The sequence below is a fragment of the Candidatus Paceibacterota bacterium genome, from assembly GCA_041661305.1.
Taxonomy (GTDB): Bacteria; Patescibacteriota; Minisyncoccia; order Phycocordibacterales; family VMEP01; genus VMEP01.
Genome location: JBAZUR010000001.1, coordinates 57,672 through 114,282, shown reverse-complemented (window position 1 = coordinate 114,282; position 56,611 = coordinate 57,672). Strand labels below are relative to the sequence as shown.

The window sequence follows — 56,611 nt, the reverse complement described above, 5'->3', positions numbered from 1 at the left end:
GCCCTTGCTTGTATTTTAGGAATCCATCAAAATCTATAATTTTTCTTTTACTTGCTTTCCTTAATACTACATCGAGGAAATATCTTGTAGCATATATTTTTTTAAGTATATCGATGTTATATTCCAAAAAATAATCAAACTGTTCACGTTTCCTCAAAGGAAAGACGGAAGGTTCTCTACCTGAATTTTCAAAACCGCTAAGAACACAGCCGTAATCTTGCTCAATATGCTTTTCGAAAATTGCCTTACTTTTATTATAGATCCAAAAAATACAACTAGGTTTGAGTATCTTTTCTGCTCTTTTTGGAGATGTAGATGTATCTTTAACTTGAAGTTCACCATAAGTCCACTTGTCATTTGTTTCCAAATAAAACATTTCGCCAACATCTGACCAATTTGAAACAGCTTTATATACTTCTAAGTATTTCTCTGGTTTATCATAAGAAAGTGTAGTGTATATAAATTTATTTGAATCACTAGCTGATCCAGAAAGAGCTTTTGATATAAGTTGTCCTCCCTCAAGAAATTGGATGTTTTGATAGTTTTCAATAAGTTTCTCAAATTCAATTTCTGCCTTAAAACCAAGCACGCGTCTCTTAAAGTAATCATTATTATCAACTCTCGCGTCAGCTTGGGTGCTCGTAGAAGAGCACATAATTTTATGTAAACTCTCCACTACATTTTTTGGTTCTAGTTTCATATTTAGTCAGAAATAAAATAATCGATTTTTTTCTTGTATATTTTTGCAAATTCTTTCAACTGCAAAACATCAAAACGTCTTTGTCCCGATTCTATCTTAGAAACATAAGACTGAGTTTTACCAAGTTTTTCTGCAACCTCAACCTGCCCAAAACCAGCCTTAAGTCGCGCCTTTTTCAAGCGTTCAACAATTTCGTTATGGTCTTTTGTATAAATTGCTCTTGGCATATACACATCATAATATTCCATTGTGTATTATTCCAAATTGCCATATAACAGAATGCGAAACACTATCCCCACCCTTCAAAGTCGAAAATTATCTCAAACTTAAACGACGAACCAAAAATTACCCTTTAAACCCTCTTTTGTTCTTGTAATTTACGAACAAAATACTTTCCCTTTTCGGTGAATTCTATTTTACTTGAGTTGTTATTATCCTTTTTTATGAGATTCATAGAATCAAGGCGTGCATACAAATCGTGCGAGATGTACTTACCATATTGTGAAATTGCTGCCATTTTTAATGGATCAGTCGTAAAGTGTCCTGATTTTCCATAAATAGTACTAACCCCAACCTGAATCGCACGAACATCTTCCTCGTCAATTCTCAAAAATTCAGACTCCCATTTTTCTTCTTGAGTCTGAGATTTCTGAATGGAATCCTTTGCAGTCTTCTGTTTTATTTTTTCTTCCGCTTCTGTTTTTAAAAAGAAAGTCTTTTCTTCTTCATACGTAATCTTCTTGGCGTCATAAACGCGCTTCCTTTTATAGTAATTTTCCACTTCAATTTCATGTGCCCATGCATTAAATCTAGGTAAATATTTTACCGCCCAAAAAGTAAGTAATATTGGTACTCCTGCATGCCATATGATGTTTGTAAAAAATTCTAAAACCCGATAAAGAATAATCTCCTCAGTAGCATAAAAGTGTACCCCGAAATTGGTTAACACATACTCAACTCTAGGCGCCTCAAAAAGAGAGGCGTCCTCAAAAAATAAAGTGAAAAATGTTTTCCAATTCCAAACAACAACAAAAACAAAATAAGTAAAATACAGGGAACTATTAGTTTTCTCTTTAAACCAATCAACAGATGATTTTATAAAATCATTCATAACTGGGGGACTAGGAATCGAACCTAGATACTGAGCTTCAAAGGCTCATGTCCTACCGTTAGACGATCCCCCAATAAATACAGCTGTTAGCTTTTAGGGATTAGCTTATTAGCAAAGCCTAAAGCCCTTAACTAACTTCGGTCATTTTGCCCGACAATCTTAATCAGAGCAAGTTCTAAAGGAAGTTCTGGGATGTAAGAATAGTCGAGAAGCTGGTATGCGGTGAGAAGTTCTATTAAAACCGCCGAGGTGATATTCTTGCCATTTTCTTTAATGAGAGTGTTCAAAAACTTCTTTTCGTCCTCGTCAAAATCTGAAAGTAAACTTTCTGCTCCCGCTGGTGCATATTTCAAAAGTAGCCCTGCGCGCAATTGTCGCAAGACGAGTTTGGCATATACCTTCATGTCGCGATTCTCTTTTCCTGTATTCCCCACCGCAGAAAGCCCGCGTTCCAAATCGTGCGTTGCAATCGCCAAAATAAAATCACGCACGAGTTCTGTCGCTGGCGCACCGGTGATGTTCTCTACCTCCGTGCGAGTAATTTCCTTCCCTTTTGAAAGTCCGATCACTTTTTGCAAAATCCCCTGCGTGTCACGGAACGAACCTTCGCCCAAAAGAGCGATAAGCTCCCCCGCTGATTTCTCTATTTTGTATCCTTCAGATTTAACAATTTTTTCTATCACCCCGCGCAACGTTTCAAGAGATGGTTTTTTAAATTGGAAAACCTGACAACGCGACACAACCGTCTCTGGTAATTTTTCAATTTCAGTCGTCGCTAAAATGAAGATTACATATTTTGGAGGTTCTTCAAGAGTTTTCAAAAGCGCGTTAAAAGCTTCTTTGGTGAGCATATGAACCTCGTCGATAATATAAACTTTGTACTTTGAATCGAAAGGTAGAGACTGCACCGATTCTTTCAATGCGCGGACATCATCGATTCCACGGTTTGATGCGGCATCTATTTCGTATAGGTCATTGTCCGACGTGCCGAGTTCGCGAGCAAGAATGCGCGCGATTGAAGTTTTGCCCGTTCCGCGAGAACCGGCAAAAAGATATGCATGAACTATGCTTTCAGACGAAAGCGAATTCTCAATAACAGAAACAACGTGCTCTTGTCCTAAAACGTCCGCGAATTTCTGCGGACGATATTTGCGATAGAACGCAACATTTTCCATTGCTTTATTTTCGTTTGAATTTTTCATTCTCGTAAAAATGATTATATCAGTTCAGCTCGCCAAATGAAAAAGGCCCGCTCCCCGTCGATTGACGATTTGCGGACCTGTTAATCGGCCGTGGCCGACTTACTGCTTTTGGTGCTTTGCCGGCGACTCTTTCGGGTCGACGACGATTTCTTCTTCGGCGGAAGTGGCCTTGGGATCATTTGCGGCGACCCCTGTTCCCCCCGACATCGGCTGTGCTTGCGTGCCCTGTCCCGCAAAGTAATTCGCGCGTCGGGCTGCAAAACTGCGTGATGAACCTGAACCTTGTTGATGCATCGGTGCTTCTCCTCTTCTGGTTGAACGGCAGGGCACATACTAACTAAAAACGTTTCTGTGCGCAAGCCGTTGAACTAGGCCGATTGGCCGTCTACAGGTGCCGATCAACTTGCCGATTGGCCCGTGATTTCCATCGAAGCGTGCCCTGGCACCATGCCGGACTTGCCCTGGAAACGCAACTTCAACTGCTTCGCCTTGTTGTTGGCTTCGCCAGTGCGGTGGTTGATGACCTTCGCCTTCACCGCATCGGGAATCGACAGCAGAGCCCAGCCCTGGACCACTTCGACAAGCTCGTGCGTTTCGAGAGCGCGAACGCGAATGGTTCCATTCAGACAGTTTTCCACCGCCTTCCTGGTCGAGACAGCCCGGGTGATGTTCTTTTTCCCCGGAATCTTGTTGCGCTCGATTTCGACGAAGCCGTCTTTGCCGAGGCCACCGAGGACATTTCCTTCGCTCCAGAGAGTGACAAGGAAATCATCACCCAACTGCGGGTGAATCAGGCGACGCCACTCGTGCGACTTCAGATACGCCTCGATCTTCTTCTCGAGATCGAAAACCAGCGTCGATGACACCGTTACTATTGTGCGATTTTGCATCACTATCCTTCTTGTGTTTTACGGGAACATTCCCGGGAAAATGCTACCACAAGATATCAAAACTGTAAACAAAAGCCCCAACTCCGTCAGCCGATTAGATCGACAAACAAAATTGGGGCCTCAACGCAAGGCAGGAGCGTTGTAGAAAACTCTCGCCCTAAAATGCGGTGGTAGAGTCCTTTGGGGATACTCTTCAATCCGCACAAATTCAAGTTCTCGAATTGGTCTGTCCGAATTCACTACATGGGCAAGCCATCCGGTTGTTTCTCTCCATGCTGGACCACTATTCAAAAATGGTGGTCCGTGCGGAAAAAATTTGAGAGCTAGCTCTTTATCCTCCGGTAAAAAGCGGATTACCTCAAACACTTCTTGAAAAGATGATTTGGCCACTTCTCTCCGCCTGAAGCGACACAAGACAACATCCACGTCGTCGTGGATACCATACTGTGACTTGATGACTGTAGCGACAGCCACACAGCAAGCTGGTTTCACTAAACGACACTCGAGTTTTGCAAAGAACTTTACATCAAGTGACGTGCTCATACGTCTCTCCTTTCTTTTTATACGTTTTGTACTGCTCCTTTAATTCTATTCCTTCAAAAATTTATTACAACGTTTCTACGCACCCCTACCACCTAGAAACTTCTTCACAAGTTCCTCAACTTCTTTGGCTGTTTTTGTTTCCATCAACTCAACTCGGAGCTCTTTTGCTCCATCAAATCCGTGAACATACGCTTTGTAGTGCTTTTTCATCACGGCAAAATTTTTCTCGTTTTTAAATAATTCCTCAAAAAGTTTCGTATGTTCAACCATTATTTCCAATCTCTCTTTTATTGATACTTCTCTCTTGTCGCTACCAAAAAGAAATGGATTGCCAAAAATCGCTCGTCCAAGCATCACCCCATCAACGCTAGTTTCTTCTACTTTTCTTTTCGCATCGGCAATATCTCTAACGTCGCCATTACCAAGAATTAAAGTATCGCTCTTTAGTTCGTTGCGAATCTCCACCGCCCGCGCAACCATTTCCCATCGTGCTGGAAAATCCGACAGTTCTTTTCTGTTGCGAGCATGCACGGTTATCGCGACTGGTTTAGTCTCAAGTAGAGCCGGGAGCCATTCTTCTAGAATATCTTTGTTATACCCAAGGCGTGTTTTGACAGATACTGGCATATCCCCTGCGCCTTCTTTCGCGGCGAGGATAATTTCTTGCGCGAGTTTTGGATTCTTCATAAGCGAAGCACCCGCGCCTTGTTTTTCTATCGTCCTATCTGGACAACCCATGTTTATGTCGAGTCCATCAAAGCCCAATTCTTTAATTAGTTTTGCGGCTTCGCGAACATTGTCTGGTTTAGAAGAAAAAATTTGCGCAATAATCGGACGTTCCGCTTCTGTGTATGACAAATCAATCAAAAGCTTCTCTCGCCCTTTTGGATTACACAAACCATCAGCGGAAACAAACTCTGTCCAAAAAACATCTGGTTTGCCATACTTTGCGATGATACGACGAAAAGCCGCGTCGGTGACATCGGCCATTGGTGCCAAAACAAAAAATGGCTTATTCAACTTTCCCCAAAATCCTTTCATTTGCCCGATATTAGCATAAGTTGTTTTTTTCTGTCGGATACAAAAAAGGGGCGCCGAAGCGCCCCTTTGTAATCTGCGGACTAAATCCGCGCGTGCGCCATCCTGTTTTTGATGTGCGCAATTTTCATCCCCGCCCGAGCCCTTCTCTTTCTCCGTCCGACATCACGCCTGTACTTCATTATTTCGATGGACAAATCGTTGAAGAAATCGAGTACGAAGTGGAAGTCGTGATGCGAGTAAGTTTTCCTCGGAAATCTGCTCATGAACTCGGCAACCCGAGCTACGAGCGATACCCTTTGACGAACACCGTTCACTGCGTTTTTCGAGTGAACATGCCTCATCAAAATATAGAGCGCCTGCCCTTCGTCGGTTGTGCCTTCCCGCGAAAACAAAGCGGCGTTCCAGGGGTACGCTGCGTTCTGGTACCACTCAAGAAGTCGTTTGAGGTCGTTCTTGCCGACAAAGCTACGCTTGTGCTGTATCGCCTCAACAACGGCGACCGAAAGCGTGTAAGCAAGCCCAATCGGAAAACGAAAAGCCGTACTATTATTCATGGGAACCCTCCAGATAAATTGTGCCTACCGACAAGCTACAACAATATTGCAAAAATTAAAAGAGGTGAGAATTTAACCTAATCGTCAAATTTATAGAAGACCTTGTTCCCAAAACGCACGTCTATATATAGAAGCTGGTTTGGTTTTGCTTTTAATTCGTCAAAAAGCGGAGCCGAGGTAACAGCTAGACGAATGTTGTCGGCAGATTTATCAAAATCATTTTTTGAATTAAAAAGAATTTTTCCTCCATTACTGAGAACGAACTCGTAATCTCCATCTTTCAAAGACACAACTGCCTTCAGACTAAAACCAATACTTGAAACAGCGCTCCTGAAATCCATAATTCTTACAAATTCATCTGGAGAAAAAACTCTTGCTCCTATCGGTTCGGTTGTTGAGGCAAGTTCACCATAAATCCTAAAGAAAACATTTGGGGAAAAATCTGGAGACTTAATGAAGATATAACCATCCTTATCCATAAAATAACACTCCTCGTGGGTAGAAACATCTCTCCTGTTTTCCTTGCCACACCAAACATATTTCGGAGAACGTTCCGCGACAGTGATAACCAAAATATTTCCTCTATCAAGCGCCGGATACACTGCCTCGATTCGACTAAACTTACTTAGCAAATCATTCTTAAGTCTCTCTTTGGGGTAAAAGAAAACATTATTCTTTGGTATAAGAAAAAAATATTTACCAGAAATCAGAGTATTTACCGCCTCCGCCACCTCACCCTCTGGCACGATATTTGTGCCGAAGATAACAACCTTTTCAACGCGAAGCGGAGAAAAATTCATTACATAAGAAAAAATACCGAAAAACACCAAAAACGATACGAGCGTTATTGATACTTTTTTTATTAACACCTTGCGCCGACGATCCCGGGCTGTGGGTGCTTTTTTTTGAACCGGAAGCCCAAAGTCCATAGAGATTGAAGTTTAGCGATTAATATTGTCGATAACGTCTTTACCAAAAAACGGACGTAGCGCTTCTGGAACAGTGATTGAACCGTCTTCGTTTTGGAAGTTCTCAATAATAGAGACTAGAATTCTTGGCGTTGGGATTGCCGTGCTATTTAACGAGTGGGCGAAGCGGAGTTTTCCATCATCACCCTTGTAGCGAATATTCATTCTTCTTGTTTGGAAATCGTGGAAATAAGAAGCAGAGCTTATCTCGCGGTATTTATTTTCTCCCGGCACCCAAAGCTCAATATCATATTTTTTTACTTGCCCAAGACCCAAGTCACCGCCACAATTGGCGACAGTATGATATGGAATGTTCAACGACTCAATAAACTCTTCTGTATTTCGATTGAGCCACTCGTGCCACTTTGCAGATTCTTCGTGACTAGCTTCACATAAAACAACTTGTTCCCATTTATAAAATTCATGAACTCGAATAAGACCTTTTGTATCTTTCCCGTGACTTCCTGCTTCCCTACGAAAGCATGGTGAAAATCCTAAATATTTTTTTGGGAATTCTTCTTTGTCGATAATTTCATCCATGTGATACCCCATAACACCGACCTCTGCTGTTCCCGCCAAAAAATCTCCATCTTGTGTTTTATACAAATCTTCTTCCCCCTGTGGAATATATCCTGTTCCAAGAAAAACTTCTCGGCGAACAAGTGACGGCGCAATAATCGGCATAAAGCCACGACTCAAGAAAAACTTTTGCGCATACTGCCAAACTGCAAAAGCTAAAAGCGCGCCATCACCTTTCAAAAAGTATCCACGGAAACCGGCGACCTTAACACCTCTCTCAAAATCAACCATTCCATTTTGTTGCATGAGGTCTATGTGATTTCTTGGTTCAAATTTGAATTCTGGAATATTCCCCCATTTCTTGACCTCCATATTGTCTTCATCACTCAAACCATCTGGAACGGACATATCTGGAACATTTGGAACCTGAAGCATAAGCGCCTGCCATGTGGACATTATCTCCTTCAACTCCTCCTCTCTTTGCTTGAGCTGTTCTTTCAAAAGCTTCATCTCGGAAACCAACCTTTCGCGCGTAACAGGATCGGCCCCTCTCGCGACCTCATCGCTTGCTCTGTTTTGTTCAGCACGCAAACCCTCAACGGCCAAAAGCGCTGAAAGTCTTTTTTCTTCAATAGCTAATAACTCATCAACATTAAAATTGATAAGTTTTTTTCGAGAAGCTTCCCTGATTAGATCGGGGTTTTCTTTAATGAATTTAATATCTAGCATGAAAATAGCTTTTAGCTTCTAGGTATTAGCTTTTAGGTAAATACAAAAACCGAAAACTTAAATTCAGTATAATCCCCGTCATACTTTCGGGCAAGATAAGACTAGTGATATTATTTAAAAATGCAGACAGTAAGAAAACTTTTACCAAACGAATTCCCAGAGGCTTTACTTGAGATTCCCCAGCCTCCCAAACATCTATATATAGAAGGATCTCTTCCAGACTACTCAAAAACATTTCTGACTGTCATTGGTTCGCGGAAATATACTTCTTATGGAAGAGAAGCTTGTGAGCGTCTTATTGATGGACTGCGTGGCTATCCTATTGTTATTGTTTCCGGTCTCGCCCTCGGCATTGATGCTATTGCCCACCGCTCAGCGCTCAACGCGAAACTGCAAACAATTTCTTTCCCTGGCTCTGGGCTTTCACGAAAAGTTTTGTACCCTGCGACAAACGCGCGCCTTGCTGATGAGATTGTAGAGAGTGGTGGAGCATTAATTTCTGAGTACGAACCAGACTTCCGAGCAACCACTTGGTCTTTTCCACAAAGGAATCGTCTGATGGCTGGCATTTCAAAAGCAACTCTTGTCATCGAGACACCAGAAAAATCTGGTTCACTTATCACAGCGCGACTTGCTCTCGACTACAACAAAGAAGTTTACTCCGTTCCGGGAAGTATTTTTTCTTCGTCTTCAAAAGGGACAAATCGTTTAATCAAAGAAGGAGCAACACCAATCACCGAAAGTTCTGATTTACTTTCGGCGCTTGGTTTTTCTGTAGAAAGAAATATTTCGCAAAATAATTCCCTACTTCTAGATTGCTCTTCAGACGAAAGAAATATTCTAGAAATACTTAACGAACCTCTCTCACGCGATGAGCTAGTCAAAAAAGCAGAGCTTCCCGTCCACCAACTCAATTCAGTACTTTCTCTACTTGAAATTAAAGGCTTGATTTCGGAACAATTTGGAGAAATCCACAGGATAATCTAAAACGCTTGCGTTATTGTTGTTTTTCTTTGCTATACTGATTGAGTTATGATGAAAATAAGAAAAAGCGAGAGCGGCTTTACGCTCGTAGAATTATTAGTTGTGATCGCAATTATTGGAATTTTGTCGAGTATCGTTTTGGCAAGTTTAAACTCAGCTCGCGCCAAGGCACGTGACGCAAAGCGCGTTGGTGACTTAGGTAGCATTAGAACTGCGCTTGTTCTTTATTACGATACAAACAAACAATACCCAACAGCCCTTTCAGGACTCGTATCGGGTGGTTTCTTAGCAAATGTTCCAGTCGACCCATCAAGTACATCGACCTCTACACCAACACAGTATCTATATGCTGGTTTGGGAGCAGGTTCAACTTGTGATAGCTACCACTTAGGAGCTACACTCGAAGGAACAAACGATGCTTTGTCGAGTGACGCAGATGCAACAGCGGGAACTGCTTGTACAGGAAGCGGTGCTGACTTCAGCGGTGCTGACACACCTACGTTGATCGTAGACTACAAGCCATAATTTTTTATGGTTTGAAACAAAAAAACTCGCCTCGCGCGAGTTTTTTTGTTATTTAACCGATTTCTTCGTGCTCTCATTTCTGTTTTTTAAAACATTGCGCAGGCCGACCGGGCCGAGCATAACAAAAACTTAGCAAAGTTTTATGTGTGTTTTTAAAAACAGAAATAACCCTAAATTTGCAAAAATAAATTTAATGTTGTACAAGTTATGGCAATGACAAAACTTCTTATAGTTGAATCACCCGCCAAATCGAAAACAATTTCCAAATATGTGGGAAAGGAATTCGTTGTTATGGCGAGCGTTGGCCATGTTCGCGATTTGCCAAAGAGTAATAAAACCGCCATTGATATTGAAGGCGGGTTTGTTCCACGTTATGAAATTTCTAAAGGAAAAGAAAAGGTTGTCGCAGAACTTCAAGAAGAGGCTAAAAAATCAACTGAAATAATTCTCGCATCCGACCCGGATCGTGAAGGAGAAGCTATCGCGTGGCACGTGAAGGAAATATTACTTCCATCTCTAAAGAAAAAAATTCCAATTAAAAGAATCGTCTTCAACGAGATTACCGAAAGTGCTGTGAAGGAGGCGCTTAAGCACCCACGTGATATTGATACTGATTTACGAAAGGCTCAAGAAGCACGTCGAGTTTTGGACAGACTTTTCGGATACGATCTCTCTGGTCTTATTTGGAAAAAAGTTCGTTACGGTCTTTCGGCTGGACGCGTGCAATCACCAGCACTACGAATCGTGATTGAGCGAGAGCGTGAAATCCGTGCTTTTATCCCTGAGCAATATTGGGTTATAAGAGCTGAAACAAAAACAAAAAAGAAATCTCCACTTCTGCTTACTTGCGTCGAAGAACCGCGCGACGAAAAGGAAGTTAAAAAAATTCTTACCTTAGGTAAGAAAGGTGAATGGTTTGTTAAAAAACTTGATGAAAGCGAAACTTCGCGAGCTCCTCGCCCACCATTCATCACTTCGACTCTTCAGCAGGCCGCAAGTTCACGTCTTGGTCTTGCTCCATCAAGAACGATGTCGCTCGCACAACGCCTATATGAAGCTGGACATATTACCTACATGCGTACAGATAGCCCAAACCTCTCCAAGGAAGCGCAGGAGCAAATCATTACTATGGTTGGTAAAAGATTTGGAGAAAAATATGTTGTACCTCGTGTTTTTAAGACTAAGAGTAAAAGCGCCCAAGAGGCACACGAGGCAATCCGTCCAACAAACGCTTCGTTTGAAGAACGTGGCTCAAACGATGCTGAGAAAAAGCTTTATCGCTTAATTTGGCAACGCACTGTCGCATCTCAAATGGCCGACGCAACAATGTTGCGTACAAAAATAACAGCAAACATAAAGGATGGTGAGATTCCAGACTTCACTGCGACTGGTCACAGAATCCTATTTTTAGGTTGGCTAGAGGCAGACAAAGATTCACGGGAAGATGATGTTGAATTACCTTTGACTGAAGTTGGCGAAACATTAACACTTGTTTCACTTGAAGAAGAAGGAAAGCAAACTGAACCACCAAATCGCTACACAGAAGCTGGTCTTATTAAAGAACTTGAAAAACGCGGTATCGGCCGGCCTTCAACTTATGCTGCGATTATAAAAACAATTTTGGAGCGTGAGTACGTGGAAAAAGAAGGGCGCTCTCTTCGTGGTACAGATGTTGGCGAGGTTGTTAGTAGTTTCCTTGAGCAAAATTTTGAAAATTATATTAGCGACTCGTTTACCGCCGAAATGGAAGATAAGCTCGACCAAATCGCCGAAGGCAAAAGAGACTATGAAAAAACTTTGCGCGATTTCTACAAGCCTTTCTCTAAAGACGTTAAATCAAAAGACAAAATCGCCAAGCTAACAAACCTCGGCGAAGCTGATGAAAATATCCGCTGTCCAAAATGTGACAGCTCGATGGTCATCAAACTAAGCCGCAGTGGCAAATTCCTTTCTTGTTCCAAATTTCCCGATTGTGTCGGTGCAAGAAAACTAGACGGAACAGAACTAGAAGGACCAAAAGAAACTGGCGAGGATTGCCCTTTGTGTCTAAAAGGAAAATTGATTGAACGCGAAGGGCGTTATGGAAAATTTATTGCCTGTGCAAACTATCCTAAATGTAAGTTTATTAAAAAGAGTGCCGAGGAGGAGGCCAAAGGTAAAACTGGTGTTACCTGCCCTGCTTGTAAGAAAGGTGAAATGGTTGAAAGGCGTGGGCGCTTTGGTGTTTTCTTTTCCTGCTCAGATTATCCTTCTTGTAAAAACGCTATCAAGGCGCGCCCAACTGGAAAACTTTGTAAACTTTGCGACTCCCTCATGATGGAGGGCACAAAGACCATCCCCGAACGCTGTTCTAGTAAAGTTTGTCCAAATCACAATCCACATAAAATCGGTAAGAAAAAAATCGAGTAAATAGCCTCTTTTATCTAAACCCCAATTTTTCCTTTTTAAAAACATTACGGAGCGCGACGAGCGCGAGTATAGAAAAATTCAGCAGAATTTTATCGTGTTTTTAAAAAGGGAAAGTAAAAATACTATTTGCAGAAAGCCAAGTTAAGTTCTAGTATTGATTTAATGGTCTCTGCGAAAGATATTACCGACCTGATGGTCAAGAAAACTAAAGAAAATGAAGCTCTTGTCGAAAGGGCTTATTCGTTTGCAAAAAAAGCACATGGGGATCAAAAACGTTTTTCAGGTGAGCCATATTTTGAATCTCACGTTGTTGAGGTTGCTAAGAATTTGGCCCGTCTACACATGGACGCCAAAACTATTGCCGCCGGACTTCTTCACGACACCGTTGAGGACTCAAACATCTCAGACGAAGAAATATTAAAAGAGTTCGGTCCCGAAATTTCCTTCCTCGTAAAAGGAGTCACCAAACTCGGAAAGCTTAAGTATCGCGGTCTTGAGCGTCACGTAGAAAGTTTGCGTAAATTCTTCATCGCCACTGGCCAAGACGCACGCGTTATCGTTATTAAACTTGCAGACCGCCTTCATAACGTGAGCACCTTGAGACATGTACCTGAGGCAAAAAGAAAGCGCATAGCACTAGAGACACTTGAAATATATGCGCCAATTGCGAACCGCCTTGGTATCGGACGAATTCAAGGAGAGCTCGAAGATTATTCTTTTGAGTTCGCCTACCCAAAAGAATTTGAACAAGTAAAAAAACTTCTAAAAGAGAGGGAAACTGCAGGTGAACTGGAAGCTGAAAAAATAAAACGTTCCCTTCGAAAAGAGCTTGCTGAAAATGGGGTAAAAAGTTTTAAAACTGACTCCCGCATAAAACATCTCTGGAGCTTGTACTTAAAGTTGAAGCGTCATGATATGGATATGGATAAAATATACGATCTTGTCGCCTTGCGTATTATTGTTCCGTCGATCGAAGATTGTTATCGAGTACTTGGAATTATCCACAAAAAATGGCGTCCGCTCCCCGGAAGAATTAAAGATTATATCGCTCTTCCAAAACCAAACGGCTATCAAAGCATTCACACTACTGTTTTTTCTGGCGACGGCGGAATAATTGAAATACAAATACGAACAAAAGAAATGCACGAGGAAGCAGAGTTCGGTATCGCCTCACATTTGGGATATAAAGAAGTTGGCAAAAAGAAAAGTAAGCCAAAAGAGGAAAACGTAAATAAAAAACTTGAGTGGATTCAAGAAATAACCGAATGGCAAAAAAATGTTTCTAAAAGCGGAGAATTTTTGGAGCACTTAAAAATGGATTTTTTCAAAAACCGAGTTTTCGTGTTTACTCCACAAGGTGATGTTATTGAACTTCCAGAAGAATCGTCGCCAATTGATTTTGCGTATGCTATCCATTCTGATGTTGGAAACCATGTTTCTGGCGCAAAGGTCAACGGAAAATTGGTAGCACTTAACACAAAACTTAAGAACGCCGATATCGTAGAAATATCAACAAAAGAAGGAAGCAAACCGTCTGCAAAGTGGCTTGAGTTTACCAAAACCGCTTTTGCTCGCAAACAAATCAAATCTCACGCACAGGAAGGATTGGCTGATCAATTTGCTAAATTCCTAAAAGGAAACAAGTAAACCTAACTAGAGAGAGAAGTTGCGAACGTAATACAAATCGTCTTCTTGCTGTTCTTGTATCTCGTCTTTTGAACGGTCGTCTAGGAGAGCATCCACTCCGATTTCTGCTTCGTTAACAGTATTTTCCAATTCACGCCCTTCAATAAACTGTTCGAGCAATTCTCGGCGGTCTTCTTTGTTTGCGTTTAGGAGCTGGAAAATAGCTCTCAAATCGTCGTTTGAATAAAAATCGATTACTAGCTTGCCCCCAACCTCTCTCTTCTCAAGGGAGACACGTGTTCCAAGCGCTTCGGCAATTTTTCCCTCAAGTTCAAGAGCCTCTGGGTCAAATATAATTTCCTTTTTACGAACACGGTCGTGAGCAATTTTTCTGGCAATGCTTTCTGCCTCACGCACAGTAATGCGCTTAAAAACAATTTCTTTGTACAAAGTCATTTGCTCCTCAGGTCTATCGACAAGCATCAAAATTGGGCGAGTGTGTCCTTCGGAAATTTTTCCTTGAGCAAGGCCGATTCTCATTTCCTCTGGGAGAAGAAGGAGTCGCATTGTGTTTGAAACATATTCGCGACTCTTGCCAACCTTCTGCGCAATGTCAGCGTGCTTATATTTGAACTCTTCTCGGAGACGAGCAAACGCCTCAGCACGATCAACCGGATTCAAATCTTCTCTTTGAAGATTTTCAATGATAGCCAGTTCAAGTTTTGTTTTTGCGTCGTCTTCAACCGCACGGATAACTGAAGGAATTTGAGAAATGCCAGCCATCTTTGCGGCGCGCAAACGGCGTTCGCCGGCGATAAGCTCGTACTCTGTGGAAATACCGCCGTCTTCCCTTTCAACTTCGCGACGAGTAACGACAATCGGCTGAAGTATTCCGTACTGACGAATAGACTCTGAGAGGTCTTTTAGTTTCAACTCGTCAAACTCACGCCGTGGTTGATACGGGTTTGGTTTAATTTTTTCAACTTCTATCCAAAAAACTGAGTCGTTACGAAATTGGGACATAATAAATTAAATATAAAATGTAAAAAACTAGAGCACAGTTAAAATATAACCATCTTTATCTAAGCATTCTATCATACAAAATTGTATTAAAAAATTGATTTTTGTTCCCTAGTCCCCTAGAATATCGATAATCCTATTTTTAGGGTAAATGCCGGGATGGCGGAATTGGTAGACGCACACGACTCAAAATCGTGCGGAGCAATCCATGGGAGTTCAATTCTCCCTCCCGGCACCGAAAATTAAAAGACACCTGTTTGGGTGTTTTTTAGTTTTTGGCGGGAGAATTGAAAGCCGGAGCGCGACGGCGCGAGGCGAGGTCACGCAAATTTTCAGTAGAAAATTATGTGTGACCAATTCTCCCTCCCGGCACAGCGAACGAAGTGAGCAAAACAAAAAAACCACCCTTATGGGTGGTTTTTCGTTTTGCTATTTATTCTCCTTCAAATAGTTAAGCATTGTTTGTGCATCAGAAACTTCGAAAGGATCTAGCTCGCAATTGTCTGAGAGTCCCATTTCAGAAAAAATTTTCTTAACGACTCCATCTTCAACGTACATGCTATAACGCCAAGAACGATCGCCAAAACCAAGATTATCTTTTTTTACAAGCATTCCCATTCCCTCGGTAAAAGTACCTGAACCGTCTGGAAGCATCTTCACTTTTTCTACACCTTGATGTCTTCCCCACTGAAACATAACAAAGGCGTCGTTAACCGAAAGACAATAAACCTCATCGATACCAAGCGCTTTAAAATCATCATAAGCCGCTTCGTATCCAGGAAGGTGAGTAGAAGAACATGTTGGTGTGAACGCTCCAGGAAGAGCAAAAACTACAACCTTCTTTCCTTTAAAAATATCGTCTGAAGAAACGTCTTTCCAACGATATGGGTTTGGCCCCTCAACACTTTCGTCGCGAACGCGTGTCTTGAACACAACATTCGGAACATTTTTTATTTCTTGATTCATGTGTTTTTTAATTAATTTAATAATGTTTTAATTGTGTTCTGTCATTATATACACGGGGTGTGTATCGCGCAAAACTACAAATGTGGTAGCGTTAGGCTTAATGAAAAATAGTGCGAAAAAACCAAGAATTCTTGCCGTAATTGGCAAAACCGCAACCGGTAAAAGCGACTTAGCAGTAATGCTCGCCAAGAAATATGGTGGTGAGATTATTTCGGCCGACTCGCGCCAAGTCTACCGCGGGTTTGATTTGGGTAGTGGAAAAATCACAAGAAAAGAAATGCAGGGTATTCCGCACCACCTACTAGATATCGCTAGTCCAAAAAAACAATTTTCTGTTTCAGAATACAAACGCCTTGCCGACAGAGCCCTTGGAGAAATAATCTCGCGAGGAAAAACACCGGTCATCTGCGGTGGCACCGGTCTATATATTGATGCGGTATTAAAAAATATTGTTGTACCGGAAGTACCACCAAACAAAAAACTTCGCGAAAAACTCGAAAAGAAAACTACTGCTCAGCTTTTTGTTATTTTAAAAAAGCTAGACCCTCGGCGCGCAAAAGAAATTGACCGCAATAATCCCCGCCGTCTTGTTCGTGCCATCGAAATCGCTACTGCTTTAGGTAAAGTTCCTCACTTGGCGGTCCGACCGCCAAGTTGGGATGTTTTAAAAATTGGGCTTGATTTGCCAGACGAAATACTAAAAAAGAAAATACGCACTCGCCTACTCATGCGAATGAAGAAGGGTATGGTGGCTGAGGCAAAAAATCTTCACAAGTGTGGCTTGTCTTGGAAACAAATGGAAGCATTTGGTATGGAATACAAATATTTAGCACTTTATCTTCAAAACAAAATTACAAAAAAAGAAATGTTTGAAGGTATAGAAAAAGACACTTGGCAATACTCTAAACGCCAAGCAACATGGTTTAAAAAAGACAAAGAAATAAAGTGGTTTAAACCAATGGAAAAGGCAAAAATTATAAAAGAAGCAGAAAAATTTTTGAAAATTGACTTACTTCGCAAGAAAAAGTAGTCTTGAAATAGTCACAGAACTTAAGGAGAGTTCAAATGAGTAGTCTTGAAATTGGACAAAAAGTCTTTGTCCATACACCCGACGAAACATTCTTCGATTCAGGGCGAATCCTTGATATCAAGCAAGTGGAGAGCGGACCAGACGCCTTCAACCAAATCGCCATCAAGTCTGACGCACTGGACGGAGAAGAGGTGATTTTCCGTTTCCTCGATGAGGTTGATGGGTGGGTTCGCTTTTTTCAAGACCCGCTCGAGAATCCTGGTTCTCTGGTCTATAGCCAGCGCGAATCAACGTACAAGATCTTCGGGGTTGAAGACTAATTCACCCCAAGCGCACAAAGCCACCGAGAAGGTGGCTTTGTTTAATTTTGTATCACTATTTTTAAAACTTAAGTAGCGTCATTTTTTGTAACTTGATATACTCGCTGTTACGCATTGGGCCTATATCAAAATCAGATGTAGGCCTGGCGCTCGGACGAAATGAAATGTAGACCATTTCTATCCGCTTTCGAAAAAATTCTTGCAAGTAAGCTTTCAGAAATTTTCTCGCTCGCAGACACATTTCGCCCCGCTCCTCGTTTGGGCCTATAGTTCAGTGGTAGAATAACGGTCTCCAAAACCGTTGACCGAGGTTCGAATCCTCGTGGGCCCGCTGTGAACAAAGTGAACGTAGGGATCACAGCAAGCAAATCATTTTGCTTGCGTGAGGATTCGAAAGGCGGAGGCAGACGTGCCGAGCTGGGGTCGCGAGATTTTTCAGCAGAAAAATACTTGTGACCGATTCCCGTGGGCCCGCCAAATAAAAAACAAACCCCTTTCTGGGGTTTGTTTTTTATTTCTTCGACTCCTTATGTTTGGTGGCTTTTTTACACCACTTGCAATACTTTTTAAGCTCGATTTTTCGCTCGACTTTCTTGCGGTTTTTGCGACTCCAATAGTTGGTGTGCTTGCATGTTGCGCACGACAATTTTATGAGTTGATCCTGTGACATATGATTTAATCCTCGTGAGCATACTATAATTCACCATTTTTTGCAACATAACGCTATAATATATGCTTATGAATAAAAAGCTGGCTCTAACAATACTTAAGGCCGAAATTGAAGCAAATACTTCCCTTCCACTAAAGAAAAGTAACTTAGTCTTTGGTGAGGGTAGCCCTGATTGTATGGTTATGTTTATTGGCGAAGCACCTGGTAAAAACGAAGATTTAGAAAAACGACCTTTCGTCGGACGTAGCGGGCAACTAATCAATAAGAATCTCGAAAAAATTGGCTGGAAACGCGAAGATGTCTATATCACCAATATTGTTAAAAAACGCCCACCATTAAACCGCGACCCGAGTGAAAAAGAAATAAAAAGCTTCGAGCCATATCTTACAAAACAAATAGAAATAATTGACCCCAGAATCATCGTTCCACTTGGACGATTTGCGACGAATTATTTTTTATCGGATGCTAAAATTTCTCTCGCTCAAGGAAAAATATCTGAAGTGAGTGGAAGAAAAATATTCCCAATGTTCCATCCAGCGGCTGCCTTACGTGGCACAAAAGTAATGAAACAATTTGAGGCGTCTTTTAGGGAGCTCGGGCATATCGTTGACAACTTTTAGTGTGTACTTTATTGTCTCAAACAGACACGCACCTTAGGAGAAGAGAATGGAAGCACTAAGTCTAGTAATAAAACCGGCTTTCGCCCTTCTTTTGGCGATACTCGGAATAGGCGGAATTGCAGGGCTATTGCTGTGGCTCGCGATGCGTGGCAAGCCAAGCGACCGCAATTGGTTCCCTTGAAGCCATTCCATCACAACCAAAAGGCCGTCACCAAGACGGCCTTTTTTAATTTCCAGTAGTTTACAAACAACGCTTATGAAGTTATTATACGCAAGCACCATATGCGTCGGTGGCGGAGTGGTCAATCGCAACAGACTGTAAATCTGTCGGACTTAGTCCTTCGAAGGTTCGAATCCTTCCCGACGCACCAGCTAAAAAATCCCGAAAGGGATTTTTTGTGTTTAGAAGGATTCGAAAGCCGGAGCGTGATAATATAATCTAATGAACAGCTGGGCAATCTATGCTGCTATGGGCTTAGTACAGGTAAGCTTGTTAATGACTCTGTATAAAGTCCCAGCAGCTAAACAAATTAACAAATACACACTTTCGGTGTGGTCTTATTTTTTTGCCTCAATTTTAGCTGGAATTTTTTTATATAATTACATTTCTTTTGACGTCAAAACAGTTATATTCGCTCTTTTGTGGGGAACGGGCTATTCAATACTTTCACTTACCCAAATGCATGTTTTGCACAAACAAGACACAAGTAGTGTATTTCCATTCACAAGTCTAGTTTCTAATATTTTGGTCATTATCGGTGGGGTTCTTTTTCTCAACGAAACAATCACTTTTATTCAGTGGGTTGCTGTTTCCCTTTCGGTTCTACTTTTTATATCGCAATACTGGAACAACAAAATACATTTTATTGTTGAAATATTGCCGTCTTTCATGTTTATTTCACTGCTCTCAACTTTCAACAAGTTTATTCAAAAAGCTGGAGCAGACCATGTAAATATATATAATTTTATTTTTTGGCAATTAACATTCGCGCTTATCGCATCCTTTATAATCTTGTTTTACAAACGAAAACATATCTCTATAAAAGACTTAACTCACGGCGAAATGCTCAAATGGTCTGCTGCGAGCGGAGTTCTTCAATTTGGGGTGACTTACACAATTATAAAAGCACTTTCACTTGGGCCAATATCACTAGTTCACGTAATTATTGGACTCTATACTTTTTTCACCAGTTTACTCGCCTCGTTATTTTTCAAGGAGAAAATCACCGCAAAAGGATTGTTTTTTATTTTCCTTTCATTCCTTATCGTTCTCCTTATTAAGTTTGGATAATTTAATAAGAACCTCAAACAAAAAATAACGGCACTTGGCCGTTATTTTTTGTTTTCTATGCCGTAGACTTTTTTCTTAGACTTTTCCTTTTAATCGGGCTGATTGTTTTGCCTCGATTAATTTCAATTGCTAGATCATTATTCTTTTCGGTAACCAGAACCTTGTCCCCTGCCGATATAGATTTTGAAATGATAAGCATTGCCACTTTATTCAAAATCCTTTCCTGAATAAGTCTCTTTAGTGGGCGTGCACCATAATGAGGGCTATAACCTTCACGAGCCAAATACTTAAGCGCCTCTTCACTTATTTCCAAACTCATATCTTTTGTCTCAAGACGCTTGCGAACAATCTCTGTCTGAATAGTAACAATGTCACGGATAGCAGCCTCCGAAAGAATATCAAACACAATAATATCATCCAGACGATTTAGGAATTCTGGGCGGAAGTAATCTTTCAATGTCCCCAAGACTTTTTCTTTTGTCCCAGAATAATCTTGAGCTGTTGTTTTCGAACTAAAGCCCATGGATTCCATTTTTGAAATAAACTGTGAGCCGATGTTTGAGGTCAAAATAATCACAGAGTTTCTGAAGTTGACCACACGACCCTTTGCGTCTGTGAGTCGACCGTCATCAAGAACCTGAAGCAACAAATTAAATACTTCTGGGTGAGCCTTCTCAATTTCGTCGAACAAAATCACAGAGTATGGGCGGTGACGAACAGATTCTGTCAGTTGTCCTGAATCATCGTGACCAACGTAACCAGGAGGAGAACCAATCAACTTAGAAACTGAATGACTTTCCATATATTCGGACATATCCACGCGTATCAAAGCACGCTCGTCATTAAACATAAATTGGGCTAAAGCTTTTGTTAACTCAGTTTTTCCAACACCAGTAGGTCCCAAGAATATGAACGAGCCAATAGGTCGGTTTGGATCAGAAACACCAGCTCTTGAGCGTCGTACAGCATCAGAAACTTTTTTAATAGCCTCATCTTGCCCTATTACGCGTTTTCGAAGTTCGTCTTCCATGCGAGAGAGTTTTTCAATTTCTTCCTCAAGCATTTTTGAAACGGGAATATTTGTCCAACGAGACACCACATCAGCAATATCTTCCTCGCTAATTTCTTCACGCAAAATACGTTTGGTTTTCTGAAGCTTCTTTAAACGCGTCATTTTAAGGTGTAAGTCCTTTTCTAACGCTGGTATCTTGCTGTATCTTATTTCTGCAGCGCGAGTTAAATCGGCGCGAATCTCAGCATTTTCGGCTTCAACACGCAAAGTGTCTAAACTTTTCTTAACAACGCGAATATCATCAAGAATTGTTTTCTCGTTCTTCCATTTAATCTCAAGAGCTTTAGTTTTCTCTCTTAGGTCAGCAATTTCATTGTCAATAATTTTAACTCGTGCTTTTGTCTTCTTGCTTCCTACGGTGTCTGTACCAACCTCCAATTCTTTCTTCAAGGCTTCTTTCTCTATTTCAAGACGCATCACCTTGCGATGTGTTTCTTCAAGTGCTGGTGGCTTATTTTCAAGCGCTATGCGCATCGAAGAAGCTGCCTCATCAATAAGGTCAACGGCTTTGTCTGGCAAAAATCTGTTTGTTATATAACGAATACTCAAATTCACAGCCGCAACGATTGCATCATCAGTAATACGCACGCCGTGGTAAAGCTCATATTTTTCTTTAAGTCCACGCAAAATTGCGATGGTATCTTCAGGAGATGGCTCGTCAACAAAAACAGGCTGAAAGCGTCGAGCCAAGGCTGGGTCTTTTTCAATATGCTTTTGGTATTCCTTAAGGGTTGTCGCGCCGACAGCACGCAATTCACCACGAGCCAAGGCTGGTTTTAGAATGTTTGCGAGATCGAGTGCCCCCTCAGCACTTCCCGCTCCGACAATAGTGTGTAGTTCATCGATAAACAAAATAACGCGTCCTTCGCTTTTTTCTATCTCCTTCATCATCGCACGCATACGCTCCTCAAACTCACCTCGATATTTCGTGCCAGCAATAAGAGAACCTAAATCAAGCGAAACTAATTCTTTATCTCGAAGCGATTCCGGAACGTCTCCTCTTGAAATACGAATGGCAAGACCTTCAACCACTGCAGTCTTACCTGTACCTGCATCTCCAATCAAAATTGGATTATTTTTTGTACGACGAGAAAGAATTTGCATGATGCGCATTATTTCACTGTCGCGACCAATTACAGGGTCAAGCTTATCTTCACGGGCAAGGTCTGTTAGGTTTCGAGTATATTTTGAAAGCACGCGAAACTTTTTAGGAGAATCAACATCAACAACATTCTTGTTTCGAAGCTCCTCTAAAATAGTCATCGTCACTTCTTTGTTAACACGAAAACGATTTAAAATTTCTCTCGCTTGTCCTGGCACTTCACAAAGAGCCAAAAATAGGTGCTCGGTCGACGCTAAGTCGTCTTTCATGTACTGAGCAATTTTTACAGAACCCTCAAGAATTCGGGCAAGATCTGGCGTTAAAAACAAATGATATGACGGAGCCATTGTTGTAGCTGACTCTGGAGATTCAATTGCTTCAAGAAGAGAGTCTGTCAAAAGAGAGATATCAACTTCTAATTTTTCGAGAACAGAAATAACCGTGCTTTCATCTTGAAGCACCAAAGATGTTAGGAGGTGCACAGGAGTAACGTGATTTTGGCCACGCTCAACAGCAAGCTCGTGAGCTCTACTTATTGCTTGCTGGGCTTTTGTTGTAAATCTATCAAGTGGTGGCATTTTTATTTACTAGTTTATTAGTTAAAACAAAGCACAAATACGAGGAAACTATAACATTTAATTTTGATTTGTCAAAACTACTGAACGCTCTCACTTCCCTTATTTTTTGCCTCAGAAATAGCTGCCTCAATATAACTCCCGGGGACAACAAACTGTGCCATATCTTTTGATATCGCTACCCCAACGATATCTCCATTTAGATTTATCAATGGCCAACCAGTTTCTCTTGTTGTAGTGATGTTTGTCTTAATTGCACTTATGTGTGTTTTATCGATTTCGCCAGTTGTGGTCGTTGTGGCAGAAGAAACATTTTTCTCAAAAATTATGCCGGAGATAAGACCTGTTGAGACTAGTTCAGTCAGTCCAATAACGGTTTGTCCAACTTTCACTGTTGTCTCACTTGCTGTAGTCAACTCTAAGAGTGTTGGAGCAGTATCAGTAGCACCTAAAACAAGTTTCATAATAGCTACCCCACTTCCACTAGCGTACACGCGCTCAATGCGAACCATGCTTCCGTTTGCAAATTCAGCAACATATGGGATATCAGAATCACTAACAATACTCAAATCTGTTACAACCAATTTTTCACTTCCTGAAAAAACAAAACCATAACCAAGCAATGTTCCTGGGTTGTTTTTTTCTAAATCAACGTCGGTTTTGATCTTTACTACGTTTCCGTTATTTTTCTCAATAGCAGAAACCACCAACTCCTCTTCTTTAATTATCTTCGTAACAATGCTCGTACTGCGCTCTGGGGCAACTCTTTCAATTGTTTTTTCGATAACCCTATTTATAGTTTGAGTGATAGGTTGTGGGGAATTCTCTGTGAGCTTAATCATCACAATACCCGTCGCAATTGAGGAAACAAAACTAACAAGAATTGCAAGAAGAACGAGTTGTGTTTTGTTTAGATAATCCATTCCTCTAAATATAAATGGTATTAAACCGTAGAGCAAGTCTTTCCCTATAAAAAACCTAAGAAAAACGTTTTTCTACTACCTCCCAATCAATTGCGTTCATAAATGCCTCGATATAATCAGCTCTTTTTAGTCCATAGTCAGAAATATATGCATGCTCAAAAACGTCCATAACCAAAATAGGTGTTGCTCCTGCGAGATGTCCTGCGTCATGTTCGTTTATCCAAGTATTAAAGACCATCTTTTTTTCAGGGTCATACGCCAAAACAACCCAACCAATACCGCGCATTGTCCCACAAGAAACAAAGTCCTTTTTCCAGTCCTCAAATGAACCCCAAACATAATTCATTACCTTCTTTAATTCACCGTCGTCTTTTAAAGCAGAGCCGTCTAGCTTCATGTTTCCAAAATAAAGTTCGTGTAAACGCATTCCGTTCCACTCCCAACCAAAGCGGCGCTTAAGTTCGTTCCATTGCGGAGTTCCCGCTTCTACGGTTTTTAAGGTTTCTACAACCTTATTCGTATTGTTCACATAACCCTGATAAAGGGTGAAATGATTTTTTAAAAGAGTGTCACTAAAACCAGAAAGTCCTAACAGGTGATCAAAATTTTTTGCTTCGTAATTCATATGATTTTTTTAATTAATATTTTTTCCAAATTTTTTAATTTCTTTAACAATGCGCACAAGCTCCAAGACAGTTGTGTCTAATTTGTCTTTTGTGGTATCGCGCCCTAGTGAAAAACGTAAACTTTCTCTTGCTAAGTTTTTATCGCCTCCTAATGCAAGTATAACATGTGAGCCTTTCTCATCATTTGTCTTACAGGCACTTCTAGTAGAGCACAGTATGCCCTGCTCTGCTAAACTAATCACCAAAAAATCGTTATCCACACCACTAATCGAAATATTAACGTTATTTGGCAATCGCTCTTTTGCGTGTCCATTTAAAACAGCCCCTGGCACATCCTTTAATAATCGCTTAATAAAATAATCCCTCAGGACTATGAGTCTCTTTACCTCGCTGTCCTTCTTTTGTTCTGTAATACGAAGTGCTTCTGCAAACCCTAAAATAAGAGCCACATTTTCTGTTCCTGGACGAATTCCACGCTCTTGCTCGCCACCAAAAAGAATCGGCTTAACCAAAACCCCCCTATTTATATACAAAGCACCTATACCACGCGGACCGTAAATCTTCTGACTCGACAACGTCATCATATCAACGCCAAGTGGTGGTACACGAAGTGGAAGATACGAAGTGGCCTGTGATGCGTCAGTATGAAAAACAGGATACTGACCAAGAATCGTCTTGTTATTTTTTTTATAGTGCCTAATAGTTTTTGCTATCTCGCGAATTGGCTCTATTGTTCCAATTTCATTATTTGCGTACATCACCGAAACAAACACCGTGTTTTCTTGTAAAGCTCCATTAATAGCTTTTGGAGAAACAATGCCATCTTTATCTGGCGCAATATAACTAACAGAAACACCATCCTTCTCAAGTTCGAGAGCAACCTCAAGGACGGCAGAGTGTTCAATCGAGGACACAATAATGTGTAGTTTCTTTTTTGGGAATTTTTCTTGAGCCGCTCTCACTACCCCAAACAAAGCCAGATTATCACTCTCCGTACCACCACTCGTGAAAATTATTTCATCAGGAAGGACAGATAAAATTTTAGCCACATCGCCTCGTGCTTTTTCCAAGGATCTTTTTGCCAAAATCCCGTCATCATATAAAGCGCCAGGGTTACCAAAAATCCCCGTCATAGATTTTGAAACAAGTGTCACAACCTTTGGGTCTATGGGTGTTGTCGCCGCGTGATCTAAGTATATCTTTCTCCTTTTCTTCATGTTTCGATATTAACACGGGTTATTTATTTTTGCTTTTCCCGTAATTACCAATTTTTTGAGGATTAGTGAGCGCCCCGCAGGAAGGGCGCAAGCGCACAATAAAATTGGTAATTATTCAAAATAATTGTATAATCATAAACCGTTAGCAGTCTAAGAAGAAAAAGCGCCCCAAACGGGTGTTATCCTTATGTTTACCAACCCAAATATCGTCTTCCCAATACTTATAGGTCTCGTTGTGTTTTTAATTCTTTGGCTCGCGCGCATTGAATGGCGTTTACGCCGACTTATGAAGGGAAAATCTGGTGGTGACCTAGAGGAGACTATTCACGAAATAGAAAAGTACATCAAAAACCTAAGTAATTCACAAAAGGACGTTGAGAATTACTTAGTACAAGCAGAAAAACGCTTAAAACACGGCGGTAGAAGTATTGGCGTCGTTCGCTTTAATCCTTTCAAAGATGCTGGCGGTAGTGGTAATCAAAGCTTTGCTGTTGCTCTACTAAACGAAAATAATGATGGTGTAGTTTTTTCAAGCCTCTACTCTAGAGACCGTGTTAGTGTTTTTGCAAAACCAATCGTCGGGGGAAAATCTGAAAACGAACTTACGGAGGAAGAAAAAACGGCAATGGAGAAAGCGCGTGCTAATGCCAAAGAAAATTAGCGACAAAATGAAATGCCTAAAGAACAAAACAAAAATGAAACATCTATCGCAAGACCTCCTGTTATTGTTGTAACTGGGCATATTGACCACGGCAAGTCGACACTTCTTGATTTCATAAGAAAAACAAATATTGTTGAAGGCGAAGCGGGTGGAATCACTCAACACATCTCCGCATACGAAGTTGCACATAAAAGAGAAGACGGCAGAGAACAAAAAATAACTTTTCTTGATACTCCTGGGCATCAAGCTTTTGCTGGTATGCGTGAACGTGGTGTCGAAACAGCAGACATCGCTATTTTGATTGTCTCAGCCGAAGATAGTGTCAAAGCACAAACAATAGAATCCCTTAAAACAATCAAGGCAAGCGGTATTCCTTTTATTGTCGCCATCAACAAAGTAGACAAACCAGGCGCTAATGTAGAAAAGACAAAAAATGAGTTAGTTGAACATGAAGTTTATATCGAAGGTTACGGCGGTGATGTTCCATACGTTCTAATCTCAGCAAAAACCGGTGAGGGTATTCCAGAACTTCTCGACATAATTTTACTTGTCGCAGATATGGCCGAGCTTAAAGGGAACCCTACCATCCCGGCCTCCGGAATGGTTCTTGAATCACGCCTTGATCAAAAATGTGGAATAACAACAACCCTTATTGTTAAAGATGGAACTTTGAGCAAGGGTATGTTTGTTGTTTCAGAGGAAGCAATCTCCCCCGTACGTTCAATTCTGGATTTTCTTGGAAAACAAACTGATTCTGTTTCTTTCTCATCTCCCGTAAGTATTGTTGGTTTTAATAAAATACCTTCTCCCGGAGCTCCTTTTACTTCATACAAAACTAAAAAAGAGGCGGAGGAAGCCGTGCGTCTTTTTGTCGAGAATAAAAACACACAAAAGCAAACAAACGGAGCAAGTAAACGATCCTCGCCAACACAAGAAGGAGAAGAGGTTGAAGTAAAAAAAGCTATTTTCCCAATAGTTCTAAAAAGCGACACTCTCGGAACACTGGAGGCAATTGAACGAGAACTTACCCTACTAAGCCAAGATTTAATAGAAGTGAAGGTTATCCAAAAAGGCGTTGGGAGTATCAATGAGTCTGATGTTAAGATGGCCGGCTCAACGTCTGGTGGAGTAGTTATTGGGTTCAACGTAAAAACCGACAACACTGGTGGTGAAATCTCAATGCGAAATAATATTCCAGTCAAAATTTTTAATATCATCTACAAACTAACTGAATGGGTTAACGACGAGCTGAAGGAACGCAAGCCACGCATTGAGTCCGAGGAAATAATGGGTGTTGCTAAAATTCTAAAAGTATTTAGTTCAACAAAAAATAAGCAGGTTGCTGGAGGGCGTGTATTAACAGGTACTTTGATTTCTGGTTCAAACATAATAATCAAACGTCGAGAGATTGAGATTGGTCGAGGAAAAATTGTTGAACTTCAACAACAAAAATTGAAAACAAAAGAAGTTGAAGAAGGTATTGAGTTTGGAATGCTTCTTGAGTCAAAGATAGATGTGGCTCCAGGAGACACGATAGAATCGTTCATGATAGTTCAAAAATAATATGCCTCAAGGACGAGAAGAAAAAATGCTAGATGTCATAAAAGAGCTTGCCGCGAGGTTTTTGGAGCGCGAGTCTAATCGCACCTCGCTAATTACTGTCACCAACGCCCAACTTTCAAATGATAAGAAAAAAGTGACTATTTTTGTTACTGTTTTTCCAGACACAAACCAAGAGAACGCCGTGATTGATTTTGCAAACCGTAAAAAAAGAGAATTTTATGATTTTATAAAATCAAACTCAAGAATTTCTAGACTCCCTTCAATTCTTTTTGCTATTGATGCTGGAGAGAAAGCACGCCAAAGAATAGACGATTTATCGCGAAATCTGTAGAATGCCCTATGTGCTATAACACACTGGCTAATTGGCCATGTGATAATTAAGGCCTAGTAGCCAAGTGGTAAGGCGAGAGTCTGCAAAACTCTTATACGGCGGTTCGATTCCGCCCTAGGCCTCAAGGATACTTCCTAGAGGAAGTTCCGACGGCATAGAATCCCGCAACTGCTTGCGGGATGTGACGGAAGCGAAAGGCGGAGCGATATTTTGTCAGCAGACAAAATCGCGAGCCGGGGTCGAGAAAATTTTTGCAGGTAGTAAAAATTATTCGTGACCGATTCCGCCCTAGGCCTCAAGCAATTTTTGCTTAGTTTATTTAAGTAGAATAAAATATTTTAAATTTGCCCGGATGGCGGAATGGTAGACGCTACAGACTTAAAATCTGTTGGCCAATAGGTCGTGTGGGTTCGAGTCCCACTCCGGGCACCAAATAAAAATACTCACCTAAGTGAGTATTTTTATTTGGTCCCGGCCGGAGCGCGACGGCGCGAGGCGGGGTCGCGTAAATTTCTAGCAAGAAATTATACGTGACCACAAGAAAAAAATACTGTCCCTTTTCTACCCCGAGTCCTTTTCCCTATTTTCATTGAAAAATATGCAATAAATTGCTATGATTCAACTCGTTAGAAATATCCGCCCATACCAGCCCGAACGTACGTTCAGTACGGGCGGGGCTCAATTGCGACATGTGAAGCAATTGAGAGACGGAGCCTGACGAGGCGAGTCGGGGTCGAGCAAATTTCTAGCAAGAAATTATGAGTGACCAGTTGGTAGATGCTAACAAAGTTAGTATAAAATTATATATATCCGCCCATAGCTCAGTTGGTAGAGCAGTTGCCTCTTAAGCAAATGGTCGCAGGTTCGACTCCTGCTGGGCGGACATTGAGCGCAGCGAGATATCCGCTCAAGCAAGTGAACTGCTTCACTTGCGGGCAGGAGTCGAAAGGCGGAACCATGTTTTGTTCTTACAAAACGAGGTGAGCCGGGGTCGCGAAAATTTTGTCTTCAAAATTATTCGTGACCGACTCTTGCGATACGTGTAGTATTTTTATATTGGCGACAAACAACTTGCTGGAGTGGCGGAATTGGTATACGCGTTAGTCTTAGGAACTAATGCCGCAAGGCTTGGGAGTTCGAGTCTCCCCTCCAGCACATAATTAAAAAACACACCCTTTAGGGTGTGTTTTTTAATTATGTGCTGGAGGAACAAGCCAACTGCTTGGCTTGTGTGGAGACTCGAAAGACGGAGCATGTCGCTCTGCGACAGCGAGCCGGGGTCGCGAAAATTTTGTCCTCAAAATTATTCGTGACCGAGTTTCCCCCTCCAGTTTCTACGAGTGCCGACGAGTAAAAATGTTCTTAGCCGAGTCTCCTTTCTTTATTCCATAACTCGTAATCGAGACCTTTTTAACACCCCTCCCCACCTTGACTTTTGGCTCATTTTATGTATAATTTGAAGCAGTAATAGCTTGGCATTTTCGCTCAGCTAAATACCGCACATTGAAAGGAGAAGTTATGAACACCAACATTGCTCCAGCAGGAAAGCCGGTTCCTATGTTCCGAACAGACAAGGGGTGGGAGATAGCTCTCCTTCTCTCTTTCTGTGTGGCCTTGTTTTTGGTCACCAAGTTTTTGCTTTCCTTCGCGTTTGCAACGTTCGGCATGGGAATGTTCCAGAAAGAGGTCGCTCTCTTTGCAATGGCCATTTGGCTTTTGCTTCTGGGTCGTTCTCTTCCCTACTTCCTTGTTTCCGTTCCGGAGGTGACATCGCTTATCACGGTCAACCTCTTCGGCGGAGAGCTCAAGGAATACCAAACGGGAATCCATTTACGGTTTCCCTGGGAACAGGTCAAGCCGGGAAACTACATCAACTTGAGGATATTCGCCAAGGATTTCGAGAAGGGTGAAACTTACCCAGCGCTCGACGGCGTAATGCTTCATGTGGTGTGGGGATTCCAATACCGTGGGATGCGTGGCAACATCGGCAAGTACATCGCGGTCGACAAAACTGTGATTGACGGTGGTTTGCACGATATCGGCTCGAGTTTTCTCGCGCAGATTTTTGCCAACCTCACCGCCGAGACGGCCAGAAAGAACATCAAGCGCATCGAAAACTGTGTGAAAGGGCACTACGAGTACGAAATTCAACTCGAGCTACAAGAGCCGACCGAAAGTAATACGAACGGCGTCGCCCCCCTTGCCAATGTTTCTGACAAGGAGATCTGGAAGAAGCGAGAGAGCCTGGTAATCAAAGCCATCGACGAGTACCTCGACAAAATCAAGGAACTCAACGAAAAGAAAGAGGCTCTCAGAGAAGAAGGTCGTTCGACGGCGCCAGCATCATACGAAGAGGCGTACGGCATCGACTTGATTCTCGTCGCAATATCCGACATCGACTACGATCCGAAGTTCCAGGAAGCTCTGGCAACAAGGGAAATCGCCAAGAAGGTGAAGGAAACGGCGGAAGTGCTTCAAAAGAAGAGCTCAGGCGGAGGTGAAGCAATCTCCGACAAAGAGGCGATGGAGGCGGCGATGGTGCTTGGAAAAGCAGTTACCAAAACCGTCCACCACAACGTTCAGGAAATAAAGGGTGAGGGAATGGAGGCAGTAATAAACTTCGTTTCCGGTCTTTTTGCCAAAACTCCCAACTCCGGGAAACCTGAGGGAAAGGGTAAGCCATGAGCGAAGAGCACATTGGTCGTATGAAAGAGCCGGAGATAGTGGGGTTAAGCCAAAAACCAATATCTCTGATCCCGAAGGCGTTCTGGTGGGTATCCATCCCGATATTCCTCTACGCCTTCTACTCCGTCACAAACGGCTACATCGAGAAGTATCGAACTGAAACTGAGAGTGTTACGGTGGCGGGGAAAGCGCAGGGACGGACCGGTGGTGGAACAGAGATGTTTTTCTTGGTCACCGCCAACTCGCCAGCGTGCGTGACGATTCCTGCCGGTGATTCAATACTGGCGGCTGTCGGAAAGGGTGGCAACATAAAGGTTTTCTATCCCGACGGAGAGGTGATGCGCATTGGTCCAAATCAACGGGCCCCTGTGCGTAGCTTTGAAGCGGGATCGAGAATCTGTCTCCTCCTCGACGACGGCGAGAAGCAGCCGGTGAAAATGCGCCTCAGGAGCTGAAGAGTTTCTTGTGGCAATACGGGCGGACGCAGCAATGCGTCCGCCCTTTCTTTTTATACAAAACAAAACAACTCCGATGAAAATCGGAGTTGTTTTTATGAGCACAAAACTTTTATCTAGCAGAACTAATAGTACCCTGAATTAGGCCTATAACGCCCCAGGCGCTCACCATGATAAACAAACCGATTAATCCCCACATCATATATTTCTTAGCTCGTTCTATACCATCTTCGTTATCAGAATTGATTATGAATTGAAGAACACCAAAAAGGAAAAAAGCTATTGCAAGAGCACCAAGAAGCCCAGTAATTGGGTTAATGATATTAACCACTAGTTTTTGAACAAGGCTATCTGCTCCGTTTTGTAATTGTGTTGCAGCTTCAGCAATCATATTAGAGTGACAAAAACGCGCCTAAAAGTGGCGCGTTTTATATCTTAAGATTTATTAACGAATTGGAATATTAATTCCACCTGAAACATTAATTCCACCTGAAACACCGCCAGTGTTAACTCCTCCAGTATTGACTCCACCCGTGTTAATTCCACCATATGTGCCAGAAATTCCAGGAATATTCACTGCACCTCCTTGTTGAATACCGAAAGTATTACCAACAACGCCAACAAGACCCCAAACTGAAAGCATCACAAAGAGAGCGAGGATACCCCAGATCATTATGTGACGTCCTTCATCTTTCTCTTCCCCTGCGTTAGTAATGAACTTAAACAAACCCCAGAAAAATGCCAAAACAGACAATGCCACAACAATGATCGTTAGATAATTGATGAGGGTCATGATTTTCACAAAAATCGCATCAACTGTTTGAGCGAGAGCGATTACAGGCAAACCTGCGGCTGCTATGGCTGTGACTACTTTTTTCATACGTAATATATTTTTAAATTAATGCTAAACTAAACGACTTTATTAAGCTCAATGTATTTTAACACAAGACAAAGGGTTTTTCGACAAGTCTGGGGATAATGTTGTTTTTTAGGAGGGATTAAACGCTATCAACAAAAGTTTCCTTAGTCCTAAAACACTCAACGACTATAGCGAGTAGCTTGACCCAGTTTTACCTGCTGGATAGGAACTTCCTACAGAAGTGTTGTTTGTTGGTAGTTGAAATGTATTCTCAAGAATTCGAACAATTCCGTAAAAAGAGACCATAACAAAAAGTCCTATAAGACCATAAAGAATGAATTGTTGTCCTTCGGCTCTCTTTGCTGGATTATCTGCATCCTTTATGAATTTCATTACACCCCACAAGAAAAATAGTGTCGCAAGTGCACCAATCAGTTTAATAAGCGACATGATTATTGTGTCAGTAATAAAATTTACAAGACCCGCGAAATCTGAGATGCCATGCGCAACCACTGGGAACACCATTAAACTAGCTAATCCTAAAACCGCAAACTTTCCTTTTTTCATTTTTTTCATAATTATTTATTAATTAGCTCCTTAAAACATCAATCGTCCCTTTTATGACTTCCGACAAAACTTTTGCCCCCAAAATTATAGCGATACCTACAAGCGCGTAAAAAAACGCTCTTTTTGCAACTTCAAGCTCAGAGGGGTTTCCGCGAGCTTTAACAAAAAGAAAACCGGAGTAGACAATCATCAAGGCGGCAATCGGGAGACCGACCGTCACCACTGCGTCTACGATAGAGTTGGCAAAAGCAGTAAGGCTATTATTGCTACTCCCGAGTGGGTTTTGAAGTTTTGGAGTAGTTCCCTGTAGTGGAATCTGTTGCGCCGAAACAATTGTGAAAAATGGAAGTAATAAAAATAAAAAGATAGTTAGATTTGTCGCGACCAAAGCAGAAATTCTTTTTACTTTATTTTTTTTCATTGAAACTTTCTTTAGTAAATTAATTATAAAATAATTATAAAATAATTATACAGCAAAAATCTAAAGTGGAACATATTGCCTAAAACCATCCCCTTTAAGCAACACGCTCAAAATCGTGTCTATAATTAACCAAGCCGCAAGAGCGATAACTAAACCCTTCACTACATTCCAAAATATTGCTCTAGCTTTTGACATTGCCCCAGTATCCCCACCACTAAAGGCGAGGAGAAAACCAGCGTAAGTGAACAGAAGTAAAGCAATAACTACTGAGGTCTCAATTAGAAAATTAATAATTTTACCCCCCATTATAATAAGGTCCTTGTAGCCACACTGCGCCTCACCGTTTCCCCCACAAGGAACTAGTCCCGCTGAAGAAACAACAACTGGCGACAAAATTATAATTGCTGTTAAAACAAAAATTCCAACCTTTCTCGCTACTAAAAATTTTTTATTAAAATTCATATTTTATTTAATCAATCTTTCTAATTGTGACGCGGTGTCTGCCACAGCTTCTTGTGGTCTAAATCTTCCAGAAACAACATTATCAATCATGTTAGCAAAAATAATACTGGTTTCTTTAGGAGCCGGGTCAAGCCAAGCTCTGGAAATAATGGCTGCGTCATAAAAAATTGAAAGGTATGGATCAGAAGGGCGAACTTGTAGCAAGTCACGACGTGTTGGCGGTAGATATGAATATGTTGGGATGTTTTTCATAAAATCAGGTTGGGACAACAGAACTTCGATGTAAAGAGCTGTCGCCAAATTCTTTGAGCTTTTGAGTGTTGCGAGGCCGTGCATTTTTCCAAACGTTGTTTTTTTACTAGCCCCTTTTGTTTGTGGAACCATTGCGATATCAAAATTTAAATGTGGATTTCGTGCTCGTAAATCTGAAATCTCGCTTGCGTATCCAAAATACATTGCCAAATCGCCCGCCAAAAACATACTCCTAGAAGAAGGTAGGGATTTATTCCAAGAGTAATGCTCCTTAACTGGATCAGAGAACTCTGAATAAAACTGTAGGGCTGCCTCACCAGCCTGAATACCGCTCGTATTGTTCTGACTCAAAGACACTTCCACTCCTTTTGAAGGAGAGTAGGAAACAATATTGCTTCCAGCCTGCATTATGAGCATCGCAAGAATATCCTTAGCGTTTGAAATATTTTTTGATTCGCCAAAAGCAACTCCACTTTTTATTATATTTGTAGCGCCATCTTTAGAGGTGAGCTGTGGAATCATTGAAAAAAATTCTTCCCAATATTGTGGTGGCTTTGAAAAACCTGCCGCAGAAAAATAGTCGCGATTCCAATACAACATCATCGGGTCAATAGTGAATGGTATTGCGAGAGCGTTTCCATTAAAGAAAAATAGTTCCCCTTCCTCAATGAAAGTATTTTTAAAATCTCTCTCTGAGACTGTCTGTAAGGAAAGAGGGTAGATCTTGCTTGAGTGGCGCAAAAAAAGATCCTGCGGTAAAAAAACAAGGTCTGGGCCAACACCAGCGGCAATTGACTCAACTAAGTTACTATCAAAAGTACTCTGATCTTTTTCAATATAGCGAACAGAAAATGATTCTTTTTGGTGACTTTGATTAAAATCACTAAATATTTTATCAAAATACGAAGTTGGTAAAGTCCCCCAAATAACAACTTCCCCTGAAACACCATTATTCTCTCCACTTCCTGGAAGTTTTATAATCCCAGAAAAAATAAGAACCCCAATTATTAAAAAAACGGAAAATATCGCAAGAACAATAATCTGAAATGGTTTCATTTATTTTTTACAAAAGTAATACCGTAGTGGTAATCACCGGCATCGAATTTATTATACTCTGCAAATGAAAAATCAGTAAAAAGTTTCTGTGCATTAGCAAGCGAAAAGACAGTGTTCTCTTTTGGTCCAAGCCCACCAAAAGAACCGGTCCAATCTATAACAGCAACCTTCCCCTTCATCTTTAAAATACGTCTAACTTCTTCAACCAAACCTTTCTTATTTTCAGTCTGAAAAAGAATGTTTGAAATAATAACAAAATCAACAGAGCTATCGGCCAATTTTGTTCCACCAGACTTCTCCGCATCGCCCCAAATAATCTCTATATTAGAAAGCTGAGCAGAAGCCGCGTCCTTTTTTACCTTAACCAAAACTTCTTTATTTATATCAATTGCATAGACGTGCCCAGTATTCCCTACAAAATATGCGAGTGGAATTACAAACGAACCAGAGCCTGCGCCGATGTCGGCAATAACCATCCCCTCTTCAATAGAAAGATTTTTTACAATTTCATTAGGAACTAAAAAAGCCATAAATTACTTGCTTAAATTATAAAAGTTATTAGACCATAGAGCAAGCTTTTGTGTATACCTTGCTTATATAAATTTTGCTTTTATTTCCAAAAACACGCATATCCGCCTGCTGGCGGATTGCTATACTCGCGCCGTCGCGCTCCGTAATGTTTTTAAAAATAAAAACGGAATGATAAAGAAAAAAAATACCAACAAAAAAACAGAATTAGATTAAAGACAAGTAAGTGAAGCTAAACTATCCCCCTCTCTTGGCTTCATAATGCGCACACCTTGAGTAGCGCGTCCCAAAACAGGAATGGTTGAGAGGTCAACTTTCACAACCTGACTCTTCTTAGACATCGCGATAACTTGTGTAAGCTCGTCGGTCACTATTTTGGCCGCGATGACGTTACCTGTTTTTGGGGTAGTTTTTGCTGTCTTCATTCCTGAACCACCACGTTTTTGTATTTTATATTCTTTCATTGGAGTACGCTTTCCATAACCATTTTCCATCATCACGAGCATGTTTGGGTTCTTAAAATCAGGGCGCACAACATCTGCACCAACAACAGCGTCCCCTTTTCCAAGCTTCACTCCGCGCACCCCACCTGCAGCTCGTCCCATCTCACGCACATCAGACTCCTCAAAGCGAATTGATTGTCCTTTTTTGGTTGCAAGAATAATACTATCTCCTTTACGCGCAAAGAAAGCTGAGAGAAGCTCGTCTCCTTGTTCAAGTTTGATAGCAATAAGCCCACTTCTTCGAACATCTTTGAAACTATCCGCGGAAACCTTTTTGATAGTTCCGTTCTTGGTAAGCATTGCGAGTGACATTTTTTCATCCTTAAGTGATTTTGGCATCGGCAAAATCGAGGTGACATTTTCTTCCGCAGAAAGCGATAGGAAATTCATAATTGATTTTCCGCGAGTTGCGCGTCTTCCCTCTGGAATATCATACATTTTCATTTGGTATGCCTTCCCTTTGTCTGTAAAGAACAAAAGGTCGCTATGCGTTGATGTTGTAATCAACAGCGAAACAATGTCTTCTTCTTTTGTATTTAAATCAACAACACCAACTCCTCCACGTTTTTGAACACGATACTCTGCTGGGTCGGTACGCTTAACATATCCGCCTTGCGTAAACACAAGCGCAGACTCTTTGTCTTCAACCAAATCTTCGTCAGAAATTTCCTTTACTCCACCACGGACAACTTTTGTGCGACGAGCATCTCCATACTTTGCTTTAATTTCAAGCATTTCTGTCTTAATCAAATCAAGTATTTTTTTCTCACTAGCCAAAAGTGTTTTCAACTCTTTGATTAGCTTTTGCTTTTCTTCTAATTCAAGTTCAATATTTTTGCGCTCAAGCCCGGCGAGTTTTTGCAAACGCATCTCAAGAATTGCATTCGCTTGCCTATCAGAGAATTTAAACTCCTTCATCAAATTGAGTTGAGCAGTCGGAGTATCTTTTGATTTTTTGATCGTCTTAATAATCGCCTCAATATGATCGAGTGCTTTCTTCAAACCAATCAAAATATGCTCACGTTCAAGGGCTTTGTCCAAATCAAATTGTGTTCGGCGCCTTATAACAACTTGCCTATGAGCCAAAAATGCTTCGAGCATAGACTTAAATGAAAGTGTTTGTGGAACACCGTCGAGGAGAGCAAGGGTATTGAAGTGGAAAGTTGTCTCAAGCTCTGAATGCTTATAGATATAGTTCAAAACCTTCTGAGGATGAATGCCGTTTTTCAAATCGATAACAACACGAATATCTCTTGTTGATTCGTCTCTAATGTCTTTAATACCCTCTAGTTTTTTGTCGCGAACAAGATCTGCAATATGAACAATAAGCTCGCTTTTGTTCACGCGGTAAGGAATGGAGGTGATTATAATTTGAAACTGGTCCTGTTTTGTTTCCAAAATTTCTGCCTCACCGCGACAAACGACACCACCACGACCAGACGCATATGCGTGACGCATTTCTTTGTCAGCAAAAATCATTCCTCCAGTAGGAAAATCTGGACCTTTGATGTGCATTAAAATATCCTCGTTTGTCACATCATCTTTATCTATAAGAGTGACGCAGGCATCAATAACCTCACTAATATTGTGTGGGGGAATGTTCGTGGCCATACCGACAGCAATTCCAAGCGTTCCGTTTAAAACAAGATTTGGCATTGCTGCTGGTAATACAATCGGTTCTTTTCTTGAACCATCATAGTTTGGACGAAAATCAACAGTATTTTTATCAATGTCATTTAGAAGATCGCCGGAAAGACGAGACATTTTTGCTTCGGTATAACGCATTGCTGCAGCAGAGTCACCATCGATTGAACCAAAGTTTCCTTGACCTAAAATAAGTGGGTAGCGATAGGAGAAAGTTTGAGCCATTTTGACCATGGTGTCATAAACAGCCACGTCTCCGTGCGGGTGATACTTTCCCAAAACATCTCCAACAACTGCAGCTGATTTTCTAAATTTTGCAGACGAATTAAGTCCCATCTCGTTCATCGCATAAAGGATACGGCGATGCACCGGCTTCAATCCGTCGCGGACATCAGGAAGAGCGCGCTGGGTAATAACCGACATCGCATAGTCGAGGTATGACTCCTTCATTTCAGAACTAATATTGACGGGCACTACCCCGTCTTTTCGTTCCTCTTTTATTTCCAAATCCTTCTCTTTAGCCATATTATTTCGGATATTCTAGCACAAATGAGCTGATTTTGAAAGCAGTTTTAAAACGATAATTGATGTTTTAATTCTGAAACTAAACCAGAAACTCCACCCCAAAAACTAGAGGCTTCTTTTCCAATAAGTACAGTTGGCGCAGCGGCTGTCGCTGCAATTACCCTCTCTCCATTTAGCTGTGCCAACTTCCCTTGAAATGAATACCCCCAAGTAATCGCAACAAAAAGTGTAATTACCGATGTGGTAACAACTAAAATCGTCTTTCTAACGTGTAGTGGTTTTGTTCGGAGATCTGCTAAAAATTTTTCTAATTCTTGCATGTTTATGATTGTGAATCTAAAACAACAATATCCCCTGCGCACCCCTCTAAATCTTTCCTCTTAACTGTGTACTTATCGAGACCTTTCACCTCTTCTGCGTCCCCTTCTTTTAAAAATGTTTTGAGGGCTTTTGTATTTTCATCGTAATCCATCGGAATAATAATTTTTGGTTCAAGAGAAATAGCCAAAGCATATGCATCTGCTGGTGTTACTCGCTCATTTCCATCAATCGCAACAAAAAGTATATCAATCTCTTCGATTGCTTCGTTCGTCACCGCTGGTAATTGTTTCCCTGCATATGCGCCAAGAAAACAAATTTTTATATTGTCGAGTTCAAAAAGATAAATTGTATTAATGTATTTTTTTCCTCCAATAGTTACTTCTGTGGGAATTCCCTTTATAAAAACTCCGCGCGTTTCGTATTCTCCTGGTCCTGTAATTGCGAGTGGCTCTTTTTCTCCATACACAACAGTATCAACCCCGTTATAGTCGGGGTGATTAATAGAAGAAAGTGCAACATCAGCGCCAAAACGCGCAGCCCTTACTTTTGAATCTTTTGAAATTGGATTGAAAGCAAGCGTCGTATCTCCGAGCTGAACCTTGAAAAATTGTTTGCCGTAGTGTGTAATAATCATATTCCAATGACTATACCAAATATTTTGGTTGGTTTGAAGTCTTTTTAAAATACTCTTTCAAAACACGTATAATTTTCTGCTGAAGAAAATCGCGCTTAAATGGACGATTGCGCGATATGATTCCAGCTGAATCAACTATGCTCGCGTCGTCACGCTGCGCAATGTTTTTCAAGAGTATTTTGGGATAATTAAACACAAAGAGTCTTTCCAATTTTTATGCTCGCTAGAAAAAACCCCCTACTACCCATAATCACTATTGTCTTTATCGACTTGGTCGGCTTTGGTATTGTCATCCCAATTTTCGCCCCATTACTTCTTGATATGCACCAAACGGGGATTCTCCCCCCTTCATACGGCGTCGCCTTTCGTAACATAATTTTGGGTTTTCTTCTTGCGTGCTATCCAATTGCCCAATTTTTTGGTTCTCCTATTTTGGGTGGACTATCAGATAGAATCGGCCGAAAGCCAATTTTTCTAGCTTCCCTTGGTGGAATGCTCGCAGGGTACTTACTCACAGCTATTGGAATAATAACGGCCAGCCTTCCTGTTATATTCCTCGGGCGTATTCTTTCTGGGTTTTCTGGAGGAAGTTTATCTGTTGCTTATAGTGCCATTGCCGACATAAGCGATGAGCGCACCAAAGTACGTAATTTCGGACTTGTAGGAATGATGCTCGGTTTAGGATTTATTATCGGTCCGTTTTTAGGCGGGAAGCTATCTGACCCATTAGTCTACAGCTCTTTTAATTACGCAACGCCATTTTTATTCTCCTCAATACTTACGTTCTTAAACATCATACTAATTTATTTCCAATTTGAAGAAACACTAAAAACAAGGATCCACAGAAAAATATCTATTCTGACCGGATTCAAAAACATAGAAAAAGCTTTTCATATGGAAAACCTCCGCGTTATTTTTATTGTCATTTTTCTTTTATCGTTTGGATTTGCATTTTTCACTCAATTTTTCCAAGTGTTTCTTATAAACAAATTTGAATTTACTCAAAGCAACCTCGGAAATCTTTTTGCGTACATGGGACTATGCATAGCACTAACTCAAGGGCTTATCGTGCGCCCACTTTCCTTTAAATTTGCGCCAGTAAAAATTCTCCGTTTTTCAACCCTTCTCCTTGGTTTAACTTTCCCTTTTTTACTTTTACCGGACCAAGCAATTTATATTTATCTAATCATTCCATTTATTTCAATTTGGAATGGACTCACAATGCCAAACTATAACGCTATTGTTTCCAATTTGGCCGACAAAGAGTCACAAGGTGAAATTTTGGGAATAAATCAATCAATTCAATCCCTTGCCCAAGCCCTCCCTCCAATACTCGCCGGGTTTGCCGCGACAATATCAATTAATCTTCCGATTTTAATAGCTGGCGCCATGAGCATTCTTGCGTGGTTAACATTTGTTCTCTTTTTTGAAGAAAGAAAAAAAGCACTTTTCCACGAGGTTTAAATACTAACCACCAAAATACCTTTTGTTTAAAGGGTATTTTAGCTATTGACAAAAATAACGAATTAAGCTAGAATAGCTAAAGATGCAACACGGGAAGGCGCCCGGGATTATACAAAAGTCGCACTTTACGCCGCGGGTAGTGCTCGCAATCTGGTGGTCTCCCAGCGATTAAGGCCAAAGGTAGGATGTTCGTATCCCACCCGACTATGTTTTAAGGGTGGTGACCTACACACCAAAAGGGCAGGAGTATCAAAAACAAGATACCCTGCCCTTTCCGTTTTCATACTACTTCTATTTCTGTTCTGTTTTTTAGGTAAATTTTTCTAGTGGAATTGCCGGATCTATGAGCATTCTTGCGTGGTTAACATTTGTTCTCTTTTTTGAAGAAAGAAAAAAAGCACTTTTCCACGAAATTTAAACACTAATTACCTAAAAACTCCTTTATTTGAGCCAGTTTTTAATGGTTGACAATAATACAGTTCCGTGCTAACCTTTTCCCTAGTAGCACGTTCCAAAAAGGGGCGGTTTTGGTACCCTTGGTTTCTAACCTAAAAAACCAAAGGCTGAAGTTCTAGAGGAGATCGCCATGTATATGCACGGACCGCCGGCAACGGCAAGTGAGGAGTGTTGTTTAAAATTCAACGAAATCAACCAGGGCAAGACGATCAGCGACAACTGCGCGGCCGCCGGCACGACCTGAAACCAGGGCAACGGCAAGCCAGAAGTACCCAACGAAAGTTGGGGTAGTGCCAGATGTCGCGCCTCGCTCGGAGAGAATTCCCACATTGGGCTAAACTCCACCGGCGGACAATCTGGTTCGCGGGAAAACCTCCCGCGTTTGGGGAGGCCGGGGCGACCACACGAAAGTGTTGCCCCGGCCAAATCCTCAATTAAATCTTCAACAAGAGAAAGGAGTTTTAAAACTCGGGGTTCGAATAAAACCCTAAGCAACATCCAAAACAAATTGGAGACAGCCATGTGCCAGAAACTGCGCCACGCGCCGTACAGACGTCCACCGAGACGACCCTAAACCGAAACCCGGATTGGGGGAAGCCCGCATAATGCGGGCTTTTACTTTTTTATTTTTAGCACCACAAAACATTGAACTTTTATCCGCTTTGTGTTACCTTTTCGTCATTAACAGCGGATTTCCCAGTTAACCTCGCTTGGCTCCAGTTTTAGTAGTACACAAGCGAATCTGGGAGATATTCCGCTTCACCTGCATAAGGTGGCGGATTTTTTTAATTAATTATTATGACTGCAAAAAAGAAAGAGAAATTTGATTTAGCTGATTTTTCGGAATTAGCCGAATACGAGGAGGCGTTAAAAAAAGCGAATGCGCTTAAGATGGTTGTTGAGCACAGTGGCGCGATGTTAAAAGACGAGGACTTGATTGAAGGACCAGTCATTGGAATTGAGCGTGCAGCGGTGTTTGTTGATTTGAAGCCGTTTGGAACAGGTATTATTTTCGGACGTGAATTTATAAATGCCCGAGAAATTATCAAAAAAATAAATATCGGTGATTCTGTTAAAGCGAAGGTTGTTTCAACTGTAAACGAAGATGGATATATTGAGTTGTCTCTCAAGGAGGCTCGCCAAGCTCTTATTTGGAGCGACGCTGAGGCCGCAATCAAAGCAAAGACAACTCTTGAGCTTCCAATCAAAGAGGCAAACAAGGGCGGTCTTATTATTGAATGGCAAGGTATCGTTGGATTCCTCCCTGCTTCTCAACTAAAACCTGAACACTATCCACGCGTTGAAGATGGCGACAAAGACAAAATCTTGCGTGAGTTAAAGAAACTCGTTGGAACAAAACTTGGTGTTTACATCATCTCGGCAAGTCCTAAAGAAGGAAAACTTATCTTTTCTGAAAAAGGAGAAGATCACAAGGAACGAGATGCCGTCCTTTCCAAGTTTGAGGTTGGCGACGAACTTCTTGGCGAAGTGACAGGCATTGTCGACTTCGGCGTCTTCATTAAAATTGAAGATGGTCTCGAAGGTCTTGTTCATATCTCGGAAATTGATTGGGGTCTCGTAGAAGATCCACGCTCAATGTTTAGAGTTGGAGACAAGATAAAGGTCAAGGTTATCGAAATCAAAGAAGGAAAGATTTCCTTATCCATCAAGGCTCTCAAGGAAAACCCATGGAAAGGTATCGAGAAGAGATACAAAAAAGGCGATATCGTGAATGGTGTTGTTATTAAGTTCAACAAACACGGTGCGCTTGTCTCAATCGAAGAAGGTGTCGCGGGATTGGCTCATGTTTCCGAATTTGGTTCTGAAGAAAAAATTCGTGAAGCATTAGAGCTTGGAAAGACTTACAACTTCCAAATCACTTTCTTTGAACCAAAGGAACAAAGAATGACGCTCACCTACTTAGACGAATCGAAAAAGAAATAAAAACCGCTCGCTATGCTCTTTTTGAAAACACGCGTATTCGCTTGCTAGCGAATCGCTATGCTCGGCCTCGTCGGCCTGCGCAATGTTTTCAAAAAGACATATCTCACTCTAAAGTTAAACACAAAATGCAAGAAAAAATCGCCCCACATGGGGCGATTTTGTTTTCCGGTTGTTCCATTCACTTCTCTTTCAATGGAACAATGCGGTATCCGGCATTATGCAATGCCGCCTCGAGAAAGACCCACCCGCAATTTGACCCAAGCCACTGGACAATCGTCGCAACTGCCGTCGCTGACTCCTGAGACACGGGAATCAACTTTTCTTCATCGCGCATGAGCATTTCAAGGCGCGAACAAGAATTGGAAAACGGGAAATGTCGCCGAGGAACGTTCTCCTTTTCCCAAGTATGAGCAAAGGCCTTCTCCCTTGGCCCAGTGCCATCTTTCGCCTTTGTCCTCTCAAACCAAATACTCTTATGAACCAGTTTTTTGCGTCTCGCCATGATAAATCATCCTCCAAAAGAAAATGCTTACCAAAAACTAACACGAATAGTATTTAAGTGAAAGTTTAGAAACTAATTAAACTCCCCCATCGCTTTTTCGCGACCTTCTTTTACAAGGACCGTAATCGCTTCAGTAACTTGCTTGCCAACTTTTTTTATTGCTTCTTGTTCTAATTTAGAAAATTTGCCAATAATAAAATCAACAATCTTATCTTCGCCTTTTGGTTTTTTTGCTTTTCCTTTTGTCGTCTTTGGTGAAACACCAACACGAACGCGAACAAATGCTTCTGTTTTTATCGCTCTTATTATTGACTCAATCCCCTTATGACCACCGGAACCGCGATTGAAAGAAATTTTTATTGTGCCAAGCGGTAAATCTAAATCATCTTGAACAACAATCAATCTTTCTGCCTGTTTTTTATTTTTGACCACCGGCGCAATACTTGCTCCAGATTTGTTCATAAAAGTTTCTGGAAAAATAATTTCTACTTTATCTTTTCCGATTTTACCAACTGAAACTAATGCCTTTAACTTCTTGTCGATTTTCCAGTCGGAAAAATCTTCTTTCTTGTGAAATGGCGCGAGAACAATGCGCCCAGTGTTATGACGCGTCATTTCATATTCCTCTCCTGGATTTCCTAGTCCAACAACGATGTAATTCATATTTTCAATATTACAGTATATTCCCATATCTAAAAAATCAGGAGGAAAGATAGCTCTTTTCTTTTACAAAATTTATGTCATAATATGAGTCTGTTCGTTAAATATGGAGGTTGCCGTGAACGGCTACTTTAAGCGCAGATTATCATCATCTTTCCTGGCAAAGTTCCTGGCAAGAGTGGGGGTAATCTCAGCCGAAGTAGCTGTAACCCCAAAAACTCCGCTATTGAAAGAAGCTATCGCCACGCCGGTGGTACCGCAAAAAGATTTTGACCCAAAAATCATTGGCAAAAAATCACGAGGAAGAAGGACCCCCTTCAACCAAGTTCGCGGGCACCAGCGTGGTCGTAATGAGAAGCACGGCTAACTCTTTCACCAATAGCAACAGGAAAACAATCCGACACAAGCACTGTGTCGGATTTTTTAATTTGAAAAACACCAGAGCACGTAAAAAAATCTTGTGTCAATACACAAAAAAGTAGTATCATTCGCAAACAATATGGATGAGCGAGAAAAAATTACGCCACCACCTATGAGTAATAGCGAAAAAGAAAAACCTCTAGAGTCATTCTGGGGAGAAATTTTCCGTTTTGCGATTATCGCCGCACTTATCGTTCTTCCCTTCAGATATTTTATTGCTCAGCCATTTATAGTTTCTGGCGTTTCAATGTCTCCAACATTTGAAACTGGTGAATACCTCATCGTAGACGAAATTTCCTATCGCTTTAACGAGCCAAAAAGGGGTGATGTTGTTATAGTCAAAAAACCTGGAAATGCGTCTGAGAATTTGATTAAACGCATAATGGGTCTACCTGGTGAAACTCTCCGCTACAGAAACAACGTTCTCACAGTAATAAATGCCGAAAATAAAACTGGATTTGTTGTCACCGAGCCATATTTAAAAGATATCAAAACGGGTAATTTTGAAGCAACACTTGGAGACGATCAATATTTTGTTATGGGAGATAACCGACCACTCTCTCTTGATTCACGAATGGTTGGTCCGGTGAGGCGCGACGCCATCGTCGGCCAGGCCCTCTTTCGCCTTTTCCCGCTAAACCGTATCTCTTATTACCCAGGTGGAATTAATTAAAAATATGATCCCGTTAGAAATCACCAAGTTATATTTTACCGATGAAGACATTTACCATACAATCAGTCAGCCAAGCAATAGTTATTAAATTAAATAACGGAAGCACTAGTGCTTCCTATTTCTAACGGGATGAATCAAGAAAAAAAACCAAACAAAGAGACCTTAAACGCCCCAAAAGGAATGCGCGATATTTTGGATGATGAGTATTATCAGTACCAAGGTTTTTTCGAAAAAGCACAGGAAGTTGCTATCTACTATGGGTTCAAACCAATTGAAACCCCAATATTAGAAAAGGAAGAAGTTTTCACTTCTGGGATTGGTGAGGGAACAGATATTATCGACAAAGAAATGTACACCCTAAAAACAAAAGGAGGTGACCATTTAGCAATGCGCCCAGAAGGAACTGCTGGCGTTATGCGAGCATATATCGAAAATGGAATGCAGGCATTACCCCAACCAGTGATGCTTTATTCCTATGGTCCTTATTTCAGACACGACAACCCACAACGTGGACGCTTGCGTGAGTTGCGACAATTTAGCCTAGAAATACTCGGGACCCAAAAAAGTATCGCTGATGCAATTATAATCCGCACGTTTGCTACTATTTTAAACGAAGCTGGTATTGAAAAAATTTCTCTTGATATAAACAGCATTGGTGACAAAGAGTGTCGTGGAACATATATCCGAGAACTAACGAACTATTACAAAAAACACTTAGACAACATTTGTGGAAATTGCCGAGATAGATTGAAAACAAATCCACTCCGCTTGCTCGATTGTAAAAACGAAAAATGTATTCCTATCAAGGAGGGTGCTCCGAACTCGATAACTTATCTTTGTAGTTCATGTAAAGCTCACTTCAAAGAGGTCCTTGAGTATCTAGAAGAAATGGGTATTCCTTATCGCATTAACCACAACCTCGTTCGCGGACTAAGCTATTACACGAAAACTGTTTTTGAGTTCGTTGAAGTGCTTGATGAAGTTACTGAAGTTGCAACAGAAAATGGAGAAGTAAAAACAGAAGTAATAGAGCGCCAGCCTCTCTCCCTTGCTGGAGGAGGAAGATATGACTACCTCGGGAAACTTCTGGGTTCAAAAAAAGACGTGCCGTCGGTTGGAGCAAGTATTGGTGTCGACCGAATTATCATGTCGAAAAACCACAAACCACTTTCTCCTAGAATTATCAAAAAGCCAAAAGTTTGCTTTATCCAGCTTGGTTTTGAGGCAAAACTAAAGAGTCTTGCCATTGTGGAGATTCTCCGTAAGGCGCGCATTCCTATGGCCCAAACCCTTGCAAAAGACAACCTTTCTGCCCAGCTTTCAACAGCAGAGCGTCTTGAAGTCCCGTATACGATTATCTTTGGACAAAAAGAAGCACTAGAGGGCACAGTTATCGTCCGCGATATGGCCACCCGCTCCCAAGATACCGTAAAAATAGAGGAACTCGCCGACTACATAAAAAAGATAAAGGAACGATAATCTAAGGGGTTGCCCACACAGGCACTCTGTGATAGGATTTGCCTTCATGGGAATAAACGTTGAAGTCACTAAGAATAATAACGAAAACGGCACAAATCTTTTGCGTCGCTTTACTAAGCGCGTCCAGGAATCTGGCGTTTTAAGAAAGGTTCGAAGTATTAGATACAATCAACGCGGAAAATCAAAACTAGCTAAAAAAAGAAGTGCATTGGTAGTTATTGGACGCAGAGTTGAATACGAAAAACTAAAGAAACTTGGTAAACTACCAGAAAAGAAAAGGAGATCGTTCCGATAAAAATGATAGAGAAAGATAATCTTTCGGTAATAAGAGAAACAAAAGGCAAGCTTCCAAGCTTGCCTTTTGTGGCAATAAAAAACACAGTTTTAGGTAAAAACTATAACCTCTCAATTGCTTTTGTTGGTCTTAAAAAATCTCAGGAATTAAATAAAAAATATCGCGGTAAAAACAAACCAACAAACGTTCTTTCCTTTGCGTATGAAAAAGGAAATGGTGAAATAATCATTTCTTTAAAAACAGCGAGACATGATGCTCCCCTTTTTAATACGACTTACAAAAATTTTGTTGGCCATCTGGTTATCCACGCGATGCTTCATTTGAAAGGAATGCAACATGGTAGTACAATGGAGAGCAAAGAAAAGGTGGTGATGGACAAATTCGGTTTGCTTTAATTAACAAGTAAAAGAAGCTAACATTTTTACTCTCTCACTGCTTAATTTTTAAGCTCATGGCGAGAAAAATAGTTGTTGGCATAGATGTAGGAACTTCTCTTGTCCGCGTTGTAGTCGCGGAGTATTTTCCTAACACCGAATTACCAAGAATTATCGGCACCGGTATCGCGGAATCTCGTGGATTAAGGCACGGATACGTCATCCAATCAGAAGAAGCTGTTAAGTGCGTCGAGAGAGCAATTCGAGACGCCGAAAAAAACTCCCGTTTTACAATCAAAAAAGCATTCTTATCTTTGGGTGGGATTAGCCTTGATTCAGTTTTGACCTCAGGAACTGCGGTCATCTCACGTGGTGACAGTGAGGTCTCTGAAGGTGATATTGCAAAAGCAGTCGAGGAGTGTAAAAAAAATATCGGAGCCTTAAATAACCGAAAGATAATAAAAATAATTCCTGTCGGCTTTAAAATAGACGGAAAAGAGGTTCACGGTAGAGCTGTGGGAATGAAAGGTCTCAAGCTTGAAGTAAAAACGCTTTTTATTACATGTCTAAAACAACATTTAGAAGACATGGCTCTTGTTGTCGAAGAAGCGGGTGTGCAAGTTGCTGAGGTTGTTGCTTCTCCACTTGCAGCAAGCTACGTTGCTGTTAATAAAAGACAAAAAACCGTTGGTTGCGCAATTGTAAATATTGGCGCAGAAACGGTCTCGCTTGTAGTTTTTGAAAACGATGTTCCAATCTCACTTCATGTTTTCCAAATAGGATCAACAGATATTACAAGCGATATTGCACTCGGCTTGCGTGTTTCTCTTGAAGAAGCGGAGGTGATAAAACGTGGAGAAAAACGTGACCAATATCCCCGTAAACGTCTTGAAGAAATAATCGAGGCACGTTTAACAGACATATTTGAACTTATTGATAATCATTTAAAAAAAATTGGCAGAAGTGGATTACTCCCGGCTGGTATATTTATCACAGGTGGTGGTTCTGGTATTTCTACAGTAGAAGACTTGGCTCGTGCATCGCTTTCTCTTCCTGTTAAGGTGCTCGGAAAAGAGATAGTCGACACAAGTTCTGGTAAACCAAAAATGCTAGACTCTACGTGGTTTGTCCCGTATGGACTATGTATTGCTGGTAAAAATGACGAAAGTAAAGAAGTCGGCTTATGGGGCGATATTTCCTCTGGAATTAAAGACTTTGTGAAGAGTCTTTTGCCTTAAAACTACGTAAAACCGGGTACTTAAAAGCGAAAATGGAGTCTTTCTTTTTTTAGCCTTTTTCTGTTATGATATGAAAACTTTTAATAAGCATTAAGGAGAGGTCAACGTTAGACCAACAAGAAACATTATGCCAAAAATCAATCCAGTAATAGAAGCATTTGCAAGAATTAAAGTTTTGGGTGTGGGTGGTTCTGGAAACAATGCTTTGAACCACATGATTAATTCTAAGGTTAAAGGCGTTGATTTTCTTGCGATGAACACTGATACTCAAGATCTTCACTACTCTCTCGCTACAAAAAAAATCCATATTGGGAAAAATTTAACAAAAGGACTCGGTGCTGGAATGAATCCAGAGGTTGGTAAGCGCGCAGCAGAAGAAACAAAAGATGAAATCGTTGATGCACTTAAGGGTGCTGATATGGTTTTTATCGCTTGCGGAATGGGTGGTGGAACAGGAACAGGCGCCGCTCCAGTTGTCGCTAAAATTGCAAAAGAGCAAGGAGTCCTTACTGTCGGTGTTGTCACAAAGCCATTCTTTTTTGAAGGAAACCAAAGAATGAGATTGGCTGAAAAAGGCCTCGAGGACCTAGAAAAAGAAGTGGATGCTCTTATTGTTGTTCCAAACGACCGCCTACTAGCGGCTGTTGGTAAAGACACAAGCCTTAAGGATTCATTCGCAATGTGCGACGAGATATTACGCCAAGCTGTTGAGGGAATTTCTGAACTTATCACTATCCCTGGAATAGTTAACGTAGACTTCGCAGACATTCGTGCCGTTATGGCAGACGCAGGTTCTGCTCTCATGGGTATCGGCCGTGCAACTGGCGAAAAGCGGGCCGAAAAAGCCGCAATAGCAGCCATTAACTCCCCTCTTCTTGAGATTTCTATAGAAGGCGCAAAAGGTGTCTTGTTTGCAATTGCCGGAGGAGATGACCTCACAATGCACGAAGTTCAAGAGGCAGCAAAAATAATTACCGAATCAATCGACAAAGACGCAAAAGTTATATTCGGAGCAATCCGTGACGAAAGACTAAAGAAAGACGAGATAAGAATCACTGTTATCGCAACTGGCTTCCCAACATCTATTCCGAGAAAACCATCTCTATTCCAGTTTTCACAAAAAGATGAGAAAAAGGACGCAACAATAGGTGCTGTGGCAATTGTTTCAACCGAGCCAACAAAAATTGAAATAACAAAGGAAACAAAAGATCAACCAAAGGAAGTTAAGAAAGAAGAAAAAACTGACGATGACGACTGGGGTGCCGTACCAGCATTTTTACGCCGTTCAAAACAAAAATAATTAATGACCACTTCTGTCTACGACCTAATCATAATAGGCGGTGGTCCGGCCGGCTCTGCCGCCGGAGTTTACGCCGCAAGAAAACGCTTGAAAACGCTTCTTTTGACTAACGATTTCGGCGGACAATCTGTCGTCTCACCAGATATTCATAACTGGATAGGAACACCTTCAATTTCTGGAATCGACCTTGCTGAAAGTTTCAAAAAACATCTTCAAGCTTACGCAGAGGATGTTCTTGAAATAAAGGAGGGTGAAAGTATCACTTCTATTAAAAAAGACAGTGAAAATTTTTCTATTGAAAGCGCTTCTGGTAAAACATTCATTGGACGTTCAATCCTTGTTGCAACAGGTAGTGCGCGAAAAAAACTAAACGCCATAAATGCCGATAAGTTCGAACACAAAGGTATTACTTATTGTGCTTCTTGCGACGGCCCTCTCTATTCAGATAAGGATGTTATTGTTATTGGCGCCGGAAATGCTGGCTTTGAATCAGCTGCCCAACTTCTCGCCTATTGTAAAAGTGTCACTTTGCTAAACCGTGGTTCTGATTTCAGCAAAGCAGATCCTGGCACAGTAGAGGCTGTTTTAAAAAACGAAAAAACAAAAGTAATTTCAAACGCTGAAACTATTCAAGTTGATGGAGGTGATTTCGTAGAGTCGCTCACCTATCGTGATGTAAAAACTGAAGAAACACACACAATAAAAACTGATGGTATTTTTATTGAAATCGGACAAGTTCCAAATACAGGATTAGTGGAAGGAACTATTACTTTAAACGAGCGCAAAAACATTGTCGTTGATCCAAGAAACCAACGTACATCAACTCTAGGTATTTGGGCAGCCGGAGATGTCACAGATGGTTTGTATCATCAAAACAATATCGCCGCAGGCGATGCCGTTAAAGCACTGGAAGACATCTACATCTATCTTCACGGAAAAAATTAGATTGGTTTTTCTTTTTTAAGAAGCGCTCGTTTCTTTTTCTCCCCTCGATTATACCCACCAATTTTTCCGTCACTTCGCACTACTCTATGACACGGAATTTTAGGGTTATAATTTTTATTTAGAATATTCCCAACAGCACGATAAGCCTTTGGATTCCCCACTCTTTGCGCCACTTCTTTATACGTTAAGGTTTTACCCTTTGGTATTTTTGAAACCACTTCTAAAACTTTCTGGGTGAATGATTTCATTATTGGCGGAGATGGGAGGATTCGAACCTCCGATGAGGTTACCCCCATGCCACATTTCGAGTGTGGTGCCTTCAACCGCTCAGCCACATCTCCGTTTTGAACGTTCTAAATCATAGCGGTTTTTTGCATTTTTAGCAAAAAATGGTATGCTTTCTCGGTAATTTTGGCCCTATCGTCTAACGGTTAGGACACAAGCTTTTCAAGCTTGGAACCAGGGTTCGATTCCCTGTAGGGTCACAATTTGATACATCGGCTGGATTAAGAAAAAAATCGGCGTCCGCCTTCGGCGGAGTAAGTGGAGATAAAACGAAATCTGCCTTGCGGGTGCGGGCGAAATCGGAGGGCGGGCAAAATGAGATTGAGATAGTTTTGTCTTTAAGCGAGGGGTTCGTTCCGAAGGAACGAAGAAAATCTCTCATCTCATAGAGATTTTCGCTCGTGGCGAGAAACCCCGAGCGTTTTGAATCCAAAATCCATTTCCGCAGGGGTTCGACCCAATTCTTTCTCACGGCTCGGGCGGATGAAGATTTGGCTTGAAGCGAAAGTTTTTGACGCATGAGCGCGTCCTTTTTCGTCAGATATATCTCGCGCTCAATGTCTTGGTTTAGATACAAATCAACAAGAGCGTCTAACTTCGCTTCAAGCGTTTTCAGATTGTCCTTCATCTGCCCGAGACGATTTCCCGAAGCGTGTTTTTCGTTATGCTCAAATTCTTCCACTTTTTTGAGCATATAATCCGCCCACGCTAGGGGTATAGACACTGATTGAAGCTGTTCCTTAACTTGGAGAGCGAGAGCGTCTTCTTTCAAATATCCCTGATAACATTTTCCTTTCTTTTTCGTACAGCGATAATATCTATACTTTGAACCCCACCGGTTTGTCGCCCATTGGGCGGTAATCATTGAGCCACACTCGCCACAACGAAAAAGACCAACGAAAGGAAAATTATGGGATATTTTGCTGTGTCTTGGACGCGCTCGCTCTTCCAATCTTTTTTGTACAGCTTCAAACAATGTCGGAGAAAGAATTGGCGCAAAGCTTCCGGGAAAATATTCTCCGCGATGCAAAGTGAATCCAAGATAAGCGCGATTAGTCAAAATTCTTTTCACGGAAGCTTTGCCAAGTGGCGTTCCGGACTTTTGCGCTACACCGTGCAGAGCCAAAAACTGCGACAGCGACTCTAGAGTATGTGTTCCTTTTACATATTCTCCAAACGCGCGGACAATAATTTTAGATTTCACTACATCCGGCTCAATATTGCGCGTTTTAGGATTGTTCACATACCCGAAGGGAGCGCGTGTCAGCCATTCGCCCCGTCGCAGTTTTTGGCGCATACCTCGTTCAACATTCTGCTTCAAATTGTCGGAATAATATTTGGACTGTCCGAACGCCACTTGAAGCATAAATAGCCCCTGCGGAGTGGGTTCAAACCAAAATGTCGGAAAACGCAAAGAGACGATTTTTGAAGTGTCTACGGCGTAAATGATGCGTCCGCCATCAATACTGTTTCTCGCCAAGCGGTCAGGATGCCACGCGAGAATACCAACATTACCCATTTTCTCTATACGCATCATCATTACGCCGAACACTTCTCGTCCCGGACTCTTTGCGCTTTTTGACTCTTGAAATTCCTCAATAATTTCAAGATTTTCTCTGCTCGCAAACTCACGAAGTTCAAACAATTGAGCTTCAATACTCATGACTTGCTTATCGTCATCTTCAGTACTCTTGCGAGCATAGAGAAAATATTTTGGTTTAGACATATCGCTTTTGGATTCAAAATCTTTAAAAACTATCTCAATCTCATTTTGCCCGCCCTCCGATTTCGCCCGCACCCGCAAGGCAGATTTCGTTTTATCTCCACTTACTCCGCCGAAGGCGGACGCCGATTTTTTTCTTAATCCAGCCGATGTATCAAATTGTGATGTAATTCTATCCTTTGCACGAACCTTTTTCGAGCGGAGCTCGTAACGCCTCGCTTCACTCGGCGCCCACCGCGCGATTACGCGCGGTCGCCCTTCGCCCCATCGCTCTCCATTCTTTATCAGTCCGGCGGGAAATTCTTTGATTTAGGTATGGGCGATGGGGCGAGGGGTAAAACTACTCTATATAATCCTATTTTGGGATTATACCATAAAAGGATATATCATACTAAATACATGAGTAAATCTGTTTATTCAAAGGACTACAAAGAGATTATAAGACGCTTGAAAAAGGCGCGTGTTGAAGCCGGATTAGCACAGCAAGATGTTGCTGATAAGCTCGGGAAACCACAATCTTTTATCTCAAAGATTGAATCTGGTGAAAGAAGGCTTGATGTGGCAGAAATGAAAAAATTTGCAGAGATATACCAAAAACCGTCATCATATTTTCTATAATTTATGCTAGTCCAAAAATTCGACAAATTTTTACAATCAGTTGACCTTAAGTCCTATCGTGAAAAATATAGACCTGTTAAGATCGTGGAAATGGATTTACCAAAAGAAATCCAAGCTATTAACCTACTCTACAAAATATACTGGGGGAAGAAAGAATTTCTAAGTTTTGATGAATTTTACAAAGAGTATATGAGTGAATATGGGGCAGAGATTAAAAAGTTTCAAGAAAAAATTGGGATGTGTAAAGAATGTTTTCATAAAGGATTGCCCGCTAGAATTTATAGAACATGGGCGAGTATAATCACTCAAATCCACGCCGGTTATGTTGCAGAATCAGTTTTTGGCGAAGGCACAGTTTCTATGTCAGGCGAGCTTGACCATCAGGGAGCAGATTTTCAAATTACATATAGAGGCAAAATCTTGAACTACCAAGTTAAAAAGAAATCATTCAGTGGCGAGGTTAGGCGTGGTAAGGGAGGAGTCAAAAACAAAATAGAAGGCGAGTTCATTGATATTAATTATGAAGTTCCAAGTAGTGAGTATTTTGAAAACCCAAAGAAAAAGGACGGCGAATATAAACTCCCATATAAAAGGTTCCAAGATAACAAAGAATTAAAACGATTCCCTAATGGTTTCGTTGTTTTTACTCCTTACGCCTTTGAGCAGAAGAAAAAGGAAATGGATGAGGCTTTAAAATAATTTGGCAACCGATTTTTTATCGCCTACCATTTTTTCAGCTAACCTCACATAGTCAGGGTTAATTTCAAAGCCAATATACGATTGACCTAATTCTTTTGCCGCCGCGCATTCTGAACCAGTACCAACGAAGGGAACCAACACAATTCCGTCCTTTTTAGGCATAGCAGATTTTATTAATTTCTTAGATAGCTCAAATGGTTTTTGTGTCGGGTGCTTCATTACTTCATGCCCCTCATGATTTTTCAGTTGTCGTGGTTCACAAACATCGTCACAGGTTTTACACAAAAACCATCTTTCGTTCATTCCCGCTCCTCCAGCAAGAGCCGGAATTTTGATTACATCTCTTGGCAGAGCCCCGCCCGCGTGAGCTTTATAGACAGTTTCTAGACCACTGCTACTAAATCTCCCGAGAGTTCCTTTTCTTACCTTGCCGGCAGCTCCATTTAGGAAGCCGTCTGTGTATGGTTCTCTAACTTCATCCCTATTGAAAACAGGTTTATCTTTCCATGCGCAAATTATTGCTTCATGGCTTCGTTGCCAAAAATTGAGTGAGGCAACATTTTTATTTGTATAATGCCAAATTAACCACCGTTTTTGTATCGGGATTTCAATAGAAAGGTAAGCCAAAATTTCACTAAAACCATAAATAAACATTGTCCCATTTGGCTTCATGATTCTTATGCTTTCGTCTATCCAACTTTTACACCACTCCACATATTCTCCAAGTTCTCTTTTATCTATATTATTTCCAAAATCTTTACCGATATTATAGGGTGGATCAATTATAACAACATCACAACTTTCATTAGGGAGTTTTCTTAGTTCTTGGATAGCGTCTCCTAAAATTATTTTATTAAGGGGTAACTTTCTTTCCTTTTTTGTCTCTTTGATTATTGTAATTTCCTCCGCCTGTAATTCCTCCTCGTTTTTAATAACATCTATAACAACTCCTTGAATTTTAATGTCACGATCTTTTCTTATAATAATCGGTTCAAAGGTTTTATTTGCCGGTTGAAGTCGTATATATCCTCGTTCTTTATAAAATTTCTTAAGCGTTGCCTCATGATTATCAATTAAAGCAACAACCCTTTCTCCATTTTCCGCGACATCTTGCTGTTTTACTAAGACAATATCTCCGTTTTTAATATTTTCATCTATCATACTATTTCCTATCACTCTCAAAGCATAAAGATTACCGGTACTAGGTAATACATTCTTAGGAACAGCAATAAACTCATTTTGACGAATTGCCTCTATAGGCTCTCCGGCTGCGATAGTTCCCAAAAGAGGGATTTTGATCATCGGTTCTTTAGACGCAACACTAATGGCACGAGCCTTATTTTCTGTTTTTCCTAAATAACCACCTTCTTTGAGTTTTGATATATGGAAATGAACAGTTGAGACAGAGGCGAGCTTAAGTCGCTTTTTGATTTCTTCAAACGATGGAGAATAACCTTTCTTTTGGGAATAACTTCCTACGAAGTCTAGAACTTCTTTTTGGCGTTTTGTGAGCATATAGGCTTGACTTGTTTCTTACCCATCAATTATACTAGAACAAAACTAGAAAGTCCAAAACTAGTTATCCACATTATTAGTTAGATAAAAAAATTTGTGAATAAAAAAGAATTACAACAAGTCCTTACAGAGATAAATCAGCGACTTACGGCATTAGGTGATTTAAACAGTCTTGTTCAACAAGGACAGGGTTTACCAAATCTTATTAATGACGCTCAAACTAAAAAAACTAACATTGATTCTTTTCTAAACGATTTGCCAACACGGAGCGAAGAACTAAACCGCATAACCACAGAGGTAAAAAGTCTAAACGAACAAGTTATTACACGAGAAGGAGAAGTGTCCGACTTAGTTGAAAAAACAAAAGAGTTACAACAGAAAGTAGAAGAGTTTATTAAAGAGACTCAGGCGCAACTTGGGGTGGCTGCAAATGCGAAGCTTGCGAGTACATTTGAAGGAGTTAAGGACGAGTTGGGAAAAGAGAAAATAAAATGGTTTTGGTGGCTAGTTGGAGCAGTGGTCGTTCTTATTATTGCCACCGTTGGTATAGTTGTCTGGCAGATTCTAGAAAAAGAAACTATATTTGAAGTTAGCTTTCTAATAAAAGTTGCCCTGACTTCCCCTATTGTCTATTTTGTCGTTTTTACCAGTAGAGAATATGGTCGGATACGAAATCTCATTGAAGAATATACTTTTAAAGCTGCTATCGCACGCTCATTTGAAGCATACAAAAATATAATTGAAGAAATTTTTTCTGACTACCAATCCACTACTTATCAGCAAAAACTTGACTTCATTCTTGGAGCCGTCACTGATCTTTATTCCTCGCCCATGAAAAATATCAAGGACAATCATGTAAAGGAGAAGGAAAACAGTCCAGATTTATTTTCAAAAGTTAATTCTGTTGTTTCCGGTATAGCTAAACCAACCAATCAATAATTGTGATTTTAGGTGGTATATAAATAAAACAAAGCAAGTGGTATAGTTTTCTGATACTTGTATGTATATAACCGCATCCAAACTTTACGACTATATTCAATGTCCGCATCGTATTTGGCGAGATGAATACGGCCCACAAGATGAGAAAATAAAGGAAACTAACCCTTTCGTAGAACTTCTTTGGTCTAAAGGAATTGCTTATGAAAAAAAGCGAGTTAGTTTGCTTGAGGAATACCTTGACTTAACAGAAGGCTCTCTTGATGAACGATTTCAAAAAACCATTAAAGCCCTTTCCGACAAAATCCCTCTTATTTATCAGGGGGTGTTGTGCTATGACAACCTTTTGGGTATTCCAGACCTACTTCGTTTAGAACCTGATGGT

At 41.0% G+C, this 56,611-nt stretch carries 61 protein-coding genes and 10 tRNA genes (2 of these 71 only partly in view); 36 read left to right on the top strand and 35 right to left on the bottom strand.

Features of this window, described 5'->3' with window-relative positions:
• The 9 genes from WC724_00695 to WC724_00655 all read right to left on the bottom strand — a co-directional run.
• Positions 1–700, bottom strand: the 5' portion of a protein-coding gene (locus WC724_00695; protein MFA6077517.1) for a hypothetical protein. Its footprint begins 335 nt before the window's first position; 700 of the gene's 1,035 nt are visible here — the first part of the coding sequence; it begins with the start codon at positions 698–700; the stop codon falls past the left edge of the window.
• Between the two features lie 2 nt (positions 701–702).
• Entirely contained in the window at positions 703–948 is a 246-nt protein-coding gene (locus WC724_00690) for a helix-turn-helix transcriptional regulator (GenBank protein ID MFA6077516.1), read from the bottom strand.
• Between the two features lie 104 nt (positions 949–1,052).
• Positions 1,053–1,811, bottom strand: a complete 759-nt coding sequence (locus WC724_00685) for a hypothetical protein (GenBank protein MFA6077515.1) — start codon at positions 1,809–1,811, stop codon at positions 1,053–1,055.
• A 2-nt stretch (positions 1,812–1,813) separates the two neighbouring features.
• A tRNA-Gln gene (locus WC724_00680) sits at positions 1,814–1,884 on the bottom strand.
• A gap of 58 nt (positions 1,885–1,942) precedes the next feature.
• Positions 1,943–3,013 (bottom strand): DNA polymerase III subunit gamma/tau, encoded by a 1,071-nt coding sequence (gene dnaX / locus WC724_00675; GenBank protein MFA6077514.1) that lies wholly within the window; start codon positions 3,011–3,013, stop codon positions 1,943–1,945.
• Between the two features lie 99 nt (positions 3,014–3,112).
• Complete coding sequence (locus WC724_00670) at positions 3,113–3,307, bottom strand: hypothetical protein (GenBank protein ID MFA6077513.1); 195 nt, start codon at positions 3,305–3,307, stop codon at positions 3,113–3,115.
• A gap of 104 nt (positions 3,308–3,411) precedes the next feature.
• Positions 3,412–3,903 (bottom strand): hypothetical protein, encoded by a 492-nt coding sequence (locus tag WC724_00665; GenBank protein ID MFA6077512.1) that lies wholly within the window; start codon positions 3,901–3,903, stop codon positions 3,412–3,414.
• Between the two features lie 120 nt (positions 3,904–4,023).
• A complete protein-coding gene (locus WC724_00660; GenBank protein MFA6077511.1) occupies positions 4,024–4,446 on the bottom strand; it encodes a hypothetical protein in 423 nt (140 codons plus the stop codon).
• 75 nt (positions 4,447–4,521) lie between these two features.
• Positions 4,522–5,487, bottom strand: coding sequence for a tRNA-dihydrouridine synthase (locus WC724_00655; GenBank protein MFA6077510.1), 966 nt, complete (start codon positions 5,485–5,487; stop codon positions 4,522–4,524).
• Between the two features lie 20 nt (positions 5,488–5,507).
• On the opposite strand from WC724_00655, the gene WC724_00650 reads away from it, so the two are divergent.
• On the top strand, positions 5,508–6,122 hold the full coding sequence (locus WC724_00650; protein MFA6077509.1) for a hypothetical protein: 615 nt from the start codon (positions 5,508–5,510) through the stop codon (positions 6,120–6,122).
• On the opposite strand, the gene WC724_00645 is transcribed toward WC724_00650, so the two are convergent.
• Both WC724_00645 and serS read right to left on the bottom strand, forming a co-directional pair.
• Positions 6,119–6,970 (bottom strand): hypothetical protein, encoded by an 852-nt coding sequence (locus WC724_00645; GenBank protein ID MFA6077508.1) that lies wholly within the window; start codon positions 6,968–6,970, stop codon positions 6,119–6,121. The genes WC724_00650 and WC724_00645 overlap by 4 nt on opposite strands.
• Positions 6,971–6,982: 12 nt before the next feature.
• Positions 6,983–8,257, bottom strand: coding sequence for a serine--tRNA ligase (gene serS, locus WC724_00640; protein ID MFA6077507.1), 1,275 nt, complete (start codon positions 8,255–8,257; stop codon positions 6,983–6,985).
• Positions 8,258–8,377: 120 nt separating this feature from the next.
• On the opposite strand from serS, the gene dprA reads away from it, so the two are divergent.
• The 4 genes from dprA (at position 8,378) to WC724_00620 (ending at position 13,822) form a co-directional block, all read left to right on the top strand.
• Positions 8,378–9,244, top strand: coding sequence for a DNA-processing protein DprA (gene dprA, locus WC724_00635; protein MFA6077506.1), 867 nt, complete (start codon positions 8,378–8,380; stop codon positions 9,242–9,244).
• Between the two features lie 45 nt (positions 9,245–9,289).
• Positions 9,290–9,766, top strand: a complete 477-nt coding sequence (locus WC724_00630; protein MFA6077505.1) for a prepilin-type N-terminal cleavage/methylation domain-containing protein — start codon at positions 9,290–9,292, stop codon at positions 9,764–9,766.
• Between the two features lie 213 nt (positions 9,767–9,979).
• Positions 9,980–12,175 carry a type I DNA topoisomerase gene (topA, locus tag WC724_00625; protein ID MFA6077504.1) on the top strand — a complete coding sequence of 732 codons (2,196 nt, stop codon included), beginning with the start codon at positions 9,980–9,982 and terminating at the stop codon, positions 12,173–12,175.
• A gap of 126 nt (positions 12,176–12,301) precedes the next feature.
• Positions 12,302–13,822 carry a RelA/SpoT family protein gene (locus WC724_00620; GenBank protein ID MFA6077503.1) on the top strand — a complete coding sequence of 507 codons (1,521 nt, stop codon included), beginning with the start codon at positions 12,302–12,304 and terminating at the stop codon, positions 13,820–13,822.
• A 6-nt stretch (positions 13,823–13,828) separates the two neighbouring features.
• Here the strand turns inward: WC724_00620 and WC724_00615 are convergent, their stop codons facing one another.
• On the bottom strand, positions 13,829–14,824 hold the full coding sequence (locus WC724_00615) for a ParB/RepB/Spo0J family partition protein (GenBank protein ID MFA6077502.1): 996 nt from the start codon (positions 14,822–14,824) through the stop codon (positions 13,829–13,831).
• 150 nt (positions 14,825–14,974) lie between these two features.
• Between WC724_00615 and WC724_00610 the strand changes: the two genes are divergently transcribed.
• Positions 14,975–15,056 (top strand) — tRNA-Leu (locus WC724_00610).
• A 194-nt stretch (positions 15,057–15,250) separates the two neighbouring features.
• On the opposite strand, the gene WC724_00605 is transcribed toward WC724_00610, so the two are convergent.
• Positions 15,251–15,787, bottom strand: a complete 537-nt coding sequence (locus WC724_00605; protein MFA6077501.1) for a peroxiredoxin — start codon at positions 15,785–15,787, stop codon at positions 15,251–15,253.
• A gap of 100 nt (positions 15,788–15,887) precedes the next feature.
• Between WC724_00605 and miaA the strand changes: the two genes are divergently transcribed.
• From miaA to WC724_00590, 3 genes are all read left to right on the top strand, one after another.
• Positions 15,888–16,817, top strand: a complete 930-nt coding sequence (miaA, locus tag WC724_00600) for a tRNA (adenosine(37)-N6)-dimethylallyltransferase MiaA (protein MFA6077500.1) — start codon at positions 15,888–15,890, stop codon at positions 16,815–16,817.
• A 35-nt stretch (positions 16,818–16,852) separates the two neighbouring features.
• Positions 16,853–17,137 carry a hypothetical protein gene (locus tag WC724_00595; GenBank protein MFA6077499.1) on the top strand — a complete coding sequence of 95 codons (285 nt, stop codon included), beginning with the start codon at positions 16,853–16,855 and terminating at the stop codon, positions 17,135–17,137.
• 260 nt (positions 17,138–17,397) lie between these two features.
• A tRNA-Trp gene (locus tag WC724_00590) sits at positions 17,398–17,468 on the top strand.
• Between the two features lie 180 nt (positions 17,469–17,648).
• Here the strand turns inward: WC724_00590 and rpmG are convergent.
• On the bottom strand, positions 17,649–17,807 hold the full coding sequence (gene rpmG, locus WC724_00585; protein MFA6077498.1) for a 50S ribosomal protein L33: 159 nt from the start codon (positions 17,805–17,807) through the stop codon (positions 17,649–17,651).
• A 68-nt stretch (positions 17,808–17,875) separates the two neighbouring features.
• Here rpmG and WC724_00580 point away from each other — a divergent pair, with 68 nt between their 5' ends.
• Positions 17,876–18,427 (top strand): uracil-DNA glycosylase, encoded by a 552-nt coding sequence (locus WC724_00580; GenBank protein ID MFA6077497.1) that lies wholly within the window; start codon positions 17,876–17,878, stop codon positions 18,425–18,427.
• 33 nt (positions 18,428–18,460) lie between these two features.
• Here WC724_00580 and WC724_00575 read toward each other — a convergent pair whose 3' ends face one another.
• Positions 18,461–18,709 (bottom strand): hypothetical protein, encoded by a 249-nt coding sequence (locus WC724_00575; GenBank protein ID MFA6077496.1) that lies wholly within the window; start codon positions 18,707–18,709, stop codon positions 18,461–18,463.
• Positions 18,710–18,711: 2 nt separating this feature from the next.
• Between WC724_00575 and WC724_00570 the strand changes: the two genes are divergently transcribed.
• Together WC724_00570 and WC724_00565 are read left to right on the top strand one after the other, a co-directional pair.
• Positions 18,712–18,798: transfer RNA gene (locus tag WC724_00570), tRNA-Tyr, on the top strand.
• 71 nt (positions 18,799–18,869) lie between these two features.
• The gene (locus tag WC724_00565; GenBank protein MFA6077495.1) at positions 18,870–19,718 is read left to right on the top strand and encodes an EamA family transporter; all 849 of its coding nucleotides are present in this window, start codon (positions 18,870–18,872) and stop codon (positions 19,716–19,718) included.
• Positions 19,719–19,773: 55 nt separating this feature from the next.
• Here the strand turns inward: WC724_00565 and WC724_00560 are convergent, their stop codons facing one another.
• The 4 genes from WC724_00560 to WC724_00545 form a co-directional block, all read right to left on the bottom strand.
• Positions 19,774–22,470 (bottom strand): AAA family ATPase, encoded by a 2,697-nt coding sequence (locus WC724_00560; protein ID MFA6077494.1) that lies wholly within the window; start codon positions 22,468–22,470, stop codon positions 19,774–19,776.
• A gap of 77 nt (positions 22,471–22,547) precedes the next feature.
• Positions 22,548–23,390, bottom strand: a complete 843-nt coding sequence (locus WC724_00555) for a hypothetical protein (protein ID MFA6077493.1) — start codon at positions 23,388–23,390, stop codon at positions 22,548–22,550.
• Between the two features lie 55 nt (positions 23,391–23,445).
• Positions 23,446–24,015: a Fe-Mn family superoxide dismutase gene (locus WC724_00550; protein ID MFA6077492.1), complete on the bottom strand. Its 570-nt coding sequence runs from the start codon at positions 24,013–24,015 to the stop codon at positions 23,446–23,448.
• A gap of 9 nt (positions 24,016–24,024) precedes the next feature.
• Positions 24,025–25,233: a cysteine desulfurase family protein gene (locus WC724_00545; GenBank protein ID MFA6077491.1), complete on the bottom strand. Its 1,209-nt coding sequence runs from the start codon at positions 25,231–25,233 to the stop codon at positions 24,025–24,027.
• A gap of 187 nt (positions 25,234–25,420) precedes the next feature.
• Between WC724_00545 and WC724_00540 the strand changes: the two genes are divergently transcribed.
• The 9 genes from WC724_00540 to WC724_00500 all read left to right on the top strand — a co-directional run bounded on the left by WC724_00540 (position 25,421) and on the right by WC724_00500 (position 30,928).
• On the top strand, positions 25,421–25,894 hold the full coding sequence (locus WC724_00540) for a DUF4446 family protein (protein ID MFA6077490.1): 474 nt from the start codon (positions 25,421–25,423) through the stop codon (positions 25,892–25,894).
• A gap of 12 nt (positions 25,895–25,906) precedes the next feature.
• Positions 25,907–27,457: a translation initiation factor IF-2 gene (gene infB, locus WC724_00535; protein MFA6077489.1), complete on the top strand. Its 1,551-nt coding sequence runs from the start codon at positions 25,907–25,909 to the stop codon at positions 27,455–27,457.
• Between the two features lies 1 nt (position 27,458).
• Positions 27,459–27,788, top strand: a complete 330-nt coding sequence (locus tag WC724_00530; GenBank protein ID MFA6077488.1) for a ribosome-binding factor A — start codon at positions 27,459–27,461, stop codon at positions 27,786–27,788.
• 50 nt (positions 27,789–27,838) lie between these two features.
• Positions 27,839–27,910 (top strand) — tRNA-Cys (locus WC724_00525).
• 224 nt (positions 27,911–28,134) lie between these two features.
• Positions 28,135–28,220, top strand: a tRNA-Leu gene (locus WC724_00520).
• Between the two features lie 378 nt (positions 28,221–28,598).
• Positions 28,599–28,671 (top strand) — tRNA-Lys (locus WC724_00515).
• Between the two features lie 190 nt (positions 28,672–28,861).
• Positions 28,862–28,943: transfer RNA gene (locus tag WC724_00510), tRNA-Leu, on the top strand.
• Positions 28,944–29,306: 363 nt separating this feature from the next.
• Positions 29,307–30,473 carry an SPFH domain-containing protein gene (locus tag WC724_00505; protein ID MFA6077487.1) on the top strand — a complete coding sequence of 389 codons (1,167 nt, stop codon included), beginning with the start codon at positions 29,307–29,309 and terminating at the stop codon, positions 30,471–30,473.
• Entirely contained in the window at positions 30,470–30,928 is a 459-nt protein-coding gene (locus WC724_00500) for a hypothetical protein (protein ID MFA6077486.1), read from the top strand. Before WC724_00505 ends, WC724_00500 begins: the two co-directional genes overlap by 4 nt.
• Before the next feature lie 112 nt (positions 30,929–31,040).
• Here the strand turns inward: WC724_00500 and WC724_00495 are convergent, their stop codons facing one another.
• The 10 genes from WC724_00495 to WC724_00450 all read right to left on the bottom strand — a co-directional run bounded on the left by WC724_00495 (position 31,041) and on the right by WC724_00450 (position 38,700).
• Entirely contained in the window at positions 31,041–31,319 is a 279-nt protein-coding gene (locus tag WC724_00495; GenBank protein ID MFA6077485.1) for a hypothetical protein, read from the bottom strand.
• Positions 31,320–31,373: 54 nt separating this feature from the next.
• The gene (locus tag WC724_00490; GenBank protein ID MFA6077484.1) at positions 31,374–31,808 is read right to left on the bottom strand and encodes a hypothetical protein; all 435 of its coding nucleotides are present in this window, start codon (positions 31,806–31,808) and stop codon (positions 31,374–31,376) included.
• Positions 31,809–31,973: 165 nt separating this feature from the next.
• Complete coding sequence (locus tag WC724_00485) at positions 31,974–32,363, bottom strand: hypothetical protein (protein ID MFA6077483.1); 390 nt, start codon at positions 32,361–32,363, stop codon at positions 31,974–31,976.
• A gap of 13 nt (positions 32,364–32,376) precedes the next feature.
• Positions 32,377–32,775, bottom strand: a complete 399-nt coding sequence (locus tag WC724_00480; GenBank protein MFA6077482.1) for a pilin — start codon at positions 32,773–32,775, stop codon at positions 32,377–32,379.
• 60 nt (positions 32,776–32,835) lie between these two features.
• Positions 32,836–33,237 carry a hypothetical protein gene (locus WC724_00475; protein MFA6077481.1) on the bottom strand — a complete coding sequence of 134 codons (402 nt, stop codon included), beginning with the start codon at positions 33,235–33,237 and terminating at the stop codon, positions 32,836–32,838.
• 3 nt (positions 33,238–33,240) lie between these two features.
• Positions 33,241–34,545, bottom strand: coding sequence for an extracellular solute-binding protein (locus tag WC724_00470; protein ID MFA6077480.1), 1,305 nt, complete (start codon positions 34,543–34,545; stop codon positions 33,241–33,243).
• Positions 34,542–35,075 (bottom strand): methyltransferase domain-containing protein, encoded by a 534-nt coding sequence (locus tag WC724_00465; GenBank protein MFA6077479.1) that lies wholly within the window; start codon positions 35,073–35,075, stop codon positions 34,542–34,544. The genes WC724_00470 and WC724_00465 overlap by 4 nt, the downstream gene beginning before the upstream one ends.
• Positions 35,076–35,285: 210 nt before the next feature.
• Entirely contained in the window at positions 35,286–37,745 is a 2,460-nt protein-coding gene (gyrA, locus tag WC724_00460) for a DNA gyrase subunit A (protein MFA6077478.1), read from the bottom strand.
• A 47-nt stretch (positions 37,746–37,792) separates the two neighbouring features.
• Complete coding sequence (locus tag WC724_00455) at positions 37,793–38,065, bottom strand: hypothetical protein (protein ID MFA6077477.1); 273 nt, start codon at positions 38,063–38,065, stop codon at positions 37,793–37,795.
• A gap of 2 nt (positions 38,066–38,067) precedes the next feature.
• Positions 38,068–38,700: an MBL fold metallo-hydrolase gene (locus WC724_00450; GenBank protein MFA6077476.1), complete on the bottom strand. Its 633-nt coding sequence runs from the start codon at positions 38,698–38,700 to the stop codon at positions 38,068–38,070.
• Positions 38,701–38,916: 216 nt separating this feature from the next.
• On the opposite strand from WC724_00450, the gene WC724_00445 reads away from it, so the two are divergent.
• A complete protein-coding gene (locus WC724_00445; GenBank protein ID MFA6077475.1) occupies positions 38,917–40,164 on the top strand; it encodes an MFS transporter in 1,248 nt (415 codons plus the stop codon).
• A gap of 631 nt (positions 40,165–40,795) precedes the next feature.
• On the opposite strand, the gene WC724_00440 is transcribed toward WC724_00445, so the two are convergent.
• A complete protein-coding gene (locus tag WC724_00440) occupies positions 40,796–40,948 on the bottom strand; it encodes a hypothetical protein (protein MFA6077474.1) in 153 nt (50 codons plus the stop codon).
• A 470-nt stretch (positions 40,949–41,418) separates the two neighbouring features.
• Between WC724_00440 and WC724_00435 the strand changes: the two genes are divergently transcribed.
• The gene (locus WC724_00435) at positions 41,419–42,564 is read left to right on the top strand and encodes a S1 RNA-binding domain-containing protein (protein MFA6077473.1); all 1,146 of its coding nucleotides are present in this window, start codon (positions 41,419–41,421) and stop codon (positions 42,562–42,564) included.
• A 178-nt stretch (positions 42,565–42,742) separates the two neighbouring features.
• Here WC724_00435 and WC724_00430 read toward each other — a convergent pair whose 3' ends face one another.
• Both WC724_00430 and pth read right to left on the bottom strand, forming a co-directional pair.
• Entirely contained in the window at positions 42,743–43,066 is a 324-nt protein-coding gene (locus WC724_00430) for a hypothetical protein (GenBank protein MFA6077472.1), read from the bottom strand.
• Between the two features lie 72 nt (positions 43,067–43,138).
• Complete coding sequence (pth, locus tag WC724_00425) at positions 43,139–43,729, bottom strand: aminoacyl-tRNA hydrolase (protein ID MFA6077471.1); 591 nt, start codon at positions 43,727–43,729, stop codon at positions 43,139–43,141.
• A 115-nt stretch (positions 43,730–43,844) separates the two neighbouring features.
• Between pth and WC724_00420 the strand changes: the two genes are divergently transcribed.
• The 8 genes from WC724_00420 (at position 43,845) to WC724_00385 (ending at position 50,450) form a co-directional block, all read left to right on the top strand.
• The gene (locus WC724_00420; GenBank protein MFA6077470.1) at positions 43,845–44,093 is read left to right on the top strand and encodes a hypothetical protein; all 249 of its coding nucleotides are present in this window, start codon (positions 43,845–43,847) and stop codon (positions 44,091–44,093) included.
• Positions 44,094–44,186: 93 nt separating this feature from the next.
• Positions 44,187–44,819, top strand: a complete 633-nt coding sequence (gene lepB / locus WC724_00415) for a signal peptidase I (GenBank protein MFA6077469.1) — start codon at positions 44,187–44,189, stop codon at positions 44,817–44,819.
• Between the two features lie 129 nt (positions 44,820–44,948).
• On the top strand, positions 44,949–46,298 hold the full coding sequence (gene hisS, locus WC724_00410) for a histidine--tRNA ligase (GenBank protein ID MFA6077468.1): 1,350 nt from the start codon (positions 44,949–44,951) through the stop codon (positions 46,296–46,298).
• Between the two features lie 46 nt (positions 46,299–46,344).
• Positions 46,345–46,593: a hypothetical protein gene (locus WC724_00405; GenBank protein ID MFA6077467.1), complete on the top strand. Its 249-nt coding sequence runs from the start codon at positions 46,345–46,347 to the stop codon at positions 46,591–46,593.
• Positions 46,594–46,595: 2 nt separating this feature from the next.
• Positions 46,596–46,988 carry an rRNA maturation RNase YbeY gene (gene ybeY, locus WC724_00400; protein MFA6077466.1) on the top strand — a complete coding sequence of 131 codons (393 nt, stop codon included), beginning with the start codon at positions 46,596–46,598 and terminating at the stop codon, positions 46,986–46,988.
• Between the two features lie 56 nt (positions 46,989–47,044).
• Positions 47,045–48,205: a cell division protein FtsA gene (gene ftsA, locus WC724_00395; protein ID MFA6077465.1), complete on the top strand. Its 1,161-nt coding sequence runs from the start codon at positions 47,045–47,047 to the stop codon at positions 48,203–48,205.
• Between the two features lie 127 nt (positions 48,206–48,332).
• Positions 48,333–49,505 (top strand): cell division protein FtsZ, encoded by a 1,173-nt coding sequence (ftsZ, locus tag WC724_00390; protein MFA6077464.1) that lies wholly within the window; start codon positions 48,333–48,335, stop codon positions 49,503–49,505.
• A 3-nt stretch (positions 49,506–49,508) separates the two neighbouring features.
• Entirely contained in the window at positions 49,509–50,450 is a 942-nt protein-coding gene (locus tag WC724_00385; protein ID MFA6077463.1) for an FAD-dependent oxidoreductase, read from the top strand.
• Here WC724_00385 and WC724_00380 read toward each other — a convergent pair.
• Both WC724_00380 and WC724_00375 read right to left on the bottom strand, forming a co-directional pair.
• Positions 50,447–50,698, bottom strand: a complete 252-nt coding sequence (locus WC724_00380; protein ID MFA6077462.1) for an MGMT family protein — start codon at positions 50,696–50,698, stop codon at positions 50,447–50,449. The two genes, WC724_00385 and WC724_00380, sit on opposite strands and share 4 nt — an antisense overlap.
• A gap of 3 nt (positions 50,699–50,701) precedes the next feature.
• A tRNA-Ser gene (locus WC724_00375) sits at positions 50,702–50,791 on the bottom strand.
• Positions 50,792–50,863: 72 nt separating this feature from the next.
• Here WC724_00375 and WC724_00370 point away from each other — a divergent pair.
• The 3 genes from WC724_00370 (at position 50,864) to WC724_00360 (ending at position 53,775) form a co-directional block, all read left to right on the top strand.
• Positions 50,864–50,935 (top strand) — tRNA-Glu (locus WC724_00370).
• Positions 50,936–52,857: 1,922 nt separating this feature from the next.
• A complete protein-coding gene (locus tag WC724_00365; GenBank protein ID MFA6077461.1) occupies positions 52,858–53,076 on the top strand; it encodes a helix-turn-helix transcriptional regulator in 219 nt (72 codons plus the stop codon).
• A 3-nt stretch (positions 53,077–53,079) separates the two neighbouring features.
• The gene (locus tag WC724_00360) at positions 53,080–53,775 is read left to right on the top strand and encodes a TaqI family restriction endonuclease (GenBank protein ID MFA6077460.1); all 696 of its coding nucleotides are present in this window, start codon (positions 53,080–53,082) and stop codon (positions 53,773–53,775) included.
• Here the strand turns inward: WC724_00360 and lexA are convergent.
• Positions 53,767–55,290 (bottom strand): transcriptional repressor LexA, encoded by a 1,524-nt coding sequence (lexA, locus tag WC724_00355; GenBank protein MFA6077459.1) that lies wholly within the window; start codon positions 55,288–55,290, stop codon positions 53,767–53,769. The two genes, WC724_00360 and lexA, sit on opposite strands and share 9 nt — an antisense overlap.
• 96 nt (positions 55,291–55,386) lie before the next feature.
• On the opposite strand from lexA, the gene WC724_00350 reads away from it, so the two are divergent.
• Positions 55,387–56,229 carry a hypothetical protein gene (locus tag WC724_00350; protein ID MFA6077458.1) on the top strand — a complete coding sequence of 281 codons (843 nt, stop codon included), beginning with the start codon at positions 55,387–55,389 and terminating at the stop codon, positions 56,227–56,229.
• Positions 56,230–56,290: 61 nt separating this feature from the next.
• A protein-coding gene (locus tag WC724_00345) for a TM0106 family RecB-like putative nuclease (protein ID MFA6077457.1) crosses the window boundary here: on the top strand, positions 56,291–56,611 show its start. The gene runs 1,173 nt beyond the window's last position; 321 of the gene's 1,494 nt are visible here — the first part of the coding sequence; it begins with the start codon at positions 56,291–56,293; its stop codon lies off the right edge, out of view.

Bases quoted from the DNA above. Each gene is read 5' to 3' on its own strand.
- WC724_00690 (MFA6077516.1), bottom strand. From the start codon at position 948: ATGGAATATTATGATGTGTATATGCCAAGAGCAATTTATACAAAAGAC.
- WC724_00685 (MFA6077515.1), bottom strand. From the start codon at position 1,811: ATGAATGATTTTATAAAATCATCTGTTGATTGGTTTAAAGAGAAAACT.
- dnaX (MFA6077514.1), bottom strand. From the start codon at position 3,013: ATGAAAAATTCAAACGAAAATAAAGCAATGGAAAATGTTGCGTTCTAT.
- WC724_00670 (MFA6077513.1), bottom strand. From the start codon at position 3,307: ATGCATCAACAAGGTTCAGGTTCATCACGCAGTTTTGCAGCCCGACGC.
- WC724_00665 (MFA6077512.1), bottom strand. From the start codon at position 3,903: ATGCAAAATCGCACAATAGTAACGGTGTCATCGACGCTGGTTTTCGAT.
- WC724_00660 (MFA6077511.1), bottom strand. From the start codon at position 4,446: ATGAGCACGTCACTTGATGTAAAGTTCTTTGCAAAACTCGAGTGTCGT.
- WC724_00655 (MFA6077510.1), bottom strand. From the start codon at position 5,487: ATGAAAGGATTTTGGGGAAAGTTGAATAAGCCATTTTTTGTTTTGGCA.
- WC724_00645 (MFA6077508.1), bottom strand. From the start codon at position 6,970: ATGGACTTTGGGCTTCCGGTTCAAAAAAAAGCACCCACAGCCCGGGAT.
- serS (MFA6077507.1), bottom strand. From the start codon at position 8,257: ATGCTAGATATTAAATTCATTAAAGAAAACCCCGATCTAATCAGGGAA.
- dprA (MFA6077506.1), top strand. From the start codon at position 8,378: ATGCAGACAGTAAGAAAACTTTTACCAAACGAATTCCCAGAGGCTTTA.
- WC724_00630 (MFA6077505.1), top strand. From the start codon at position 9,290: ATGATGAAAATAAGAAAAAGCGAGAGCGGCTTTACGCTCGTAGAATTA.
- topA (MFA6077504.1), top strand. From the start codon at position 9,980: ATGACAAAACTTCTTATAGTTGAATCACCCGCCAAATCGAAAACAATT.
- WC724_00615 (MFA6077502.1), bottom strand. From the start codon at position 14,824: ATGTCCCAATTTCGTAACGACTCAGTTTTTTGGATAGAAGTTGAAAAA.
- WC724_00605 (MFA6077501.1), bottom strand. From the start codon at position 15,787: ATGAATCAAGAAATAAAAAATGTTCCGAATGTTGTGTTCAAGACACGC.
- miaA (MFA6077500.1), top strand. From the start codon at position 15,888: ATGAAAAATAGTGCGAAAAAACCAAGAATTCTTGCCGTAATTGGCAAA.
- WC724_00595 (MFA6077499.1), top strand. From the start codon at position 16,853: ATGAGTAGTCTTGAAATTGGACAAAAAGTCTTTGTCCATACACCCGAC.
- rpmG (MFA6077498.1), bottom strand. From the start codon at position 17,807: ATGTCACAGGATCAACTCATAAAATTGTCGTGCGCAACATGCAAGCAC.
- WC724_00580 (MFA6077497.1), top strand. From the start codon at position 17,876: ATGAATAAAAAGCTGGCTCTAACAATACTTAAGGCCGAAATTGAAGCA.
- WC724_00575 (MFA6077496.1), bottom strand. From the start codon at position 18,709: ATGGTGCTTGCGTATAATAACTTCATAAGCGTTGTTTGTAAACTACTG.
- WC724_00565 (MFA6077495.1), top strand. From the start codon at position 18,870: ATGAACAGCTGGGCAATCTATGCTGCTATGGGCTTAGTACAGGTAAGC.
- WC724_00560 (MFA6077494.1), bottom strand. From the start codon at position 22,470: ATGCCACCACTTGATAGATTTACAACAAAAGCCCAGCAAGCAATAAGT.
- WC724_00555 (MFA6077493.1), bottom strand. From the start codon at position 23,390: ATGGATTATCTAAACAAAACACAACTCGTTCTTCTTGCAATTCTTGTT.
- WC724_00550 (MFA6077492.1), bottom strand. From the start codon at position 24,015: ATGAATTACGAAGCAAAAAATTTTGATCACCTGTTAGGACTTTCTGGT.
- WC724_00545 (MFA6077491.1), bottom strand. From the start codon at position 25,233: ATGAAGAAAAGGAGAAAGATATACTTAGATCACGCGGCGACAACACCC.
- WC724_00540 (MFA6077490.1), top strand. From the start codon at position 25,421: ATGTTTACCAACCCAAATATCGTCTTCCCAATACTTATAGGTCTCGTT.
- infB (MFA6077489.1), top strand. From the start codon at position 25,907: ATGCCTAAAGAACAAAACAAAAATGAAACATCTATCGCAAGACCTCCT.
- WC724_00530 (MFA6077488.1), top strand. From the start codon at position 27,459: ATGCCTCAAGGACGAGAAGAAAAAATGCTAGATGTCATAAAAGAGCTT.
- WC724_00505 (MFA6077487.1), top strand. From the start codon at position 29,307: ATGAACACCAACATTGCTCCAGCAGGAAAGCCGGTTCCTATGTTCCGA.
- WC724_00500 (MFA6077486.1), top strand. From the start codon at position 30,470: ATGAGCGAAGAGCACATTGGTCGTATGAAAGAGCCGGAGATAGTGGGG.
- WC724_00495 (MFA6077485.1), bottom strand. From the start codon at position 31,319: ATGATTGCTGAAGCTGCAACACAATTACAAAACGGAGCAGATAGCCTT.
- WC724_00490 (MFA6077484.1), bottom strand. From the start codon at position 31,808: ATGAAAAAAGTAGTCACAGCCATAGCAGCCGCAGGTTTGCCTGTAATC.
- WC724_00485 (MFA6077483.1), bottom strand. From the start codon at position 32,363: ATGAAAAAAATGAAAAAAGGAAAGTTTGCGGTTTTAGGATTAGCTAGT.
- WC724_00480 (MFA6077482.1), bottom strand. From the start codon at position 32,775: ATGAAAAAAAATAAAGTAAAAAGAATTTCTGCTTTGGTCGCGACAAAT.
- WC724_00475 (MFA6077481.1), bottom strand. From the start codon at position 33,237: ATGAATTTTAATAAAAAATTTTTAGTAGCGAGAAAGGTTGGAATTTTT.
- WC724_00470 (MFA6077480.1), bottom strand. From the start codon at position 34,545: ATGAAACCATTTCAGATTATTGTTCTTGCGATATTTTCCGTTTTTTTA.
- WC724_00465 (MFA6077479.1), bottom strand. From the start codon at position 35,075: ATGGCTTTTTTAGTTCCTAATGAAATTGTAAAAAATCTTTCTATTGAA.
- gyrA (MFA6077478.1), bottom strand. From the start codon at position 37,745: ATGGCTAAAGAGAAGGATTTGGAAATAAAAGAGGAACGAAAAGACGGG.
- WC724_00455 (MFA6077477.1), bottom strand. From the start codon at position 38,065: ATGCAAGAATTAGAAAAATTTTTAGCAGATCTCCGAACAAAACCACTA.
- WC724_00450 (MFA6077476.1), bottom strand. From the start codon at position 38,700: ATGATTATTACACACTACGGCAAACAATTTTTCAAGGTTCAGCTCGGA.
- WC724_00445 (MFA6077475.1), top strand. From the start codon at position 38,917: ATGCTCGCTAGAAAAAACCCCCTACTACCCATAATCACTATTGTCTTT.
- WC724_00435 (MFA6077473.1), top strand. From the start codon at position 41,419: ATGACTGCAAAAAAGAAAGAGAAATTTGATTTAGCTGATTTTTCGGAA.
- WC724_00430 (MFA6077472.1), bottom strand. From the start codon at position 43,066: ATGGCGAGACGCAAAAAACTGGTTCATAAGAGTATTTGGTTTGAGAGG.
- pth (MFA6077471.1), bottom strand. From the start codon at position 43,729: ATGAATTACATCGTTGTTGGACTAGGAAATCCAGGAGAGGAATATGAA.
- hisS (MFA6077468.1), top strand. From the start codon at position 44,949: ATGAATCAAGAAAAAAAACCAAACAAAGAGACCTTAAACGCCCCAAAA.
- WC724_00405 (MFA6077467.1), top strand. From the start codon at position 46,345: ATGGGAATAAACGTTGAAGTCACTAAGAATAATAACGAAAACGGCACA.
- ybeY (MFA6077466.1), top strand. From the start codon at position 46,596: ATGATAGAGAAAGATAATCTTTCGGTAATAAGAGAAACAAAAGGCAAG.
- ftsA (MFA6077465.1), top strand. From the start codon at position 47,045: ATGGCGAGAAAAATAGTTGTTGGCATAGATGTAGGAACTTCTCTTGTC.
- ftsZ (MFA6077464.1), top strand. From the start codon at position 48,333: ATGCCAAAAATCAATCCAGTAATAGAAGCATTTGCAAGAATTAAAGTT.
- WC724_00385 (MFA6077463.1), top strand. From the start codon at position 49,509: ATGACCACTTCTGTCTACGACCTAATCATAATAGGCGGTGGTCCGGCC.
- WC724_00380 (MFA6077462.1), bottom strand. From the start codon at position 50,698: ATGAAATCATTCACCCAGAAAGTTTTAGAAGTGGTTTCAAAAATACCA.
- WC724_00365 (MFA6077461.1), top strand. From the start codon at position 52,858: ATGAGTAAATCTGTTTATTCAAAGGACTACAAAGAGATTATAAGACGC.
- WC724_00360 (MFA6077460.1), top strand. From the start codon at position 53,080: ATGCTAGTCCAAAAATTCGACAAATTTTTACAATCAGTTGACCTTAAG.
- lexA (MFA6077459.1), bottom strand. From the start codon at position 55,290: ATGCTCACAAAACGCCAAAAAGAAGTTCTAGACTTCGTAGGAAGTTAT.